58 protein-coding genes and 1 tRNA gene (2 of these 59 only partly in view) are annotated in these 57,671 nt (G+C 43.5%); 23 read left to right on the top strand and 36 right to left on the bottom strand.

Translation table 11 applies throughout. From position 1 onward, the window contains the following. The 6 genes from ccsA to O3Q51_01200 form a co-directional block, all read right to left on the bottom strand. Positions 1–853, bottom strand: the 5' portion of a protein-coding gene (ccsA, locus tag O3Q51_01225; protein MCZ4407412.1) for a cytochrome c biogenesis protein CcsA. Its footprint begins 1,952 nt before the window's first position; 853 of the gene's 2,805 nt are visible here — the first part of the coding sequence; the start codon lies at positions 851–853; the stop codon falls past the left edge of the window. 7 nt (positions 854–860) lie between these two features. Beyond that, entirely contained in the window at positions 861–1,268 is a 408-nt protein-coding gene (locus O3Q51_01220) for a cytochrome c maturation protein CcmE (GenBank protein MCZ4407411.1), read from the bottom strand. Next, entirely contained in the window at positions 1,265–1,498 is a 234-nt protein-coding gene (locus O3Q51_01215; protein MCZ4407410.1) for a CcmD family protein, read from the bottom strand. The genes O3Q51_01220 and O3Q51_01215 overlap by 4 nt, the downstream gene beginning before the upstream one ends. Continuing rightward, entirely contained in the window at positions 1,488–2,528 is a 1,041-nt protein-coding gene (locus tag O3Q51_01210) for a cytochrome c biogenesis protein (GenBank protein ID MCZ4407409.1), read from the bottom strand. The genes O3Q51_01215 and O3Q51_01210 overlap by 11 nt, the downstream gene beginning before the upstream one ends. A 15-nt stretch (positions 2,529–2,543) precedes the next feature. Beyond that, the gene (locus O3Q51_01205) at positions 2,544–3,209 is read right to left on the bottom strand and encodes a heme exporter protein CcmB (GenBank protein MCZ4407408.1); all 666 of its coding nucleotides are present in this window, start codon (positions 3,207–3,209) and stop codon (positions 2,544–2,546) included. Between the two features lie 145 nt (positions 3,210–3,354). Continuing rightward, complete coding sequence (locus O3Q51_01200) at positions 3,355–4,752, bottom strand: MBL fold metallo-hydrolase (protein ID MCZ4407407.1); 1,398 nt, start codon at positions 4,750–4,752, stop codon at positions 3,355–3,357. A 55-nt stretch (positions 4,753–4,807) separates the two neighbouring features. On the opposite strand from O3Q51_01200, the gene O3Q51_01195 reads away from it, so the two are divergent. Then, positions 4,808–5,182 (top strand): RidA family protein, encoded by a 375-nt coding sequence (locus O3Q51_01195; protein MCZ4407406.1) that lies wholly within the window; start codon positions 4,808–4,810, stop codon positions 5,180–5,182. An 86-nt stretch (positions 5,183–5,268) separates the two neighbouring features. On the opposite strand, the gene O3Q51_01190 is transcribed toward O3Q51_01195, so the two are convergent. Both O3Q51_01190 and O3Q51_01185 read right to left on the bottom strand, forming a co-directional pair. Next, positions 5,269–5,787 carry a hypothetical protein gene (locus O3Q51_01190; protein ID MCZ4407405.1) on the bottom strand — a complete coding sequence of 173 codons (519 nt, stop codon included), beginning with the start codon at positions 5,785–5,787 and terminating at the stop codon, positions 5,269–5,271. A 48-nt stretch (positions 5,788–5,835) separates the two neighbouring features. After that, positions 5,836–7,608, bottom strand: a complete 1,773-nt coding sequence (locus tag O3Q51_01185; protein MCZ4407404.1) for a hypothetical protein — start codon at positions 7,606–7,608, stop codon at positions 5,836–5,838. A 55-nt stretch (positions 7,609–7,663) separates the two neighbouring features. On the opposite strand from O3Q51_01185, the gene lpdA reads away from it, so the two are divergent. Beyond that, positions 7,664–9,052 (top strand): dihydrolipoyl dehydrogenase, encoded by a 1,389-nt coding sequence (gene lpdA / locus O3Q51_01180; GenBank protein ID MCZ4407403.1) that lies wholly within the window; start codon positions 7,664–7,666, stop codon positions 9,050–9,052. Between the two features lie 70 nt (positions 9,053–9,122). Here the strand turns inward: lpdA and O3Q51_01175 are convergent, their stop codons facing one another. The 12 genes from O3Q51_01175 to O3Q51_01120 form a co-directional block, all read right to left on the bottom strand. After that, the gene (locus O3Q51_01175) at positions 9,123–12,974 is read right to left on the bottom strand and encodes a PKD domain-containing protein (GenBank protein ID MCZ4407402.1); all 3,852 of its coding nucleotides are present in this window, start codon (positions 12,972–12,974) and stop codon (positions 9,123–9,125) included. Between the two features lie 81 nt (positions 12,975–13,055). Then, positions 13,056–14,414 carry an oxygen-independent coproporphyrinogen III oxidase gene (hemN, locus tag O3Q51_01170; protein MCZ4407401.1) on the bottom strand — a complete coding sequence of 453 codons (1,359 nt, stop codon included), beginning with the start codon at positions 14,412–14,414 and terminating at the stop codon, positions 13,056–13,058. Continuing rightward, positions 14,411–15,103, bottom strand: coding sequence for a sulfite exporter TauE/SafE family protein (locus tag O3Q51_01165; protein ID MCZ4407400.1), 693 nt, complete (start codon positions 15,101–15,103; stop codon positions 14,411–14,413). Before O3Q51_01165 ends, hemN begins: the two co-directional genes overlap by 4 nt. Next, positions 15,100–15,534: a FixH family protein gene (locus O3Q51_01160; protein MCZ4407399.1), complete on the bottom strand. Its 435-nt coding sequence runs from the start codon at positions 15,532–15,534 to the stop codon at positions 15,100–15,102. The genes O3Q51_01165 and O3Q51_01160 overlap by 4 nt, the downstream gene beginning before the upstream one ends. Before the next feature lie 10 nt (positions 15,535–15,544). After that, entirely contained in the window at positions 15,545–16,954 is a 1,410-nt protein-coding gene (gene ccoG / locus O3Q51_01155; GenBank protein ID MCZ4407398.1) for a cytochrome c oxidase accessory protein CcoG, read from the bottom strand. Then, positions 16,954–18,141: a c-type cytochrome gene (locus O3Q51_01150; protein ID MCZ4407397.1), complete on the bottom strand. Its 1,188-nt coding sequence runs from the start codon at positions 18,139–18,141 to the stop codon at positions 16,954–16,956. The genes ccoG and O3Q51_01150 overlap by 1 nt, the downstream gene beginning before the upstream one ends. Then, positions 18,134–18,340: a CcoQ/FixQ family Cbb3-type cytochrome c oxidase assembly chaperone gene (locus O3Q51_01145; protein MCZ4407396.1), complete on the bottom strand. Its 207-nt coding sequence runs from the start codon at positions 18,338–18,340 to the stop codon at positions 18,134–18,136. The genes O3Q51_01150 and O3Q51_01145 overlap by 8 nt, the downstream gene beginning before the upstream one ends. 2 nt (positions 18,341–18,342) lie before the next feature. Continuing rightward, positions 18,343–20,478, bottom strand: a complete 2,136-nt coding sequence (gene ccoN / locus O3Q51_01140; GenBank protein ID MCZ4407395.1) for a cytochrome-c oxidase, cbb3-type subunit I — start codon at positions 20,476–20,478, stop codon at positions 18,343–18,345. An 8-nt stretch (positions 20,479–20,486) separates the two neighbouring features. Beyond that, positions 20,487–20,660: a cbb3-type cytochrome oxidase assembly protein CcoS gene (gene ccoS, locus O3Q51_01135; GenBank protein MCZ4407394.1), complete on the bottom strand. Its 174-nt coding sequence runs from the start codon at positions 20,658–20,660 to the stop codon at positions 20,487–20,489. Between the two features lie 90 nt (positions 20,661–20,750). Continuing rightward, a complete protein-coding gene (locus tag O3Q51_01130; GenBank protein ID MCZ4407393.1) occupies positions 20,751–23,177 on the bottom strand; it encodes a heavy metal translocating P-type ATPase metal-binding domain-containing protein in 2,427 nt (808 codons plus the stop codon). Further along, positions 23,177–23,917, bottom strand: coding sequence for a hypothetical protein (locus O3Q51_01125; protein MCZ4407392.1), 741 nt, complete (start codon positions 23,915–23,917; stop codon positions 23,177–23,179). The genes O3Q51_01130 and O3Q51_01125 overlap by 1 nt, the downstream gene beginning before the upstream one ends. 96 nt (positions 23,918–24,013) lie before the next feature. Then, the gene (locus O3Q51_01120) at positions 24,014–24,733 is read right to left on the bottom strand and encodes a Crp/Fnr family transcriptional regulator (protein MCZ4407391.1); all 720 of its coding nucleotides are present in this window, start codon (positions 24,731–24,733) and stop codon (positions 24,014–24,016) included. A 131-nt stretch (positions 24,734–24,864) separates the two neighbouring features. On the opposite strand from O3Q51_01120, the gene O3Q51_01115 reads away from it, so the two are divergent. After that, the gene (locus tag O3Q51_01115; GenBank protein MCZ4407390.1) at positions 24,865–25,986 is read left to right on the top strand and encodes a hypothetical protein; all 1,122 of its coding nucleotides are present in this window, start codon (positions 24,865–24,867) and stop codon (positions 25,984–25,986) included. Positions 25,987–26,038: 52 nt separating this feature from the next. Here the strand turns inward: O3Q51_01115 and O3Q51_01110 are convergent, their stop codons facing one another. Both O3Q51_01110 and O3Q51_01105 read right to left on the bottom strand, forming a co-directional pair. Then, positions 26,039–27,364, bottom strand: a complete 1,326-nt coding sequence (locus O3Q51_01110) for a pitrilysin family protein (GenBank protein ID MCZ4407389.1) — start codon at positions 27,362–27,364, stop codon at positions 26,039–26,041. A 23-nt stretch (positions 27,365–27,387) separates the two neighbouring features. Then, a complete protein-coding gene (locus O3Q51_01105) occupies positions 27,388–28,776 on the bottom strand; it encodes a pitrilysin family protein (GenBank protein MCZ4407388.1) in 1,389 nt (462 codons plus the stop codon). A 171-nt stretch (positions 28,777–28,947) separates the two neighbouring features. Between O3Q51_01105 and O3Q51_01100 the strand changes: the two genes are divergently transcribed. The 3 genes from O3Q51_01100 (at position 28,948) to O3Q51_01090 (ending at position 31,737) form a co-directional block, all read left to right on the top strand. Further along, positions 28,948–30,132 carry an MFS transporter gene (locus tag O3Q51_01100; GenBank protein ID MCZ4407387.1) on the top strand — a complete coding sequence of 395 codons (1,185 nt, stop codon included), beginning with the start codon at positions 28,948–28,950 and terminating at the stop codon, positions 30,130–30,132. A gap of 93 nt (positions 30,133–30,225) precedes the next feature. Continuing rightward, positions 30,226–31,197, top strand: coding sequence for a DUF3078 domain-containing protein (locus O3Q51_01095; GenBank protein MCZ4407386.1), 972 nt, complete (start codon positions 30,226–30,228; stop codon positions 31,195–31,197). A 90-nt stretch (positions 31,198–31,287) separates the two neighbouring features. After that, a complete protein-coding gene (locus O3Q51_01090; GenBank protein MCZ4407385.1) occupies positions 31,288–31,737 on the top strand; it encodes a hypothetical protein in 450 nt (149 codons plus the stop codon). On the opposite strand, the gene O3Q51_01085 is transcribed toward O3Q51_01090, so the two are convergent. Then, positions 31,734–33,176, bottom strand: a complete 1,443-nt coding sequence (locus O3Q51_01085; protein MCZ4407384.1) for an AAA family ATPase — start codon at positions 33,174–33,176, stop codon at positions 31,734–31,736. The two genes, O3Q51_01090 and O3Q51_01085, sit on opposite strands and share 4 nt — an antisense overlap. 109 nt (positions 33,177–33,285) lie before the next feature. Between O3Q51_01085 and O3Q51_01080 the strand changes: the two genes are divergently transcribed. Genes O3Q51_01080 through O3Q51_01050 form a run of 7 tightly spaced genes read left to right on the top strand, consistent with a single transcriptional unit; the run spans position 33,286 to position 38,600 of the window. After that, positions 33,286–34,089: a hypothetical protein gene (locus tag O3Q51_01080; protein ID MCZ4407383.1), complete on the top strand. Its 804-nt coding sequence runs from the start codon at positions 33,286–33,288 to the stop codon at positions 34,087–34,089. 13 nt (positions 34,090–34,102) lie between these two features. Further along, on the top strand, positions 34,103–34,849 hold the full coding sequence (locus O3Q51_01075; GenBank protein MCZ4407382.1) for a DUF3822 family protein: 747 nt from the start codon (positions 34,103–34,105) through the stop codon (positions 34,847–34,849). Beyond that, entirely contained in the window at positions 34,840–35,370 is a 531-nt protein-coding gene (locus O3Q51_01070) for an RsmD family RNA methyltransferase (GenBank protein ID MCZ4407381.1), read from the top strand. The genes O3Q51_01075 and O3Q51_01070 overlap by 10 nt, the downstream gene beginning before the upstream one ends. Before the next feature lie 47 nt (positions 35,371–35,417). Continuing rightward, positions 35,418–36,014, top strand: coding sequence for an SIS domain-containing protein (locus O3Q51_01065; protein ID MCZ4407380.1), 597 nt, complete (start codon positions 35,418–35,420; stop codon positions 36,012–36,014). Beyond that, complete coding sequence (gene kdsA, locus O3Q51_01060; GenBank protein ID MCZ4407379.1) at positions 36,011–36,790, top strand: 3-deoxy-8-phosphooctulonate synthase; 780 nt, start codon at positions 36,011–36,013, stop codon at positions 36,788–36,790. The genes O3Q51_01065 and kdsA overlap by 4 nt, the downstream gene beginning before the upstream one ends. 3 nt (positions 36,791–36,793) lie before the next feature. Further along, entirely contained in the window at positions 36,794–37,264 is a 471-nt protein-coding gene (gene coaD / locus O3Q51_01055) for a pantetheine-phosphate adenylyltransferase (GenBank protein MCZ4407378.1), read from the top strand. After that, positions 37,251–38,600 (top strand): hypothetical protein, encoded by a 1,350-nt coding sequence (locus O3Q51_01050; GenBank protein MCZ4407377.1) that lies wholly within the window; start codon positions 37,251–37,253, stop codon positions 38,598–38,600. The genes coaD and O3Q51_01050 overlap by 14 nt, the downstream gene beginning before the upstream one ends. Here the strand turns inward: O3Q51_01050 and O3Q51_01045 are convergent. Then, on the bottom strand, positions 38,584–39,198 hold the full coding sequence (locus tag O3Q51_01045; GenBank protein MCZ4407376.1) for an NUDIX domain-containing protein: 615 nt from the start codon (positions 39,196–39,198) through the stop codon (positions 38,584–38,586). The two genes, O3Q51_01050 and O3Q51_01045, sit on opposite strands and share 17 nt — an antisense overlap. Before the next feature lie 8 nt (positions 39,199–39,206). On the opposite strand from O3Q51_01045, the gene pyrE reads away from it, so the two are divergent. Further along, entirely contained in the window at positions 39,207–39,848 is a 642-nt protein-coding gene (gene pyrE, locus O3Q51_01040; protein ID MCZ4407375.1) for an orotate phosphoribosyltransferase, read from the top strand. A 2-nt stretch (positions 39,849–39,850) separates the two neighbouring features. Then, on the top strand, positions 39,851–40,258 hold the full coding sequence (locus O3Q51_01035) for an SRPBCC family protein (GenBank protein MCZ4407374.1): 408 nt from the start codon (positions 39,851–39,853) through the stop codon (positions 40,256–40,258). On the opposite strand, the gene O3Q51_01030 is transcribed toward O3Q51_01035, so the two are convergent. After that, the gene (locus O3Q51_01030; protein MCZ4407373.1) at positions 40,242–40,970 is read right to left on the bottom strand and encodes a biotin--[acetyl-CoA-carboxylase] ligase; all 729 of its coding nucleotides are present in this window, start codon (positions 40,968–40,970) and stop codon (positions 40,242–40,244) included. The genes O3Q51_01035 and O3Q51_01030 overlap by 17 nt on opposite strands. A gap of 60 nt (positions 40,971–41,030) precedes the next feature. Between O3Q51_01030 and rsfS the strand changes: the two genes are divergently transcribed. Genes rsfS through O3Q51_01005 form a run of 5 tightly spaced genes read left to right on the top strand, consistent with a single transcriptional unit; the run spans position 41,031 to position 45,246 of the window. Then, on the top strand, positions 41,031–41,405 hold the full coding sequence (rsfS, locus tag O3Q51_01025; GenBank protein MCZ4407372.1) for a ribosome silencing factor: 375 nt from the start codon (positions 41,031–41,033) through the stop codon (positions 41,403–41,405). A 16-nt stretch (positions 41,406–41,421) separates the two neighbouring features. Further along, on the top strand, positions 41,422–43,539 hold the full coding sequence (gene ftsH / locus O3Q51_01020) for an ATP-dependent zinc metalloprotease FtsH (GenBank protein MCZ4407371.1): 2,118 nt from the start codon (positions 41,422–41,424) through the stop codon (positions 43,537–43,539). Positions 43,540–43,549: 10 nt separating this feature from the next. Continuing rightward, entirely contained in the window at positions 43,550–43,750 is a 201-nt protein-coding gene (locus tag O3Q51_01015) for a DUF2007 domain-containing protein (GenBank protein ID MCZ4407370.1), read from the top strand. After that, a complete protein-coding gene (locus O3Q51_01010; protein MCZ4407369.1) occupies positions 43,747–44,574 on the top strand; it encodes a CDP-archaeol synthase in 828 nt (275 codons plus the stop codon). The genes O3Q51_01015 and O3Q51_01010 overlap by 4 nt, the downstream gene beginning before the upstream one ends. A gap of 6 nt (positions 44,575–44,580) precedes the next feature. Continuing rightward, a complete protein-coding gene (locus O3Q51_01005; GenBank protein MCZ4407368.1) occupies positions 44,581–45,246 on the top strand; it encodes a phosphatidylserine decarboxylase family protein in 666 nt (221 codons plus the stop codon). Here the strand turns inward: O3Q51_01005 and O3Q51_01000 are convergent. The 6 genes from O3Q51_01000 to rpsT all read right to left on the bottom strand — a co-directional run bounded on the left by O3Q51_01000 (position 45,230) and on the right by rpsT (position 49,446). Then, complete coding sequence (locus O3Q51_01000) at positions 45,230–45,925, bottom strand: YjjG family noncanonical pyrimidine nucleotidase (GenBank protein MCZ4407367.1); 696 nt, start codon at positions 45,923–45,925, stop codon at positions 45,230–45,232. The genes O3Q51_01005 and O3Q51_01000 overlap by 17 nt on opposite strands. Continuing rightward, positions 45,925–46,386 (bottom strand): hypothetical protein, encoded by a 462-nt coding sequence (locus tag O3Q51_00995; GenBank protein ID MCZ4407366.1) that lies wholly within the window; start codon positions 46,384–46,386, stop codon positions 45,925–45,927. The genes O3Q51_01000 and O3Q51_00995 overlap by 1 nt, the downstream gene beginning before the upstream one ends. A gap of 11 nt (positions 46,387–46,397) precedes the next feature. Continuing rightward, positions 46,398–47,045: a uracil phosphoribosyltransferase gene (upp, locus tag O3Q51_00990; GenBank protein ID MCZ4407365.1), complete on the bottom strand. Its 648-nt coding sequence runs from the start codon at positions 47,043–47,045 to the stop codon at positions 46,398–46,400. 29 nt (positions 47,046–47,074) lie between these two features. Then, positions 47,075–48,373, bottom strand: coding sequence for a polysaccharide deacetylase family protein (locus tag O3Q51_00985; protein MCZ4407364.1), 1,299 nt, complete (start codon positions 48,371–48,373; stop codon positions 47,075–47,077). Between the two features lie 21 nt (positions 48,374–48,394). Further along, a complete protein-coding gene (gene radC, locus O3Q51_00980) occupies positions 48,395–49,093 on the bottom strand; it encodes a DNA repair protein RadC (protein MCZ4407363.1) in 699 nt (232 codons plus the stop codon). 101 nt (positions 49,094–49,194) lie between these two features. Next, positions 49,195–49,446 carry a 30S ribosomal protein S20 gene (gene rpsT, locus O3Q51_00975; protein ID MCZ4407362.1) on the bottom strand — a complete coding sequence of 84 codons (252 nt, stop codon included), beginning with the start codon at positions 49,444–49,446 and terminating at the stop codon, positions 49,195–49,197. Between the two features lie 153 nt (positions 49,447–49,599). Here rpsT and O3Q51_00970 point away from each other — a divergent pair, with 153 nt between their 5' ends. After that, positions 49,600–50,208, top strand: a complete 609-nt coding sequence (locus O3Q51_00970) for a 2,3-bisphosphoglycerate-dependent phosphoglycerate mutase (GenBank protein MCZ4407361.1) — start codon at positions 49,600–49,602, stop codon at positions 50,206–50,208. A gap of 280 nt (positions 50,209–50,488) precedes the next feature. Here O3Q51_00970 and O3Q51_00965 read toward each other — a convergent pair. From O3Q51_00965 to proS, 3 genes are all read right to left on the bottom strand, one after another. After that, positions 50,489–50,560, bottom strand: a tRNA-Glu gene (locus O3Q51_00965). A 78-nt stretch (positions 50,561–50,638) separates the two neighbouring features. Continuing rightward, a complete protein-coding gene (locus O3Q51_00960) occupies positions 50,639–51,334 on the bottom strand; it encodes a hypothetical protein (protein ID MCZ4407360.1) in 696 nt (231 codons plus the stop codon). Positions 51,335–51,336: 2 nt separating this feature from the next. Next, positions 51,337–52,812, bottom strand: a complete 1,476-nt coding sequence (gene proS, locus O3Q51_00955) for a proline--tRNA ligase (protein MCZ4407359.1) — start codon at positions 52,810–52,812, stop codon at positions 51,337–51,339. A gap of 147 nt (positions 52,813–52,959) precedes the next feature. Here proS and O3Q51_00950 point away from each other — a divergent pair, with 147 nt between their 5' ends. Continuing rightward, positions 52,960–54,231: a hypothetical protein gene (locus tag O3Q51_00950; protein MCZ4407358.1), complete on the top strand. Its 1,272-nt coding sequence runs from the start codon at positions 52,960–52,962 to the stop codon at positions 54,229–54,231. A gap of 14 nt (positions 54,232–54,245) precedes the next feature. Further along, positions 54,246–55,736 (top strand): hypothetical protein, encoded by a 1,491-nt coding sequence (locus tag O3Q51_00945; GenBank protein ID MCZ4407357.1) that lies wholly within the window; start codon positions 54,246–54,248, stop codon positions 55,734–55,736. A 60-nt stretch (positions 55,737–55,796) separates the two neighbouring features. On the opposite strand, the gene O3Q51_00940 is transcribed toward O3Q51_00945, so the two are convergent. Both O3Q51_00940 and O3Q51_00935 read right to left on the bottom strand, forming a co-directional pair. Beyond that, on the bottom strand, positions 55,797–56,591 hold the full coding sequence (locus tag O3Q51_00940; GenBank protein MCZ4407356.1) for a hypothetical protein: 795 nt from the start codon (positions 56,589–56,591) through the stop codon (positions 55,797–55,799). 5 nt (positions 56,592–56,596) lie between these two features. Continuing rightward, positions 56,597–57,671, bottom strand: partial view of a Nif3-like dinuclear metal center hexameric protein gene (locus O3Q51_00935; protein ID MCZ4407355.1) — the 3' portion only. 23 nt of this gene lie beyond the right edge of the window; only the last 1,075 of its 1,098 coding nucleotides appear in the window; its start codon lies off the right edge, out of view — the gene reads right to left on this strand; it ends in the stop codon at positions 56,597–56,599.

Below are 57,671 nucleotides of genomic sequence, written 5' to 3'. Positions count from 1 at the left end.
GCCAAGGAATTAAGGAGGCATTTTCAACAGGATCCCAGGCCCAGAATCCACCAAAGCTCAATGCTTCGTATGCCCAAGCTCCACCCATGAGAATTCCGATTCCCAAAACGGACACACTGAAAAAGGCCCATGGAATAGCTGGTCTAATCCATTCCTTCAACTTGCCCGAAGCCAATCCGGCAATGGCGAAGGCGAAAGGAAACAAAGTAGATGCATAACCCAAGAAAAGTGTAGGTGGATGGATGGTCATCCAGTAATTCTGCAAAAGCGGGTTCATCCCGCGTCCATCACTGAAGCTGGGGATACGCTCGAGGTAGTTGGACATTTGTGTCCAAGGCAGGCCTACATTCTCGGGCAATTCGCGAATGAGGTCAAATGGACTGTTTCCCAATTTAAAGTCAAGGACATAGACACCCAGAATCATGCTACCGATGAGCATCTGAAAAATAGAGACCATCATCATGGTCAGATTTTCAAATTTTTTGGCAGTCAGCAACAAGATGTTTCCCAGCACCACATTCCAGAAGCTCCACAGAATAAAGCTACCTTCTTGTCCTTCCCAAAAACCAGAGAATATATACCGCAACGGCATGTCGCGATTGGCGTGTTTCCATACGTAATCGTACTCAAAGTACTTATTGAAGAGCATGATAAACAGCGTGACAGCCGTAGCAATCAATGCCACCGAATGCAGCCTGAATGCAGCCCTTCCCATTCGACGATAAGCGTCATTTTCCGAACGACTGGCAATGAAATAAGAGATGGCCGCAAGAAATGCTGCCGCAAATGAAGTGGACACAAATACTTCTCCGAGCCTTCCGATTAAGGTGTGCTCTCCCAGGTATTCTATCATCGTCTATTTAGTCTTTGGAAGCGGTTTCCTCCAATTCGAATTTTCCTTCTTCTTTGTACTTCGAAGGGCATTTCATGAGCATTTCCGTAGCGTGAAATTCATCACCATTGGCCTTACCAATGAGCACTACACTCTCTGAGCGCTCAAAATCCTGGGGCTTTGATTTATTCAAAACTACTTTTCTTCGCTCACCTTGCTTATCCACCATCGTGAATTTGGTGATATTGGGATTGACCTCCGGGTTGTAAGCAATCTCAGCCGAACGATCCAATTCACCTACCACGTGATACTCCTTTTGAGGATTCTCAAAGGCTTCGCTAAAATCAGCGTAAGAACTCGAATCATTCACCGAGCCAATCATAAAAGCAATGGCTACTGCGATAAAGACGATCGCTATGATGTGTGTCTTTTTCATTTCAATTTGTTTTTATCACTCTTCTCCAACTTCTTCAACTTCCTATCTATCGAAATAAGGTAGACTACGATGAGTATAAATACGACACTCACCACTGCTACTACCACGTTTATTTTTCCACTTGAAAACATTGTATTTTCCAACCAGTCAGTGCCCGTCTGGGCTATCGCAGTTGCGGAAAATAAACCTGTCAATAAGACAAGAAAAAGGGATATATGTTTACTCTTCATTTCCTAATAATTCACGAAACCGCAATTTCGTCATTCGGTACCTCACATCGAAAATCCAAACAGCCATCCCGATCCATCCGATCACGGCCGGATAGAAAACCAAGCGGAGATTGTCATCAAGATCGTATTGGCTGAAAGCCGGATTTCCTCCTACGCCGGGATGGAGTGAATCGGTCATTCGCGGAAGCACCATGACGAAAAGGATCATCATTGTAAAGGCAAAAATATTGTAAACCGCTCCGAGTCGAGCCGATTTTTCTTTGTCGTTGATCGACGACTTGAGTACAAAGTAGGCCAGGTAAACCAGCACACCGAGAGCCGCCCCGTTTAGTCGCGGATCGCTCACCCACCAAGCTCCCCATGTAAATCGCGCCCAGATACTTCCCGTTGCCAATCCGATAAAGGCAAAGAGCAACCCCACGTGAGCAGCTGTTTCAGCCTTGTTATCAAAGTCCATTTTGGAGGAATTCAAAAAGCGAATGCTGTAAATCAGCGAAAGCAACATCACGAAAATCATGGCAAACCAACTCGGTACGTGAACAAGGAGGTTTCTGATCGTTTCATTCAGTATGGGCTGATTGGGAAAATCGTAAGCTGCGGCTTCTGTAACGGTAATTTCCTTTAGGCAATCTTCGGTCTTGTCAGGATTGAGTCCCACTTCCATTCCGCTCTGCAGCAGAGCCATAGGCAAGTGAAGTGTTCCATCTACATCGTTATTGACGTAAAGATCGAAGAATGCACCGTCGATAACTTCCGTTACGCTAAAGCTGGCCCGCATGGTGTTTTCATCCACAACAGCCATTTCGTAGGGACAAAAAATGGCATCACCGTTTTTCAGCCAAACTTGCAGCGATGATGAAGCTTCTTCGAAATGCGTGTTGTACCCCGTAATGGTAACAGAGGTAGCACCATAATCAAGCTTGTCAGGACTGACCGCGGGAATCCCTGGAGATAAAGGTGCTTTAAGTCCGACTATAAGTGTTGTGAGTACGGTAAGTGCTGAGAGCCACTTCCACCAAGCAATTGACATAAATCTTCCTGCCGATTATTCGCGCCAAAGGTACGGAAAAAGTATATAGGAGAGTCCAACCGAAAGGAGAAGAACCGCCAATAATTGCAAAGCATAGATGGCATTTACCGACCAGGCAATTCCGTCGATGGCATTCTTTGAAAAACGAATGAGAATGAGCAAAAGCGGGAGGATCACCGGCAAGCCCAATATGGCCATCATCCCGAGGTTATTATCCGTTTGGGAAGCCAAAGCTGAAACCAGAGTAAGCGTAAATGCAAGCCCGACAGCTCCCAAAGCAAGGGCCAAAATCAAGGCACCCCAATTGGCTTCCGCCAAAGGAGAAGTTCCTAACATGAGAGCGTATATCGCAAAACCCACGAAGACCATCACCAAGAGTAAGATGGCGTTGTAGACCATTTTGCCGATCACCACCGCTTCGGCACTGGCAAGAGAATACAGGTAAAGTCGTCGACCCTCATTCTCGGAAGCAAAACTCCTCGAGGCAGCATTGAATGCCGCAAAAAGAGCAATGATCCAAAACAGCGCATTCCAAACAGGTACACTCGCTATTTGGCGAAAGCCAAGGTAAGCTACAAATACCGAGGCGATTATGTACAGAAACACACTACCTATGGCATGGCGCTGTCGCCACTCCATTCTCAGGTCTTTAGCAAGGATCGCTTTTGCTTCGCTCCACATTTCGGGGGCTAAGATAGGGAATGGTATAGGGTATTGGGAATTCAGAGAAAATTCAAGGTGGTTGAGCGAAGCCGAAACTACCGTCTTTCATAGACGAAGAACTAAGACAGAAATAGCGGGTATTGAATATTCCGACATTTCATCATCAACTCAACTCCACCACATCACCTTTTTTCGGAATGGAGATGTGGTGAAAACCCGCTTGTTCGAGGTGGCCTTTAAACTCTTGTTGAACCTCATCTCGACCGTGAACCAAGAAAAGATGCTTGATCAGATGCGCCTGCTGGCAACTCAAGTACTCAATCATTTCTTTGTAGTCACCATGCGCGCTGTACGAATCCATGATTTCTATTTTGGCCTTCACCTGATGCTCCACTCCGTAAATGCACACTTTTTCTGCACCGGCGCGCAGTCTTCCACCTAGTGTGTTCGGCTCACAATAACCAACGAAGAGAACCGTGTTGTTTTTATCTTCAATATTATTGGCTAAATGATGTAAAATTCTTCCTGCCTCTGCCATCCCGGAGGCAGAGATGATGATACAGGGTTCTTTTAAGGTGTTGATTTGCTTGGAGTACTTCACATCCCGAACGTAATAAAGCCTTGAAAAACCAAAGGGATTGGCATCCTTTTCCATGTATTTTAAAAGTCGGTCATTGAACTGCTCAGGAAAGGATCGAACAATTTCGGTAGCGTTCGTACTCAGCGGACTATCCACAAACACTTTGATGGCAGGCAGTTTACCTGCGGTCTCCAATCTATCCAAGCTATGTACGATCTCTTGTGTTCTCCCCAAACTGAAGGCTGGAATAATGAGCTTACCCCTTTTTTGAACACAGGTCTCATTTACAATTTCCAACAGCCGTTGCTCACTAATCTGCTGATCGTCATGCAGACGATTGCCATAGGTGCTTTCGCAGAGAATGACCTCAGCCTGAGGAAAAGGTTCGCGGCCTCTAATGATTTGTTGATCTGTTCTTCCGATATCGCCTGTGTAGGCAATACGGTGAGTTTTCTTCCCTTCTCGCACTCTCAGGTTTACACAGGCGCTGCCCAAGATATGCCCGATATAGGTGAACATAACGGTAACATCTTCGTGAATCGTCAGCCATTCATCGTAGGCTAGCGGCTTGAAAAGGTTCATGGTTTTCACCACATCTTCAATGGTATAGAGCGGCTCATCGTCTTCCCTTGAAATGGATCTCTTTGACTCATAACGGAAGTCAGCCAATTGAATATGCGCCGAATCGGCCAGCATGATTTCGCACAAAGCGCGCGTGGGTTCGGTACAATAGATCTTGCCCTTGAATCCTTCTTTTACCAATCGCGGCAGCAAACCGGAATGATCGATGTGGGCATGCGACAAAAAGACCATATCAATGGCCTGAGGGTCGAAGCCAAAATGCCTGTTTTCCTTGCCTGAGCCCGATTCTTTGCCTTGATAGAGACCGCAGTCAAGCAGAATTTTAAGTCCTTTGTCAGTTTCCAAAAGATGCTTGGAGCCAGTTACGGTGCCTGCTGCACCCTTAAAATGTATCTTCAAAAAGTAGAGTTTTCTTAAAGATAATTAAAGGAATTACGACCTTCGGAAAAAAAGTATGGAAATCATCGAAACCAACAAGGCACCTGCTCCGATAGGGCCCTACAATCAGGCAGTGGTGCATGATAACACGATATATATTTCAGGACAGGTCGCTCTCGATCCCGAATCGGGAAAAATAGACAATGACAATATAGCCGAAGAAACGCATCGAGTGATGAGAAACCTCGGGGCGGTGCTAGAAGCTGCCGGTTCCGATTACGATCACATCATCAAATGCTCGATCTTTATCTTGGATATGAACGAATTCGAAGCGATCAATGAGGTTTACTCAAGTTTCTTCAAGAGCCACCACCCTGCCCGTGAAACGGTGGAAGTAAGTAAGCTCCCTGCGGGCGCACGCGTTGAAATTTCAGCGATAGCGGCTAGATAATAGCCGTTAGCTTTTAGCTGTGTCGGTCCAATGGCTTTGGCTAGAAATGAGTAGTACTCAAAATGAGAATTCCTCCGAGAAGAAGCTCAACTCATGTGTTTGCGGTTGATGCCATAAAGGATAACCATGATCAAACCAACGAATCCAGCGATTGACACCACTCCCATGGTAAGAATATTGACTCCCAGAAGAACTAAGATAGATGCCAAACCTAAGACTTTGGCCAAAACGTAAATCCAGAAGCCCGATTTACGGAGTTTAAACATCAAGAAAGCTCCGAAAGCTGAGAGAATAGCAACTAATAAATCCGTGGTAGCAATCAATCCCGCATTATCAATGGCGCTGGAAATAGTATCACTGGCAGCCATCATAAACCCCTGCATCATTTCTGCAGCTTCAGGAGTATCCTCAGCCATTTGAGACATCGCGTCATTGATGGTGGTCTGCAAAGTGGAGGCAGTGACATCAGATGAGAAGAAGTAATTGAAAGGTACGGTTAAGACAGTGTATCCCGACACTATCCAAGTTAGTACGCACAGAACAGTTAAGAATGTCGGTCGGGCTTCAACGTTAGTTTCGTATTGATCAATGGTTTCGTCTGTCATGGTATAGAGGTTTGATTAAGGCGAAGATGCAAAAAAAGTGGATATCTGCTATACTTCTTTCGCTGTCTGAACTCCTTTCCAAGCTTCAAAAAGTGACGAGTCACCTTTCCCAATGGTGAATTGAAACCCGTATTTACCGCCATCAGTTTCAAGCTCAATGGTTTTTTTCCTAAAACCGGATTCGACGTTCAGGTGCAGTTTTTCGGGCAGTCTTTCGTTTTCCGAAAGGAATTTTTCGGGTTCTATACCGTTAATGAATTTCACCTCATCGTCAAAGTAGAGTCTGCCGGTTTCAGCAGGAGAGTTTGGCGAGACATTCCATATCATTTGCTTAGACCCGACCTTTTGGAGCTTCACACCAAATTTCTGCTCCAACTTATCGGCAGAAGATTTCTGCTCCAAGTTGAGCCCCAACTTCGCTATGGCTTCTTTGGCATATTTTTCCAAGTGGCCCTTTCCATCGACCACGTCATTGCGCAAAGCTTCCCAATTGCAATCAGCCATCTCGGAGAGGATCGACCAGTATTCTTCTTCGCTGTATCCCTTTGCAGGATCAACTTTTTTGTAAAGCCGCTGCATAGCTGTAGATAATGACATTTCGCCGTTTGTGGCTTCGAGCAGCCACGCATCGCATACGAAAGCCAACAAGGCTCCTTCGACGTAGATACTCACACGTCGCCTCGGTGTTCCGCGACCATACCCATCTACCCACGTATCGATGGAAGAATCGGCCAAAGAAAGATTGAAACGTCCGTCGTTGTCATTGTGCCTTTTCAGTAAAAGAGCCAATTCATTCATGTATTCTTCGTCAGAAAAAAAGCCTGATTGCCAAAGCATCACATCGCCCATATAGGTAGTCACCCCTTCGGCGACGTAACCCATTCGAGAATAATCGGGTTGGGTGAAATCATATGGAGTCCAATCTGCCGGACGGATGTACTTGATGTTCCAAGTATGGTAGAGCTCGTGAGAAGAAACACCGAGCAATTCTTTATAGAGAGAGCGCTCACCAAGATTTCCCGAAGGCCCAAGAATGATTACGGTGCTATTCTCGTGTTCTACGCCATGATATGCACGGTGAGGCATCAGGATAATTAAAAAGTGGTATTCCTTCACGGGAATACTTCCGAATACTTTGATCTGCCGCCTGGTAAATGCTTTAAAGTCTTCTACAAGCTGGTGATCTGAACCAACGTATCCACCGATGAGATGAATAAAGTAGGGAACCCCTTCCACCTCGTATTGCAAAACATCAACATTAGCGGCAGCCATAATCGGCGTGTCCATAAGATGCTGCATATCACGAGCGCGATAAGTCGAATCACTCAGCCTTTCGAGAGCAGTCGATACTGCCCACTTTTCGGGAATCGTCAGTTTTAATTCACACGGTTCGTTTTCCAGCCCTTCGATGTAGAGGCAAGCATTGACAGGATTTATAAGCAGCAATTCATCATCTACATAGGTATTTCCCGCAGTGAGCTCACGGGAATACAGCAAATAGGAAATAGTAACAGTATCTCCTGCCTCTGCATGAACATTCATGAGGTTTCCCTGAATCTTTTCGGTTTGCAGCTCTGCCCCTTTGGCTTCAGCCTTGAGGCCAATGAAGTTTTTGGGGAAAATTCCCCGCTCATATCTCCCCGGTCGCCAGAAGGGAATGACGGCTTTAACCAGGTTTTCTTTGGCTTGAAATACCACTTTCACCTGCAGGTGATAAGGCAATTGGTCGATGCTACTTATGCTATACCGGATCATATTCGGATAAAGGTAATTGATTGATGAAATTTTCATCATTGAAGTTCCATTCGTGCATCGGGGCATTGACCATTTTGTTTTCTATTTTTGCCCCTCAATTTGACAGCGAAAATTTCTCATTATGAAATACGATATCATAGTATTAGGTAGTGGCCCCGGTGGATATGTAGCAGCCATTCGTGCGAGCCAACTCGGATTCAAAACAGCGGTAGTAGAACGTGAATCGCTTGGTGGAATCTGCCTGAACTGGGGATGCATCCCTACAAAAGCACTTTTGAAAAGCGCCAATGTTTTTGAATACATGACCCATGCCTCAGACTATGGAATCACGGTCAATGAGCCAAAAGTTGACTTCCCCGGTATGATCAGCCGAAGCCGCGGAGTAGCTGATGGAATGAGCAAAGGAGTAACTTTCCTTATGAAGAAGAACAAGATCGATGTGATCATGGGCGAGGGAAAAGTAAAAACAGGAAAGAAGCTGGATGTTACCGATAAAGACGGTAAAACGACTACTTACGAGGCTGATCACATCATCATCTCGACAGGAGCTCGAGCCAAGGAATTACCCAATGTAAAAGTTGACGGCAAAAAAATCATTGAGTACCGCAAGGCGATGAGCATGGAAAAGCAACCGAAGAAAATGGTTGTGATGGGCAGTGGAGCCATCGGCTGCGAATTCGCTTATTTCTACAATGCGATTGGTACAGAAGTAACCATCGTTGAATACTTGGACAACATCGTTCCTCGTGAAGATGAAGAAGTGTCCAAGCAATTGGCTCGTACTTTTAAGAAAAACGGTATCAAAATTATGACGGGAGCAGCGGTTGAATCCGTTGATACCAAAGGAGCAGGCTGCAAGGTTAAGGTGAAAACCAAAAAAGGTGAAGAGATCATCGAATGCGATGTTGTGCTCAGCGCTGTGGGTGTTACGCCAAATACCGAAAACATCGGTTTGGAAGATGTCGGTATCGCTACAGACCGCGGCTTCATTCAAGTGGATGAATTCTACAAGACAAACATCCCCGGCTATTACGCCATTGGAGATTGCGTCCCCGGTCCTGCTCTGGCACACGTGGCCAGTGCCGAAGGAATTCTTTGTGTAGAAAAAATCAAAGGTGAAAATGTTCAGCCAATCGACTACAACAATATTCCCGGCTGTACATACTGCTCTCCGGAAGTGGCTAGCGTGGGTATGACTGAGGCTGCGGCTAAAGAGGCCGGTCACGAAATCAAAGTAGGTAAGTTTCCATTTTCAGCTTCAGGAAAAGCAAAAGCAGGAGGTCAAAGCGACGGTTTTGTAAAATTGATTTTCGACGCGAAATACGGGGAACTACTTGGTGGACACATGATCGGGAACAATGTAACGGAAATGGTAGCCGAGCTCGTTTCAATTAGAAAATTAGAGACGACCGGTCACGAGATCATCAAGACAGTTCACCCTCACCCTACCATGAGTGAAGCAATTATGGAAGCAGCTGCGGCGGCTTACGACGAGGTTATTCACTTGTAAGAACTCTTTAAATCAAATCAAAAAAGGCTGTCCTTATGGGACAGCCTTTTTTCTGTTTAACAATTAATTTCTAGCGTAATAGTTTCAGGTCTCCCGTTTCAACTAAATTCTCCAAATCGCATTGGTCGCGGTATTTCAAAATGTAGATGAAGGTATCATCGTTGTGGTCGTTGCCTGAGCCTTCGTCATTTTGACCTTCCCATGGGGCGTAAATTTCGTTTGTTTTAAAAACCTCTCGTCCCCATCTATTGAAAATTGAGAGATCAAAATAGACCAAAGGATCACCTGTGATTTGCCAAGTATCATTGAACCCATCACCATTAGGCGTAAAAATATTTGGTATTTGAAGGTTTGGATCATCATCCAAAGGAATAGCAAAGAGGCTATCAACTTGATCACAACCCACTATATCAATTGCCGTGAAGGCATAATAGCCCGAATTAAAAACTTCTACGGCAAACCCTGTTTGACCATCATCCCATAAAATCTGATCCAAGTATTGATTCTCAGGCATGGTGACAATATTGGATTGATCCTCGCATATACTCGCTTCAAAGTTTAAGGGAACTTCTTGGCCAATGCTCACTTCTGCAGTTTGCTGATCTTCACATCCATTAAAAAATACTTGGACTGTGAACTCTCCTTCGTCGGTAACGGTAAAAGTAGGTTCCAAGGATTCGCCCCCGTTCCAAATATACTCAGCATCGGGATAAGGCACGGTGGCATCTAGAATCAGATCATCTTCATAATAGCACAAAAACGAGGACGGCGGCAGTGTATACCCAAGGTTTTCAAAAATATCGAATGGCTCTTCCACTATGTAAACATCATCACAGACGGCATCGGTTAGCGTGATTACGAAATTATAAGAACCCGCAGAAGGAGCTTGCCATTCCAAAACGGGCTCTGTACCGATTTCTTCATCATTGATTGTCCAACTTACAGTTCCTAAAGGACCGTTTGGCTCCAGGACTCCAAAGACATTGAGATCTTCGCATAACCCTTGTTGAGTCAGGGTAACTTGCGGATCCAGAACAGGAGGCTCGGGAACCTCAATAGAAAATGTTACACTATCTATTCCATCGCAGGTCGTCTCGTTTGATACGATGAGTTGAATGTCATAAGTACCGGACTCTTCATAATTGTATTCAAAGCTGCCGGGATTTGAAAGTGTCGTACCATCACCCATATCCCAAATATAGTCCTCGGCATTGGATGAGTTATCTGCTATTCCAATTAGAAATTCGTCACAAAACTCAATGACTTGTACGTTAAAATCAGCAGTCACGAATGGAGAGTAGACGACAATCACCTCTTCGATTATTTCTTGATTACATGCGTCGCTTTCAAGTGTAAGCGTCAGAGTGTACTCCCCTGGTTCGTCATAGGTGTGAGTGGGGTTCACTTCCGTATAAGATGTTCCATCACCCATATCCCAAGTATACTCCAGATCTGCAGGACCTTGAGAAGCATCGGTAATTTCGATAATACCCGTTAAGCAATCGATGGAATAATCAAAATCAGCAAAGAACTCTACAGGTTCAAATACTTGAAATGGTATGAACAAAGTATCCGAAATATTGCATGTGGCCGAATCAATAACAACCAGAGTTACGAGATACTCTCCCTCTTCTTCATAAACGTAAACCGGCTCGTAATCTTCGCTTTGATCTCCATTTCCAAAATCCCACAAATAACTCTCACCCTCACTAAAATTATCAAAGGTAACGGTGTGTGGAGCGCAGCCGGTTAGTTGACCCGCCGCACTGGCGACCGCATTCACCGTTTCAATTTCAAAATCTATTTTAAAGACCCCAATATCCCATCCTGTACTTTGTCCGGTAGCCCATGCATCATCCGTGGTGTTGAAGCCACCTCCACTGCAAACTCCTTGATAAACGATGCCTTGGGTATCAAACCTACTTGTACCGCCATCGACATGCGTGCCCGTATAGTAGGTTCCATAAATAAGGCCTTCCATGTCAGGCTCAAAAACACCGACATAAAAACCTCCCGTACTAAATAAAGCATCCTCGGAAGCGATAAAATCATTCGTAACTCCAAACGCACTTATGTAAACACCGTTGCATAAATCAACCATGAAAGCAACAGGGTTTCCTGAGGCACTACCTTGGTTGGTTACATAACTGGTTATCTCAAGTTCACTGAGGTCGGAGCTGAGCTTGTTCACCAGCAAAGTTGATTGTGAAGTTCCCCACACACCATCGGTTGTTTCCCATGTACTAGTTGAATAGGTATAAACCCAAACATCGTTATTACTATCCAGGTCCAAGAAGTAAAGAATGTCATTATTGGCTAACCCCAAAAAAGTACATTCCACCATCTCTGAGCCATCGGCAGACAGGCGAGCCACAAAACCATCACTATCGCCCCCTGCATATTCTTCTTGATATGCTCCGGCAGTAGTTTCCAACTCATTGGCCTCATCATTAGAACCTGAAACAGCACCTGCGATATACACCGTTTGGTCATCTCTCATGCGGACTCCATAAGCCATGTCATTCCCATCAGACCCGACGAAAGTCGACCAAACAAGCTCATCTAACCCAGCACTCATCTTTACCACTACAGCATCTTGTCCTTCCTTTTTTATAGGCTGTAACGACCCGTCAGTTGTAGGGAAATTAGCTGAAGAACTGGAACTCGAAATGAACACTTCTCCGTTAAAGTTGAGATTAATCTCGCCTCGCAATGCATCATATCCTGCACCAAAAATAACGTTACTTCCATCTGCGGCATTTCCTCCCAAATAAGTTGAGCCAACTAACTCAGATCCATCCAAGCTTAATCCTGTGACAAAAATGTCTCCTGAACCACCATAGGCTTCTTGAATTGCACCCGGACTAGTTGGGAAGTTTTCTGAGTCTGTCCGACCATAGATATATATCTCTTGATTGGCATTAACGATGGTGGAAAAAGGCGAGTCGCTCCCCGAACCACCTACAAAAGTTGCAAAGATCAGATCCGTCCCATCCGGTGTCAACTTACTTATTACCACATCCGTTCCTCCGCCTCCATAAACCTCCTGAAAAGCACCCATAGTGACGGGGTAATCAGAATTAAATGAGATAGCGTGAGTATAAATATTTCCAGCCAAATCAAAAGCAGCACCATGCCCAAAATTACTGGATGAACCACCTGTACCTGAAAGGGTAGCTGCTACTAATACCGGGTCAATAATAAGCTCGTGTCCCTCATCATAACCTTCGGGAAATTCAAATGCGAAGCTTCCCGATGAAGTTTCTATATAGTTGCACCTCACGGTCCTTCTTTCACCATCTATTATCTGATAGCTTATAGGAATGGACTCAACAAAATCGCCTACAGAGGTGATCAATTTGAGCTTCCCGTCCACAAGTTCTAAAGAATTCTGACCTATATAGCTAAAGACAATCTGCGACGGGGAGGATCCGGCATCTACTATGTAGTCATATTTGAAGTTCCCTCCTTCAGAAATCACTTTAAGCCTGATCCCATCATAGATGTCATTTGTGCTTAGCGAATTGAATAAAGGCACGTGACCTTTCCAATTTTCTTTGTTTTTACCCAAGAAATAGTTGTAGTACGAATCCAGACGGCCTTCTCCTTCAAAAACGATTTGCTCAGCCCCTTCAAATTTCAGACTGAATGCATGGACATTGATCATATCAGGGATATGATGCTCGTGATCAAGATCGCCATGATCATGGTGCTCGATGCTCTCTTTTGCCAAAAAGGTGAATCCTTCAGGTTCTGCGAAAACACTCAAGTTATTAAACTCGGCTTTGTAGTTAAAAGGTGCGTCCCACTGACCTGCATTTAATACGAATGGAGTGGGATGATGATCGGAAAAGGCTTGAATCGCTATTGCAAAAAAAGCAAAGAAGGCTAATACTTTGGCAAGGGGAAATGAGAATTTCATCTACTGGGGTTTAATGAGTGGTCACTCATTAGACGAAAAAAGTTTTAAGCTGTTGCCTGAGGAAGAGGCAAGAGATAAAACTTACACTCCCATCGAATACTTTTTCAATACTGTGTCACCCTGATAGTCTTTATCAAATGCTGCACAGATGTTCCGAACAAAAAGTTTTCCTAGTTCGGTCATTTTAATTTGATCAAAGGTTCTTTCCACTAAGCCATCCACTTCTGCTTCATCGAGCTTGCGCAAGCAGTTTCTCATATACGATTGCTCTAATTGTGGTGCAGATGCCCAAGAAGTCTTATGCTTGCAAGTTAGATTTAAGATATGGCCTCTGATTATTGACTCCATCTCTTCAAGCAGATGGCCTTTGACAATGGGAAGTTCTCCGCTTTGGACCTGTTCAATGTATCCCTCTACAGACTTTGCATTTTGAGCAAAAGCTGTCCCGACATCACTAATAGAGCTTACGCCAAGACCGATGAGAAAATCTGTTCTCAAATCGGTGTAACCCATAAAGTTTCGGTGCATTGTGCCGTTCTCGTAGGCACGGTACAATGAATCTTGTGGTAAAGCAAAGTGGTCAAATCCAATAGGGACATATCCCGCTTCCATCAATCGCTCCCGCCCCTTCACAAAAAGGTTGAGCTTTTCTTCACCTTGCGGCAAATCGTTTTCATCGTATGCGCGCTGACCGGGTCGTTTCCAAGGAACGTGAGCGTAGCTGTAAAAAGCGATACGATCGGGCCTAAGACGAATAACCTCATCCACCGCATTCATTACTCCTACTTCAGTTTGAAAAGGCAATCCATAAACCAAGTCGAAATTCACGGAGCGGTAGCCCAGCTTTCTGGCTTGATCAGTCACACGCTCAACATCTTCGGGAGTTTGGCGGCGATTAATGGCTTCTTGAACTTTCGGGTCAAAATCCTGAACGCCTAAGCTCAAACGATCAAACCCGATTGAAGCAAGAACGGATAGATGCTCTTCGGTGGTGTTTGATGGATGAGCTTCAAAGCTGAAGGAGGCATCTTCTGATATTTCGGCTTTCGCAAAAATGGCTTTTATTAGTCGCTTCAATTCAGAAGGAGCAAAAAAGGTAGGTGTTCCACCTCCAAGGTGGATCTCTCGGATTTTTGGTTTGTTTCCAAAAATCTCTAGATACTGGGTCCATTCAGCAATGAGGGCATCGATATACGGCGCCTCCACAGCATGATTAACTGTTATTCGCGTATTGCATCCGCAATAGGTACAGAGGCTTTCGCAATAAGGCAAATGAATATACAGCGACAATCCGGCTTGATTGGCTTTCGCGAAATCTGTTTGGATCAAATCGAGGTAAGCCTTCTTGCTAAAGGATTCTGTATTCCAATTGGGTACTGTCGGGTAACTCGTATATCTCGGAACCGCAACGTTGTATTTTTCAATTAATCGCTCCATTATTGACAAGCGTTAGTTGTTTGAACGGTCGTTCCTAATTCAGGACTCACGTAAGGAATTCCGAGGCCTAGTCCACGCAAAATGAAAAGTAAAGCCACAACGGTAGCCAGAACGGGGGCTAACTTTCGAAATCTCGCTTTGAATAAGCTACCAAATTTTCGACCCGAAAAAGCAACCGCAAGCAAGGCAGGCGTGGTTCCCAATCCGAAGAGCGCCATAAAGACTGCTCCCTCAATGGGATTGTAACTTACCAAGGCTCCTGCTAAAGCGAGATAGACAAAGCCACAAGGCAAAAGTCCGTTGAAGAACCCCAAACCAAGCAGTGCTCCGGGGCGATTGGTCTTTAGTCGTTTGGCCATGAACCCCGTCACCTTTGACTGCAGTCGGGTCACTCCGCTACCCATTCCATAGAAAAGTTTGGGCAACCAAATAAACGCCACCATGAATAGTCCTACCGCAAGAGACAATCCTTGTTGGATTCCCGCGAGATTGAGGCCGTATCCCATGGTTCCGAAAAGAAATCCGAGCAGGGCGTAGGAAGAGATCCTACCAAAGTGATAAAGGAAATAATTACCGAATTGAGAGGCCGGAGAGCCATTACCGACAGGAATAGCCATAGCAATGGGTCCGCACATGCCAACGCAGTGCAAACTTCCCGCGAAGCCCAATCCCAATGCCGGTAGAAATATCATAGCACCAATTCTTGTTCTTTATAAAAGCTCTTTCCTTCCAATTCAAAGGTCACCTGAACCTTATATCGGCCTTGTTTTCCCTTAGATGAAATTTCCATCTCGTTGGAATTGGCTTCCATAATAATCGGATGGGTCTCATCCATTTTTTCGTTATCGGGCTTGTAAAACTTCACTTCTCCCGATACAGTGTGAACTGCGGGCAAACGGTCGAAAAGCAGTTTTAACTTCCCATCGACCATTTTGACCTCCACATCAAAATCAGCTTGGGCCAAGTTCTGCCCGGCGTCAATCTTATCTTGATAAGCCAGCTCTTTGGCGTAGTAATCTTCAGTCACTAAATCATTGTCGTAGTTCATGCTCATGATGAGCATCCCGATCATGAAGGCTACAAACAGCCCATAAACAATGGCAATTTTATGTCCCCAATTCATAGTTCTTTATTTAAAGTGGTCCCATTATTCTCATTTTAATCTTCTCGAGCAATTCGCCGTTTTGGTCGTAGATTGCCACCTTCGTCTCTACCTTTCCTTTATCAAACATATCAGGGTCGGCACTCAGAAAAAAGGCGCCCTCAGCAACTTCTTGCATCGCTACGCTGGGCGCATCGCCAATCATGCTGATGTTGAATCCCTCTTCCAATGGCTCGATTTTCAATTCAAGATCGAAGTTGGTTTTATTGATAATCTTGTAGCTGTAAAGGTTGCTGATCGTTCCATCATCGTTGGTTTGGTAGAGCATCCCCGGTGTTCTGAGAATGATCGCTTCAACCTCGGTGCGCGTGGCCAGAAGAGTGACCACCACCGCTACCAATACTGCGAGCAAGGCGGTGTAAGCTTTGGCTCGAGTAGAAAACTTAAATGGTTTCCCTGTGGCGATTTGCTCTTCGCTGGTGTAGCGGATTAAGCCTTTCGGCAAATTTACCGCCTCCATCATTTCGTCGCAGGCATCAATACAAGCAGTACAGTTGATGCACTCCAGTTGTGTTCCGTTTCTGATATCAATTCCTGTAGGACAAACATGCACACAGTGGCCGCAATCGATACAGTCGCCTTTGCCCACTTCGCTTCGCTCTTCATTCTTTCGAATCTTACCGCGCGTTTCTCCTCTTCCATAATCGTATGCTACCACAACGGATTGACGATCGAGCATTGCTCCTTGAAGCCTTCCATAAGGACAAACTGCAATGCAAACTTGCTCTCTGAAAAAGGCGAAAACACCGTAAAAGACTCCTGAAAAAACAGTGATAGCCGCCAGTCCGCCAACGTGAGCGGTAACGGGTTCGGTGATGATATCGATCAAGGCATCACTCCCGATGATATAGGCCAAGAATGTATTGGCAATCAAAAAGGATATGGCAAAGAAGATGACGTGTTTCAACGTGCGCTTCCATATTTTCTCTTTTGTCCATCCCGACTTCTTGAGACGCATTTGCTCCTTCCACGTTCCATCGATGGCGTACTCAATTTTACGGAAAACGTGTTCCATAAAAATCGTTTGGGGGCAAACCCAACCACAAAACAATCGTCCGTAAACGACCGTGAAAAGGGTGATGAATATGACCAGGGTGATCATGGCCAAAACAAACAGGTGAAAATCTTGCGGCCAGAATATCTGACCAAAGATGATAAACTTTCGCTCTAATAAATTGAACTGAAGCAGCGGCTGACCGCTAATTCTGACAAAGGGTGCGAGGAACAAAAAGGCCAGCAAAACGTAGCTGACCCATGTTCTCCATTTGGTAAAATATCCCGCAGGTTTTTTGGGAAAGAGCCATTTTCTCTTTCCCTCTTCATCGATGGTTCCGATGCTATCTCGGAAACTCTTCTCTTGATATACTTTTTCTACTTCCATTAAAGTGCGGCCGTTTGGGCCTCTTCTTCACTAGTTTCTTCTTCAACTTCCGGGCTGGCTTGATCGGTAGAATCTGCAGGGGCGGCATTTTCACCGGGTGCGGTCCATAATTCTCCTTGCGGATCCTTCGGAGCTGCGGGAGTCGTTCCTTCAAGTGTTTTGATGTAGCTGGCTACTTGAGCCATTTCAATCGGTCTGAGTTGAGACTCCCAAGAAATCATCCCTTTGGTAGGAACTCCGTACTTAACCGTCTTGAAGATATCTTGTATCGAACCTCCGTGAATCCAGTATGGATCGGTAAGGTTTGGACCTACTCCTCCACCACCATCAGCGGCATGGCATTGCTGGCACTTTTCGGTAAAGATTCCTTTGCCCGCTTTCAAATCAGAGGCATCGGCAAGAAACTCCACATTGTTTTCGTCTACCAAGTTTTTGGCGGCAGCCAAATAGGCCTCATGGGCTTCTTCAGCCTGCTGCACCTCTGCCAAGTATTCTTCCTCTTGGGTAAGTCCGTAAGGCAAAACGTGGTAATAAACCAAGTATACAAACCCAAATGCGATGGTGGCATAGAACATCCATACCCACCATGGTGGAAGGTTGTTGTCCAACTCGCGAATACCATCGTATTCATGGTCCATCATTACTTCATGCTCTCTCTCAACAGGCACAGCATCAGTAAGGACATGCATCACTTTGCTTGGTTCAACAACAGTCTCCTCTTCAGGCGCTTTTTCCAAATCGGGCATTAACATGGCTACTGTGTTTTTCAACAGCTTGGTCATGTAGAGAAATGCCAATAGCAACACAATATTGACAATGAGCAGAAGCAAGGTATTTGCATCTTGAAAAAACTCAGGGAAAGTGGGCGGCTCGGCGCGAACGGCTTCTTCCTGTGCATTGACTATCGAAGCCAATCCCATAAAGCCCATCAATAAGATGACTGCTTTCGCTCCTGTATTCTCTTTAAGCTGCTTGAGCTTTACGAAGTAATCCGTGTTTCGCGTCAAGCGTTTGATAATACCTCCTACACTTATGATTGCAATCAATTGAATAACTGCTATGATCGCGAGAGCCATATTGGGTCCTTCCATTAGACTTGAAAAACCTGATTCGGGTTCTGCGGCAGCCACGGGCAATGAAGTCAAAAGTACCGCTGCAGCCATCAATACATTTTTTTTCTTAGTCATTGGAATTCGGTTTTGATGTTGAACTGTTTTCTTCGGATTCGAAAGGAAGCGCTCCCATTGTCTCTACATGAGATTTACTCAGGCGCTTCACGTAAATCAATAGACCGATGAAGAAGCTGAAGAAAATCAAGAAGGAAATGATGGGGAAAATCTCTATTCCCACTATCGTATCCATGGTGTGTTTTATGAATTTCAACATGATTATTGTTTTTCAGCGGTTTTTGATTCGTCTGCCATCGCGATATCCGTACCCAGCCTTTGCAGGTAAGCAATAAGGGCAACCAATTCCGTATTCGGATCAGCTTCTATTTCATCACCTCGCAAGCTTTCCACAATTTGCATTTGCTGCGCCTTAACGTCATCGTTGGCGATAAGCTCGTAACCTTCAGGATAAGGAACTCCCAATGTTCGCATGGCATTAATCTTGGCCACCGTGGTAGACGTATCAACATTATGGTCTATTAAGAAACCATAGACAGGCATAATCGAGTTTGGCGACATTCTATCCGGCTCAATCATGTGATTGTAATGCCAAGAGTCAGGATACTTTCCTCCCACTCGATGAAGGTCGGGACCTGTTCGTTTCGAGCCCCATAGGAACGGGTGATCGTAAACGAATTCTCCTGCTTTGGAATACTCTCCATAGCGCTCGGTTTCGTACCTGAACGGACGGACCATCTGCGAGTGGCAGTTGTTACATCCTTCTTGGATGTATACATCTCTACCGTGCAATTCGAGCGGAGTGTAGGGTTTCACAGAAGAAATAGTAGGGATATTGGATTTCACCAAGAAAGTCGGAACCATTTCTATTGCACCACCAATCAAAATAACGACAAGAGAAAGAATTAAAAGCTGAACAGGCTTGCGCTCAATCGGACGATGCCAGTGTTCTTTAGGACCTGTGTACTCGCCTTCAAGTGCAGGAGCTTCTGCCGCTTCTTCTTTCTGGAAGCTACCTTGTTTGATCGTAACTCTGAGGTTATAAATCATTACGATTGTACCAGTCAAGTATAGGGTTCCACCGATTGCTCTCATGAAGTACATGGGCAAGATCTGCGTTACCGTTTCAAGGAAGTTACCATAAACCAAGAATCCATCTTTGCTGAATTCTTGCCACATAGCCCATTGAGTAAATCCTGCCCAATAGAGTGGTAGTGCGTAGAACACAATACCAAGTGTTCCCAACCAGAAGTGCACGTTGGCCAACTTGATAGAGTGAAGTTTCGTTTGCCACATTTTTGGTATCAGCCAGTATAGCATACCGAAAGTGAGGAATCCATTCCATCCCAGGCCACCGATATGAACGTGAGCAATGGTCCAGTCGGTAAAGTGACTGATGGCATTGATACTCTTGATAGAGAGCATCGGACCTTCGAAAGTGGACATACCATAAGCAGTAACGGCCACCACCATAAATTTCAATACCGGATTTTCTCGCACTTTATCCCAAGCACCTCTCAAGGTGAGAAGACCGTTGAGCATACCACCCCAACTCGGTGCGATAAGCATGATAGAAAATACCGTACCTAAACTTTGCGCCCAATCGGGAAGCGAAGTATAGAGCAAGTGGTGAGGACCCGCCCAGATGTATAGGAAAATTAAGGCCCAGAAGTGAATGATGGACAGTCGGTAAGAGTAGACAGGTCGATTTGCAGCTTTGGGAATGAAGTAATACATCAGTCCCAGATACGGAGTAGTTAAGAAGAAAGCTACGGCATTGTGACCGTACCACCATTGCACCAAGGCATCCTGAACTCCTGCGTACCAAGAGTAGGATTTCATGAAAGAAATTGGAAGTTCAAAAGAGTTAACAATATGCAAAACCGCTACCGTAACGAATGTGGCGATATAGAACCAGATGGCCACGTAGAGGTGTCTTTCGCGACGCTTGATGATGGTCATCATCATGTTCCAACCGAAAACAACCCAGATCAAGGCAATGGCGATGTCAATTGGCCATTCTAGTTCGGCATATTCTTTTGAGGTGGTAAGACCAAGGGGCAGACTGATGGCCGCGGCAACGATAATAAGCTGCCAACCCCAGAAGTTGATCTTGGAAAGCTTATCGCTCCACATTCTCGCTTTGAGCAAGCGCTGGAGGGAATAGTAAACCCCGGTAAAAATTCCATTACCCACGAATGCAAAAATGATGGCATTGGTATGGAGAGGTCTTATCCTACCAAAAGTGGTGTACTCGATTCCCATTGAGAGCCCCGGGTAAACCAAAGAAAAAGCGGCATATAAGCCGACCAACATTCCTACGACTGCCCAAAGTATGGTAGCGTAGGCAAAGAGCTTAACGATTTGATTATCGTAGTAAAACTTTTCAAGCTTCATATCTCGTCTTAATTTGAAGTATTATCGTTTGAACCTGATTTTGTTTCTGAGTCGAAGAGCATCCTTACCGAAGGGGTAAAGTCATCATCGTATTGCTTGGACTTCACTGCCCAGAGAAAGGAGACTAAGAAAACGATCGCCACTACCAAGCTGATTCCGATGAGTAAAAAAAGTGCTTCCATTGAATTTATTTTTGGGCGATACAAATGAAGCGCATGTGGCTTCTGATTTTTATGATGTGCGTCATAACTTAAACTGACTTTTATCAGTTTTTACTCAGTGAATTTTTGAGTGAATTTTTTTCGATACAATAAAGTGGTTCTTAAAGTGACAAAACCCACTACGGTAATTGAACTGATCGGCATCAATATCGCGGCGATCACAGGAGTCAGAACTCCCTGAACGGCAAAGAACAAGCCGATACCATTGTAAAGGAAAGACAAAGCAAAGCTGAGTCGAACCGTCTTTAATACCTCTTTTGAATAGTCAAAGAATTCCGGTAGGTGATGAAATCCCGCAGAGGAGAGAATAGCATCTGAAGCTGGTGCAAAGCGGAATACATCATCTGCTACGGAAATGCCCAGATCGCTTTCTTTTAGAGCTGCTGCATCATTGAGTCCATCGCCGATCATGGCAGTTACAGCGCCTTGTCGGCGAAGCTTCGCAACAAACTCTCGCTTCTGATGGGGAAGTTGATTAAAAAGCAGGCCGTTTTTCTGATTAAAAATTTCTTGCATCCGCTCCTTTTCCGAGTCATTGTCGCCACTGAGTAAATAAAGTGAATAGAACTTTTTTAAGTTTTTGATCAGGCGATTCAAATTGGATCGATACTCTTTCTGAATAGAGAAGTTGGCTACGGTTTTGCCGTTTCGGCTGAAATAGACCGCACTAGCATTCATGGCCTTTCTATCAGAGACATTATACCCTGTAAAGTCAGCAGAACCCAACCGGTAATGATCTCCGGCAAATTCGGCTTGAAGACCTTTTCCCTTCACTTCCGTGAAGTTTAAAATCTTCGGAAGAGTTTGATCTGAAGCTTTTAAAGATTGGGCAATCATCCGGCTCAAGGGGTGGCCGGACTGAGCAGCCATGGCTGCTGCTATCGCCTTGTCGAGTAGGGTGAACTCCGATGCCTCGATTTCAACTTTTGAATCAGAGCCACGGGTTAAAGTTCCCGTCTTGTCAAAGACGATGTGACTAACTTCGGCCATACGACCCAAGGCGGCTGCATTCTTAAGATAGAGGCCTTTTCGACCTGCCAGTCGTATGGCATTGCCATAGGCAAATGGAAAACTTAATGCCAATGCACAAGGACAGGCTACGATTAAGACGGCACTAACGGCATTCAAAACCAAACTCGGGTCGAAAACCATCCAAAATAAACCAGCTGAAAGAGCGATGAACACGATTACATAGGTAAAGACCTTCCCCACCCGATCGGCAAAACTCTCCAGCTCGTGTTCTTTTTTTTGATTTCCATCAGAATTCCATAAACCTGTTAAGTAGCTCTGATCAACCGATTTGGTTGCTTTAAGCACGATGGAAGCTCCCGTCTGCCGACCTCCTGCATATAGGGCCTCTCCACTTTGAACCTCTACGGCTTCGCTTTCGCCACTCACAAAACTGTAGTCGAGATGGGCATCTCCCTCAACGAGAATAGAATCTACCGGAATGAGTTCTCCGCTTCTCACACGAAACTGATCTCCTTGCTTAATGTGTTCAATTCCGATTGACCTCTCTCCATCGGCGTCAACCAACTGAACTGAAATTGGAAAATAGGATTTGAAGTCTCGCTCAAAGGAGAGACTATCGTACGTCTTTTGTTGGAACCATTTCCCGACAAGGAGAAAAAAGACCAAAGCCGAAAGACTGTCCATGTAGCCACCCCCTCCTTCTAAGAAGATTTCATAGGTACTTCTCAAGAAAATCGCCAGAATACCCATGGAAATGGGAACATCCATATTGATAACCTTCCTTACCACAGCTCTCCAAGCTGAGAGCAGATAATCGCTGGCCGAGTAAAACAGCACCGGAAGAGCTAACGCAAAATTCAAGTACCCAAAAAACGATCGGTACTGAATGGCCAGCTCTTCGCCAATCGCGAGATACTCGGGGAAGCTGAGCAGCATGATATTTCCGAAGCAAAAACCGGCCACGCCGATTTGTGTGATGAGCTTAAAATTGCCACGATTTGTCTTTTTCTCAGAGGTAGTTTCTAAATTTAGCTCAGGCTCATACCCAATGGCGGCGAGTTGCTCAACCAGCCTGCGCAGTGAAACGATTTGAGGATCGTAAGTGAAAGCGGCTTCGCGCTTGACGAAATTCACACGCGACTCGATGACTCCGGGCACTAGCTTGCGAAAGTTTTCGATCAGCCAGATACAGCTTGCACAATGCATGGCGGGTAATTTCAATGAAACTTTAGCAAGTTTTTCACTTTTGAAGGATAGAATTTTCATCTGAATACTTTCGTCATTCAGATAGGCAAACTTCTCAGAGGCAGGAGCTTTTAGGGTCTTAATTCCGGGATTATCAGCGTAGTCATAATACCCTTCTAAATCGCAGGATTGCAGCAGCTCATAAACGCTTTTGCAGCCATGGCAGCAAAAATCCTTTTCTTGAAATCGAACATGATCTGACTCACAGGGGTCACCACAGTGAAAACAGGCAACCTTTTCTCTTACTTCTCTACGCTTCATCAGGCAGTCATTGCGGGGAAAAACAGTGTGCTTTGGTTATCGAAAAATGGTTTGAAAGCCTCATCCTCACCGTATTTCGAAAGAAGATAATTGATATTGCTTACGACAATTGTATGGTCGTCATACCGTATCGGCTTAAGAAGCTTGCCTGTAATCGGTTCTTCTACTTTTAGCACACCCACATTTTTACTGTATTGAGTCAGATAATCCAACAAGAGTCTTTCTTCTTCAGAACTGAGATTTTTCTCTCCACTTTCGATCGCGAGCCAATTGACATCAGGATTACCGGTAAGTTTTGGGAAAATCTGAAAAAATTGTTTCACCCCTTGGATAGACTGTCGAGACCCATCTGTGATAAGTAGAATGTTTGAGATGCTGTTAAACTCTTCCGGAACTGCAATGGACGCACAAGAATTAGCAGGGAAATCATGGCCGATAGCCAGAAATTGAAGAACTGATTTCTCTACTACTAAAAGATCGGAGAAGGCCGCCATACTGAATAAACGATCTTGATTGCCGTTAATCAAATGGTCAATTCTCAATGGGATTGATTTTGAAAAACAAATGGAGCTGATATCATCCAAAATCTCCTCGTGAGCCATTAATTCTCCGGGTTCATCATCAAGAATACATAACCGGATACTCACATTATCTCCTGCAACGAAACCATTCACAAAGCGAATAATTCCCTTCCCGGTAGATTTTGAGGATAAGGCTAATAGAATTTTTTTGTCAGTCATGAGCAGGCTATTACTTACCAATAACGAAAGTCGCCATTCTGTATAGCCCGTATTATGACCTGAGTCAGTTCAAAACATGATAAATATCAGGATTGCTCAACGTTTGGATGCGAGCAAGAGACCTTTTGGATCCAGTATCCGAATTTTTCGACCTTGAGTCTCAATAAGATTTTCTTTCTTGAATTCATTGAGCAATCGAATAAGCGACTCAGTGGCGGTTCCAACAATGTTGGCAAGGTCCTCTCGCGTAAGGTTAATTTCGATTTCACCTTCTAGTTCGTGCTCGATACCGTAAGTATCCTTCAGCATTAAAAGACTCAGCGCAGCTCTTTGACGTACGCTTCTCTGGGCCATTTCCGTCATTTTTGAAGCCATTACTCCATTTTCTTCGCAAACGGCTTTTAAGATGTCAGTGTAAAATTTCCCTCCAGGCTTTAACAGCTCCAGGAAGTCCTCTTTGGGAACAAAGCAAACCACGCAATCGTCTAGTGCTTCGGCAGATAGGTTATAGTGCTGGTCAGAAAGGAGGGCCTTATATCCCAATAAATCTCCTGAAGCTGAGATTTTAATAATCTGCTCCTTTCCGTCAATTCCCAACCGGTACACTTTGATTCTCCCTCTGCTCACACAAAAAACCCCAAGTGGTCTGGTACCTTCATGAAACAGTACTTGACCCTTTTTGTATTTTGTACAGGTTTTTCCGGCGTCAACATTTTTCAATTCACTCTCAGTGAGTGAACCAAATAGTGATCTATGATGCGATTGGCAAAACTCACATGCCAATGATGTATGGGTGGATGTTCTGGAACTTGCCATATATTTAACTGTTCTTCTTCGTTCTTCCCGCAATGAATTTCTATGAGGATAATATTACAGAAATTTTTAAACAAAAATAGGCTTTGACCGTGTACGTTTGGCAGTTTCTTCGATTTATTCAATCAAGTCTGATGCAAAAAGTTTTTGTGTGCACGACACTGCTATTGCTGTCCTTTTCTTCAAAAGCACAAGAACGGATTGACTCTATTCCCGAATTTGTTCATTTTTTGTCGTCAATTCCAAAAGATGAAGTAGTCCTAATTATTTTGAGTGATGGCAGATGCGGAAAGTGCCTTTTGGCAGAAAATGTGAACTACCTTGAAAAGCTTAACTCGATATTTCTTTATCCAATAGGCATGGTAGACTCCGGAAGTGATTTTGGAAAAGTGATCTCAATGAAACACCGAATCAACAAGCTTCCGGCAATACTGGTCTTAGATAACTCCGGGCAACTGCTCCGAAGAATCTACGAATTGCCAATTGAAGTAGAAGAAATGCGGGAACTTCAACTCCCTTTTGATACTCTTCCGAGAGGTAAATCGCCACTCACTTTCGACCTCGACTATCCCAAGTTCTTTGAACAGTCATTTCATCGCTCTGCTCAAAGTCAACCCTATGATGAGGTATTGAGTCTGTTTTTTCAATCGAATCCAAAACTTCAAGACGAAATGGTTTGGGCAGTTGCTCTGCGTTTCCATTTGAAGGATGAGATGATAAACCAAATCATTTTGGAGCGAGACACGTTAATTGGGCTTTTTGGGAAAGAGGAGGTCTACGATAAACTAGACAAGTTCTTTTTCGACCAAATGAAAGCTTCAGTGCGATCGGGAGTGGAAAGTCAATTCGAGTCTATGATTGCAAAAGCAGAACTCGCATTTGGACAAGATGAATTTGAGTACACCTTTAAATACAAATCCTATTTCTATCAACTCACAGGCAACTGGAATGCCTACTTGAAACTGGGAAATGAAATTAATGCAAACGGACTACTTCCTCAGCAAACTCTGACTGAAATGGCTCAGATACTTTTAAATTATTCGAATGAAGAAGGTATTCTGGGAGAAGCATCAGGGTGGTTTTCTGAGGAGCTCACCGATTCAAATTTGGAAAATGCCGATCTCAAAGTAATTCTTCTTTGGAGAGGAGGAGAGAAAACTGAAGCGAAAGAATTGGCATTGAAAATAAAAGCTCTGCCAAATTATTCAGAAGTAAAGTTTCCTTACTCGAATTCCATAATGACTGGTCAGAAATAAAAAAACGCCCTCGGGATAGAGGGCGTTCAAATTTGAGCTTAGTTCCAAGGTTTTATTTCTTAACCTTCTTTGGCTTGACCGGCTGCTTAAAGTATTTGGGCTTCACCATTTCTTCTTTACCGAGATATGTCCAGTTTATTTCTTCCCCATAGGTGCTTATCACCGTGTTGATATCTTCAAGAGAAGTGTTTAACACTCGGTCTGTGAACCTATCCATATTTTTCCAGCTACCTTGAATCTCATTTACACCCAAAGACATACTAATGGATGAATTCGTTTCTTGCCCCATATAGTAATTGGTCAAAAACGACTGTTTCGTACCTTCCAATTCCTTTTCCTCATAACCTTCAGTCCGAACAGAATTAACCAAGTCAATCATTACCTCCAAGCTTTGTTCGGGGTCTGTAGTAGAAATGTAGACTTGATTCATCGGCCTTGCTATATACCCCGTAGATCTGGCCGACGGCGCGTAAGATAGGCTTCTCTTGGTGCGAAGCTCTTCAAAGAATCGCATTCCTAAAATTCGCATGGCCAAGGAATTGTGTATCGATTCCTCCGTTCCTTTCTTCGGAGCGCTAAATACGCCGGTGATATAGTTCGTTTCTATATTGCGGTCTTCTACAGTCAGTCCTGATTTAACACCATCTTCTGCTACAAACCAATTGGCTTTTTTGCCTTCAGCCAATTTAGATACTGCGCTATTTTCTATCATTGAACTCACTTTTCCGTGAGGAACATCTCCTACAAGTACCATGAAAACATTTTGCTTACAAAAGACTGAAGCATAGTATTTCTTGACAAGAACTAAACTGAGCGATTCGAGAGATTCCAACGTTCCCGAAGGTTTCTTAGCGTAATCAGTTCCTTCCCACGTGCTTGCCATGGCTAAATCCATTAAATGCGCATCAGGATTTGTCTTGGCCTGTTTGGCATTCGTGATCATTCTATTCTTAATCAGGTCAAAATCTTCCTGTCGAAATGCAGGGTTCGATATGGCCTCTAGGTAGATATCAGCAGCATCATAAAAGTACTCCTTGATACAGCTAAGTGAAATATTTCCATAATCGTAGCCTGTGCTGGCAGAAATTCGGGCTCCAATTGATTCCAGTTGTTGCTGGTACTCCATTTTTGAAGTAGACGCAGGTCCTCCCTCAGCAATCATGGATAACATTAGCTCCTCAACACCTTGTTTTTCCGCATCATAATTGTTGACGCCTCCTCTTATAAAAGTGCGCATACTAACTGTACCCTTAACTGATTCGCGGGCAATTATTTTAATTCCTGACGCCTCCAGCTGAGTTGTTTCAGGTGCGGTTTGTCCATTTGTCGTCCACGAAACTGCCATGGCCAACACAATAAATAAGGTTCTTGTAAACATTCTATTCGTCTTTAACATGGTTGTTACATTGAAATGGGTTTGATACTGCTGATATCCATCGACTCTTTCATAGCCGGTGATACCAGAATACCCGTTATGTTCGGGTTTCCGTGGATGTACTTCTTAACGTACACTTTCATATCATCTCGCGTTACTTTCTGCAAATTGTCAATGTAACCCAAGTAGTAATCAATTGTAGCAGATGCCCACCAAAATGTAATGGAGTGAACGAAGTTAGAAGTGCTTTCGCGACCGTATACATCTTGTATCAATAATTGGTTCTTTGCCGCTGCTATTTGCTCATCGGTGAAATAATCGTCAGAATCCCATGCAGCAACTTCGGCTTCGAGAGCTGCTATAGCTTCAGTGATTTGCTGTGGATTCGGAACGAAAAAGGTCGTGATCGGCCCGACGTGCTTCAAGGTTTGGTATGAGCTACCGGCCTGGTATGCCAAACCTGATTCAACCAGATTTTTTTGGAACCTGCTAGAAGGAAGTGAAAGTATAGTATGGAATACATCGGCAGCATAGGTTGCTTCTATGTCTTCCATCGATTTTGGTCCGAATTGCTGAATCATCATAATCGGAACCTGTGCATTTTCGTTTACGGTAACCACCGTTTTTGATTCGGTCAATGGCTCAAATTCGGGAATTGGATACTTCTCAAAGATCTCAAAGTCACTAGGCTTCCAGTCTCCAAATTGTTTCATGACCATTTTCGATACGCGGTCTCGATCCACTGCACCTGCTACTACCAGCAACGTATTGTTCGGATAGTAGTATTTCTGTTGAATGGTGCGCATTTTTTCAGGCGTGGCCGTCAAGATAATGTCGTGATCCCCAATGGTGTTTTTTCGGCTGTAGTTCTCTCCCCACATAGCACGGTTCACATCATTCATTAAGAAAAATACAGGATTCGATTCAGCTCTTTGGAATTCTCCGTCTACAACGGGATTCTCATTTTTCATCTCCTCTTCCAAAAACAGCGGATAGCGTATGGCGTTATTCATAAACTCTAGACCTTCTTCCAGCTTAGTGCTGCTAAGTGTACAGTAGTAATTCACTCGCTCATCACTCGTGGTTCCGTTGAAGGAAATCCCTAACTCATTCACGCGCTCCAAGAACTTCTCCTGTGAGGGAATATTCTTGTTCGCTTTAAAAAACATGTGCTCGTACAAGTGGGAGAGTCCATCGTATTCAGGGCTTTCAGTGTAGGCTCCATTGTGAACGGCTATTTCAATAGTGACAAGAGGTACACTCGGATCTTCAATCACAAGTAATTCAAGACCATTATCCAGTGTATCGAAATAAAAGTTTTCGGGCATCTCGTTTTGGGCGGAAACTTTCGAAAGCGAGAGTAAACCTGCACCAAACAACAAAATGGCTGCAATTCTAATTTTTTGGATTTTCATTCGTGGTTTTTGTTAAAATGAACAATTGGTAAAGATAGAAGATCGAAGGAGTCAAAAAATACCGCCCATGGGTTTATTCTACCGACAGTCAATAAAAGAAAAAACATCTAAGGATGATATAGCTCAATTCACAATTATTCTAAATCCGATATTAAAGTTGACATTTGCGGCTTGAAATTAGAATCCATTATCTCGCGTGATCTGCGCACAGTTGAGTTCGGGCTATTATGCCTGAGTTCTGTACTATTTATGGGGAGTTTCAATATGATCATTCCCGAGTTACCCAATTATATTACCCAGATGGGTGGTGCAGAATACAAAGGATTGATCATATCCTTATTTGCCTTCACTGCTGCGGTGAGTAGACCATTCAGTGGGAAGCTCGCCGACTTGGTAGGCAGGAGGCCCGTAATGATTTTTGGCGCATTGGCAGCCGCCATCAGCTCAGCCATTTACCCGTTGATTTCAGGGCTATTTGCTTTTTTTATTCTTAGACTGATTCATGGCTTGAGCACGGGCTTTAAGCCAACGGGGACAACAGCATACTTAGCCGATATAGTGGGAGACAAAAACCGAGGAGAGGCACTGGGAATGCTCGGTATGTCAGGAAGTGTGGGCATGGCTGCGGGCCCTGCAATTGGTAGCGCTATCGCGCTGAATTTTGGGCTCGAGGCGATGTTTATAGTATCATCCATTGTGGGATTTTTAAGTGCCGCTTGCGTAGTCGTAATGAAGGAAAGCGTGGTATCCACAAAAAAGTTCAGTGCCAAAATGCTCATCATTCGCAGTGACGAGGTCATCGACAAGGACGTGTTCCCATCTTCATTTGTAATGTTGATGACTACCTATTCATTTGGCTTGGCATTAACTATCATTCCTGATTTCAGTGATTTCCTACAGGTAAAGAATCGAGGACTTTTCTTCACGGTCATGCTCGTTTCCTCGGTCATCACCCGACTTTTTGCCGGTAAAGCCTCCGATCGATACGGTAGAGTGAAATTACTTCTTGCAGGAACTGCAGCGCTCACCACAACCATGACGATACTTGCTTTAACGACAAATCAATTCGTTTTCTTCGTCGGTGCCGTCTTCTTTGGTATTTCTACGGGAATCAACTCCCCTACCCTTTTCGCCTGGACAGTAGACCTTGCCAATCCCGAAAAAAGAGGAAAGGCCATTGCCACCATGTTTATCGCCTTGGAGGTTGGGATATTGTCAGGTGCCCTGATTTCTGCAGAGCTCTATTCAAACGACTCTTCAGGTTTTCCAATTGCTTTTGGATCAGGAGCGGTTCTGGCATTGATCGGCTTCGGCTATTTATTACTAAGAAAAAGAAGAGCGAGAAACTACATCTAAGAGCAGTTATTGCATGAAGATTTTTTATTTCTTTGCACCCTTAAAAATCTGAGGGATAAGTCCTCAAACAACCAGTTAATAAATTATTTAACCATGAAATTAAAGTACTTATTAGGTTTGATCTTGGCAATATGCTTCGGTACGATGAGCGCTCAAGAGGAAGGAGATTTGTCTGCGGCTGACAGAGACAAGCTTGAAGCAGCAATCGAGTTAGAACATGACTCGCTTTGGCATTTAGGTGGAACATTTGGCTTGAACTTCAACCAATCTTATTTCAGTAATTGGGCTGCAGGGGGTCAAAATAGTATTTCAACCACTGCCTTAACGAGCCTGTTTGCCAATTACAAAAAAGGAAAGCATTTGTGGACCAATACATTGGATCTCGCATACGGTATAATCGCACAGGACAATCAGAAGGCGATTAAAACGGACGATCGCATTGATTTTACATCCAAATATGGCTATCAGTCCAAAAAAGAACAGTGGTACTACACTGGTTTATTCAATTTCAGAACTCAATTTGCTGAGGGTTTTACAATCGAAGAAGGAGTAGAAATCGGAGATCCGATTTCAGACTTCCTAGCCCCTGCATTCTCCATTTTCGCCCTCGGTGCGGACTACAGACCAAACGAAAAGTTTTCGGCATTCCTTTCGCCCGCAACAACTAAGATCACGATTGTTACTGTCGATAGATTGGCGACAGATTTTGGTCTGGATGAAGGAGATAATGCGCGATTTGAAATTGGTGCTTTTGTGAAGGTTAGTTACCAAGATGATATTTTTGAAAATGTTAACCTGCTTACAAAAATTGATCTGTTCTCAAATTACGTAGAGGATCCTCAGAATGTCGATGTGAACTGGGAGACCCTAATTACCATGAAAGTGAACAGCTGGCTATCTGCCACGCTCACTACGCAACTTATATATGATGACAACATCACTATTGGAGCTGAAGATGCTGTACTAGGTGATGATGGGGAGACCATCATTACTCCTGCGGTTTTTGGCGGACCAAGAACTCAATTCAGAGAGGTCTTTGCACTTGGACTTTCTTTCAAAATCTAATTACTCAATTGCAAGATGTTAAAAAAAGCGGAGCCATGGCTCCGCTTTTTTTGTTCGTACCACTTTCTTTGTGCATTCAAAACAAAACCAATGAAAAAATTATTCCTTCTCGCATTTGTTTTCGCAGCGATCGTGGCGGAAGCACAACAAGTAGAATACAAAGTGGTAACCAGTATTGAATCAATCATTCCCGCGGGAATAGGTAGATCGCGTATTATCAGCGAAGAAGATGAACTGAACTACGAAGACTTTACTACCGAACGAACCGACGGAAAGAAGTCAAAACAGGGAGATGTGAGCCGTGGCGATGCGAAGATTGCCAAATTCGAAGAGACTAAACTCTTGAACTTCTTTAGCATCGCCGGAATCAATTTTCAAAATATTGCCTCAAATGATGCCCTTATTACTGATAAAATTAATAAGATGGTCGCGCAAGGCTGGGAATTGGCCTTTGTTGTAAGCGGGGTAGAATCTGACGCTGGAAAAGGTGATGGTCAGGGTATATTCATTACCAGATACATTTTTAAGCGAACGATTTAGTCGCTTAAAAAAAGCTGATTACTAAAATTCAGCATGTACAATTTTTCAGAGGCTCGAGTAATTGCGGTGTACAGCCATCGCAAGTACTCTGTGTCCAGCATTTCTTCCGTGAGGTAGCCTTGATCAACAAATACAGCAGGCCACTGTCCACCTTGCGATTTGTGACAGGTAACCGCATAGGCAAACTTGACTTGTAAGGCATTGTAAAACGGATCGTTTTTCAATGCCTCCATTCTCTCCTTCTTCGTTTTGAGGTGCTCGTACTCCATTAATGTTCTGCGGTAAACCTCATCGGTCGCGGCCTTTGGCATTGAAGCCGAATCAATATCCAAAGCGTCCAGCCAGAGCAAGACTTCCGTTTCAGGCTCACCCGAGTAGTCGATCAGTCGAACGCTGGCTTCCTGAAATTTAAACCCATACCTCTCATAAAACTTTCCGAGTCTGGTAATTTCCATTACGTCACCATTGGCTATAAAGCCCGCTCCCGATTTCTCATCCGCCCAATGGTAGTTATTTCGAACGGCCATGACAAAGTCACCTCCTGATATTTCCTCTTCTCGAAAGAACACTCGCGCACGGATCTCCTTGTTGTATTGATTTGCTCGCTTGTTAGAGCGAGTAACCAAAATAGCTCCCTCGACACCCCTTTTTGAGAATTCGTCTTCCAATGATTCTTGTAATTCATATCCCGTAAGACTTTCCACATCAGGTGAATTGGGGAGAGCCATCGGAAAAACACTCATATCTGCTTTTTCCAAAGCCTTTCTAATCCGCGTTGCCAAATCAAGAATACCTGAATCCTCTTTTTGCCGAGTGACATCAATGAGTTCTGAGAGCGCTGCCGTGACATGAAAAGAAGTCTTGAGGTACTTCAAATCCAGTGCAGGGCTGTAATCACTCCCAACGGGCGGAAGCTGTGCCCCGTCTCCGATTAAAATTAGTCGACAGTTTTTTCCATTAAACACATATTCAAATAAGTCAGTCAAGAGATCCCCTCCCCCGGAAACGGAGTAGTTTTCACTTCCAATCATGGATGCTTCATCGACGATGAATACCGTATTTGTATGGAGATTGGCCCCTGGAACGAAAAACACACCTCCTGCGGGTGTCTTTTGCTTGAAATAGATCTTCTTGTGAATAGTAAATGCGGGCCTTCGCGTATATGCCGACATTACTTTAGCTGCTCGCCCCGTCGGTGCGAGCATCACATATTTGTAGTCAAAGTAGGGCAGCGTTTTTATCAGTGCATTTACAGTGGTTGTCTTACCCGTACCAGCGTATCCTTTTACCACCAAAAGGCAATTGACTTTATCACTGGCGACAAATCTCCCTAAAGCATAGAGCAATTTTTCCTGAGAGGGAGTCGGGTTAAAATAAAAGTTTTCATGGAGCGATTTTTCAACCCTCCGCGCTATTGAATCTCCTTTATCTGAATTCACATTCACAAGCCGAAAATAAGCCAATTTTAGCCGTTGATGAATTAGGTCGTAACAAACTCGGTCGTTTCAAAAAAATTGTAGTTTTGTTGCCGTTACTAAAGAAAAATAGATGCAAAGTATAGGACGTTTACTCGGTGCTTATTTGTTCCCGGCATTGCTTATTGTTTTTGGGCTGCTACTTCTCATAGTGTCTGCTGGACAAACAAGCCTTTTTAAGATTGCGGGTTTAGGTATTCTGATCGTTGGAATTTTGGGAGCACTTTATGTGAAAGGTGTTGTCAGTCGCCAAATTCAGATGATTGTAACCATCATTGTTGCCGTTGGTGCGGTTTACTTTGCCTACATGGATTACGCCGTAATCCAAGATGAATTGGCAGCTCACCGCAAGAAAGAGAAAGTGAAAGTAGCCGTCGTTCAGCGATTAAAGGATATCAGAAAAGCGCAAATCGCCTACAACAAGCAGTATGGTAAGTATGCCAACTCCTTCGATTCACTAATTTACTTTTTGAAAAACGATGAGATTTCACTTATCAAGCGTTTGGGTTCTTTGCCCGATTCATTGCCTACGGAAGAAATGGCCATGGAAGCGGGAATTATACAAGGTATGCCGGAAGGTATGACTGATGAGGACGTAATTGCTCAAGGTTTGATCGTAAGAGATACCATCGAGGTAGGTGTATTGGGATACGTTTTTAATGACGACGATAGAGAGAAGCGTAAGGCCAAGTTCTACGTTGACTCATTGCCCTACGTACCATATGGTGATCACCGTTTCAAGATGGAGTCTGACATAGTTGACATTAGTGGTGCTCCAACTGCTGTTTTTCGAGTGGTAGATCCAAAACCATTTGCTGATCAATACAAGGTTGGTTCATTAACAGAAGCCAGCACCAGCGGTAACTGGACAGAGTAAAAAAAGATCCGCCATGGAAAAAATCACCTTAGGCGAAGAACATTTTGAAACGATTGGGCTCCTTTTTGAGCCCAATTTTTTTCAGATCTATTGCTATTCAGACCTAGAGGGAGATGTTTTTGTAAAAACCATTTCTTGCAAACGCAACGGTCAGTATGACTTCAGCGAATTGAAATCTAAAAATCACCTTTTCGCATTAAGCTCACAGCCGCACTGGACTATAGTGCCAACGGCCGTATTTCGAGAAGAAGATGCCAGAGGCTACCTTGAATTGACCACGGGCTTCGAAGGAAAAAGTCTTTTTTCTCATTCAACTCTCGAGGGATTGGAGTCTGTACTCATTTATGAACGAGATACGGAAGCCGAAAAATTGCTAAGTCAAATTCAGCCGGCGTTAGAGGTCAAACATTTGGCAGGTACCCTACTCGAGCATGGACGAAGAAAAGTGAGCGAAAGCAAGGGCGATCTATTGCAAATACAAGTACTCGATCAACTGGCTTTAGTGACAATCTTTAGACAAGGCTCACTACTTCTGGCCAACTGCATTGAAATAAACAAATCCGAAGATTTGATTTATTATACCTTCTATACCCTTAAAAAGCTAGACATCTCAACCGAAATTCGGACAGAGATCAGTGGATCAGGAACTATTTTTTCTTCCGTGAAAAAGCAAGCAGCTAAATTCCTGACTAATTTGAATGACTCCGGGAAGGACTCAGTTAGTGATCAACTAGCAGTAATCATTGCGCAATGCGCGTAGTCGGAGGAAAATTTAAAGCGCGGAGGTTTGAGGCACCCAAGCATATCAAGGCTCGCCCCACTACCGATATGGCCAAGGAGGCCATATTTAATGTGCTCAACCACCATGATTTGTTGATGGATGCTACGGTTCTTGACCTATTCTTTGGGATCGGCGGTATGAGTTTGGAATTTGTGAGCCGCGGAGCGACCAACGTGACAGCGGTAGATGTCAGTCCCATATCGAAAAGGCACCTTTTAAAAATAACCAAGGATTGGGGGATCAATAACCTCAGGGTGGTGCAGGCCGATGTTTTCAATCTCTTCAAAAGTCCCAAAGGAAAATTTGATATTGTATTTGCCGATCCGCCATATGCGGAAAAAAGAATTCCCGAATTGCCCGATTTGGTTTGGAATACGGGTTGGCTTTCAACGGGTGGTATCTTCATTCTCGAACATGGCAAAGAGACCGATTTGAGCGATCACCCCCGATTCACGGAACACCACCAAATGGGAAATGTCCATTTCAGTTTCTTCAGATAGAGGGTTGGAGGATTAGAATTACTTTTGCTTGTCATTAGAACAAAAGCATGCAAGACAAGATCACAGCTCTTATTGAAAAAGAAATCGAAGCCATTCGAAATATCCCAATCGAAGGTGCGGTAGAAAAAGCCGTAGAACTCATTTACGAACAGGTTCATCAAAAGGATGGCAAAGTAATCGTGAGCGGAATGGGAAAAGCCGGGCAGATAGGTGTAAACATTGCCACTACGCTAAGCTCAACGGGAACGCCTGCGTTCTTTTTGCACCCCGCCGAAGCGCAACACGGAGATCTGGGTATCATCCAAAAGAATGACATCGTAATAGCCATCTCAAACAGTGGTAAGACGAGAGAATTGATTGAGCTCGATTTTTTGGCTCATCGATTGCATCCTGATATTAAATTCATTGTCCTTACCGGAAAAAAAGATAGCGACCTAGCTGAGAAAGCTGATGTGGTATTGTGGACCGGTGGACCTGAAGAGATTTGTCCATTGGGCCTTACACCTACCACCTCTACCACGGTAATGACCGTAGCCGGAGATATATTGGTAGTATTGCTCATGGAGAAAATCCAATTTACAAAACAAGAATACGCGAAGAGGCACCACAGCGGTTACCTCGGACAAAAAGCAAAAGAAGAATGAACCAATTTTTCCTGATAGCGGGGCCATGCGCCATTGAAGATGAAGCCATGGCTTTTCACATCGCCGAAGAGGTGAAGAAAATATGCGATGATCTGGACATCCGCTATATTTTCAAGGGTAGCTATGAAAAAGCGAACCGAAGTAAATTAGACAGCTTTACAGGTATTGATAAAAACGAGGCCCTGCACATTCACAAAGCCATCCGAGATAAATTCAAAATCGAAAATATCACCGATGTACACGAAAGCAACGAGCCTGCTGAAGTAGCCCCGTTTGTCACGCACTTGCAAATTCCCGCATTTCTCTGCCGGCAAAGTAAATTGCTCAAAGCTGCCGGTGAATCGGGATGCACGGTGAACATTAAGAAAGGTCAGTTTTTGAGTCCTGAAGCGATGAAATTTGCCGTGGAAAAGGTCAAAGCCACCGGCAATGACAAAGTTTGGGTCTGTGAACGCGGAACCACATTTGGCTATCACGACTTGGTAGTTGACGCTACATCGATCAGTCGGATGAAAAAAATCGGTCAACCAGTGGTCATGGATTGCACTCACAGCGTGCAAAAGCCGAATCAAACGTCTGGTGTAACGGGAGGCGATCCCGAACTCATCGAGGCCATAGCCCTTTCGGCGATGGCCACCGGAGCTGATGGATTCTTTATGGAAGTTCACCCCGAGCCTCATACTGCTCAAAGCGACCCTTTTACCATGCTGGAGCTGAAGAAGCTCAGGCCGATTTTGGAAAAATGCATGAAGGTTAGAAAAGCACTTAATTCATAAACCATGGACAAGATTGCCATCTTCCCGGGATCATTTGATCCGATTACCAAAGGACACGAAGACATCATCAAGCGTGCGCTACCTCTTTTTGATAAAGTGATTGTCGCCATTGGAGTCAACTCCAATAAGAAGTATATGTTTTCGTTAGAAGAGAGAATGCAATGGATTAGACAAACGTTCAACTTCGAGGACCGCATTGTGGTGGATCATTACGAAGGACTCACCGTCAATTATTGCCGAAAGGTAAGTGCATCCCATATCATCCGAGGCGTTCGGAATGCGGAGGATTTTCAATTCGAATCTTCTATATCACAAATGAACAAGGAGCTTGCTCCTGAAGTCGACACCATCTTTTTTGTGACTAGCCCCGAGCTTTCAGCCTACAGCTCAACCATTGTGCGCGATATACTGAGAAACGGCGGTGATGTCACCAAATTTATACCGAATTCGATCCAACTGAATGAGGATTTTTAAGATCTGCCTTTTCTTATTGCTACCATTTTCTCTGGCAGCTCAAACCACCTCAATCAATGGCACTTCGCTGGAATGGTCGGGGTATATTGTGGAAATTAGCCGTTATCAAAATCTCATTTCAGGTGAAAAGATCTTCTTGGCTCGAGATACGGTCGATGCCAATGGAAAATTCAGTCTTTCTTTTGATGTTAGCGAAATCAATCAAGTCTGGTTGAGCGTCAATCGATTTACGGCTCCCCTTTTTGTCGAGCCTAAAAAAACATATGAATTGGGAATCTCTCCTTCGAGGGAATTTGTTTTGATACCAAGCTGGAGACCAGGAAGTTTCGAGTATATTTTCACTAATCTCGATTCATCAGATATAAACGCTGAGATCATAGAATTCGATCAATCCTATTTTGACTTTTTCACTCAGAATGCCCGACTTATCGGGAATCCCGCTTTGCGCAAAGAGGTGAAGGATTTTGAATCCAAACATACTTTTCCCGAAAAAGATTTTTTAGCAGATTACATTCAGTATTCATTGGCGGAAATGAAACAAACCGTAGGATTTCCAAAGAATGAGCTGTACTCAAGCTATTTAAAAGATGAGGATTTGAAGCTATCAAATCCATCGTTTTTTTCTTTTTTCAATGTCTTCTACAGCGATTATTTTAATCGATACGATGTAACTTTTGGCGGAATGAGCATCTCGAATCAATTTGCAGGAGGATTGACTTATGAAGGTTTAGACAGCCTCTTTTTGAGAGATGATTTCCTTCAACGTGCTGATATCAGACAATGGGTGATACTCAAATCGATCAAAGAAACTATCTACTTGAAGACTTACTCCGGGAAAAAATTAGCTGAAATTTTACTCGCTATTGAATCCAATGCTCAAACCAAATCAATTGGCACAGCCGCACAAAAAATCAGGTCAGACTATGAGCGTTCGACATCGGCGAACTTACAAGAACTCTTCCCGCCTATTAAAGAGCTAGAGCTCCTGCCAAAAGAGACATTAGTAGTAGTTTCTGAAAATAACAGCAACGAATGGAAGCGAGAGTCAAGCTTGATCAATATGCTATTGGAAGAGTATGGCGAATACTTTCAAGTAGTAGAGATAACCATGGGAATGGATGATCAAACCGAAAAGAATTGGGCTACCGTTTCTTTAACTTCACCTGAGGCTTTTTTGAACGACCTGGATATATACCAGCTCCCTTGGTATGGCTGGATGGACTCGGCAGGAACACTCACAAAAAATATTAATAAACCCAGCGAAGGATTAGAGGAGCGGCTCTACTCCATTCGAGCAAAAGCAAAAGAAGCTCAGAAAATTAAAGTGGGGCAATAACACCTCCGAGGATCACGCGAATATTTGGATAAGTGTCTAAACCTTCTACGATATTAGCTCCGAGATCCTGCCATTGAACCTTTTCAATATCTTCCTCCGCTTGTGGAGTAAATTCCTGTTGGGCACTAGTCATATCATACCAATATGTCTTCTTTAAAATTCTTACACCGTCCTGCTCATAGGTATGATAACTAGGTGCCAGCGCTTCACCAATTTTCAGATCACTAACTCCACATTCTTCTTCAACCTCTCTTAGCGCAGCTTGTTCAGGTGTTTCGCCTTCGTCTATTTTGCCTTTCGGCAAATCCCATTTTCCCTTTCGGAAAATCAACAGATACTCGTTGTTTTCATTGTGCACCAATCCACCCGCTGCTTCTATTTCCTTAAAGTGAGCCCGGAAATCTGCCCAAAGCATTTCTAAGTCGTGGTAATAAAAAATGACACCTTCTAAATGATGCGAATTTTCCAACAAATTGATGGTGTAGGATAGCTCTTCAAAATCGTCATATGTCAGATATACCTGGTTATCACCGATTGCGTCGGGAATCCTTCGGTCCGTAAGGACAATTGACTTATTGTTTATGAAAACTTTATACATTTGAAGTCATGCAAAACACTCAAACAGCAGAGCAAAAAATTGCTGAATCCCTCCTTAAAATAAAAGCCGTCAAACTCAGTCCCAGCGATCCTTTCACTTGGGCCAGCGGCTGGAAATCGCCAATCTATTGCGATAACCGCCAAACCCTCTCTTTCCCCGAAGTCAGGCTTTTGATAAGAGATGAATTCGTTCGCAATATTCGTGAAAAATTTGGTAATACCGAGGTAATAGCCGGAGTAGCTACCGGAGGAATCGCTCACGGAGCCTTGGTGGCGGAGTCGCTCGGCCTTCCGTTCATCTATGTCCGCTCCTCATCCAAAGGTCATGGATTACAAAACAAGGTGGAAGGCTACTTTGAAAAAGGTCAAAAGGTGATGGTAATAGAGGACCTTGTTTCTACAGGAAAAAGCAGCTTGGACGCTGTTGAAGCACTCAAGGCAGCAGGTGTTGATGTGATAGGCATGGCTGCGATATTCACATACGGCTTCGAAATTGCAAAAGAAAATTTTGCAAAAGCAAACTGTGACTTGATCACACTAAGCAACTATTCCGCCCTGATTGAAGAGGCCAAAGAATTAAATTACGTGGATGAGGAAAGCCTTCAATCACTGAAAGAATGGAGGAGCAATCCTCAAAACTGGAGTGCATAAGCATGAAAATCGAGAGTAAAAAAGTCAACATCAATGCACCTCGTGAAGAGGTTTTCAACTACGTTTCCCATCTGGATAATTTCAAGGACTTACTTCCAATGGATAAAATCTCAGATTGGGAAGGCCGAGAAGACTATTGCAGCTTTAAGATTCAAGGTACGGCAACGATAGACCTCCATTTGGAAAAGGCAGATTCACCTTCATTTATCCAATTAAAGAGCGGTGAAAAAGCTCCTTTCCCAATCAATATGGACATTTTCTTTGATGAAGCCGACGCTGTAACTGAGGTATATCAGGAGGTAACTGCTGAAGTGAACCCTTTCTTGAAGATGATGGTTCAGAAACCATTGACCAACCTTTTCGACTTCATTGCCGACAGGCTTCAGGAAAAATTCAATAAAGAAGCTTGATACTTTTTGGCAGATAAGCTTTTTCTACACCATTGGTTTTTACCAATAGCCTGCCATCCTCGGTGGTACCGACAATGCGCCCCTTCATTTTGGTGGCATTCTCTTCGAAATAGATCAATTGGTTTAATCCGAATAGTTCTGCTTCGTATCGTGATTTCTGATTTCTAAAATCACCGTTGCTGAGTAGTTCCCATTCCATGTTGAGATTTCCCAGTAATTTTTCCAAAACGTGATACTTATCGACTTCATTCCCCGTAAGGAGCTTAAGAGAAGTGACATGGGGCATTTTGGAAAACTCTGTTTGATTTATATTCAACCCTATTCCACATATAGCCGAGGGACTCATGCCTAGTTTATTTTCAATAAGTATTCCGGCGATTTTTTTCTGATTCACCAGAATATCATTGGGCCATTTAATTCTGACACCCCCTTTAAAATAATCCTTGAGGGTTGAAACGATGCTTAAGCTAATGGCTCTAGAAACGCTAAAAAACGCACGAGTATCAAACCCACTGAGAGGCAATGCGAAAGAAAAAGTAAGGTTTTGATCCTTGTCACTCTGCCATGTTGCCGTCCGTTGACCTCTGCCATTCGTCTGAAAATGCGCCAAAATAGCAGTTCCATAGGCGTATTCCCCTGCATCGATAGCTTTGGCAATATAGTTGCTCGTGCTGTCAACAGAATCCAATTCTATGATTGACTTTCCGATCATGGTTTAGAACTCTTCAGACCGCTAAAATGCTTAATTTTGTGCTCTGAGTAAAAATTTTGAATGATTAAAAAATCCGTTTACACTTCTCCCGACATAGCCGAAAAGGCCTTAGAAGCAATCGATGAAGTAAAAGGAAGAGAAGTACTAGCTATCGATCTTCGCAATATCCCGAATTCTGTAAGTGATTTCTTTATAATCTGTCACGGAACATCCAATACTCATGTTGAGGCTATAGCACGATCGGTGCAAAAACACCTTTTTACGGAAGTAGGAGAAAATCCTGTAAGCACGGAAGGAAGAGATAAATCAGAATGGATTTTACTGGACTATTTCAACGTTGTAGTTCACGTTTTTAAAGAAGAAGCACGAAGGTTTTACAATTTAGAAAAACTTTGGGCTGACGCAGACGTTACATCACTCGAACATACATTCTAGCATTTAGGAGAACAACATGTCTGACTCAAAAAGCAGTAAACAATACAAGAATATTAAAAAGAAGAAGCCGGAAGCGGGTGGAAATAACCCAAAAAAGCCCTTCAACTTTTATTGGATCTACGCCATCATAGGTGTGGTTCTGATTTCGCTCAATCTTTTCAATTTCAATGGCAATATGACAGGCATTAGCCTGCCGGAGTTTGAAGAATTGATCAAGGACGGAGAGGTGAAAAGGGTGGTGATCTACAACAAACAATTGGCGGAGGTCTACCTTACTGAAGAGGCTGTAAAAAAAGAAGAAAACGCCAAAAAGATCAAGCAGCCGCTTATCTCAGGTGCTGAAAATTCAGGACCGCACTACAAGTTTGATATTGGCCCTGCCGATAGTTTCCAAGAGAAACTCGATAAATGGAGTGCGGAATACTCTTTCGAGTATGACTATAAAACCCGCTCTGAATGGGGGAAAGAACTCTTCACTTGGATTTTATTCATCGGTATAATGATAGCCGTTTGGATGTTTGTGATGCGGAGAATAGGCGGTGGCGGTGGCGCCGGCGGTCAGATCTTCAACATCGGAAAATCTAAAGCACAACTCTTTGATAAAACGAAGGGTACAAACGTAACTTTCAACGATGTAGCAGGATTGGAAGGTGCGAAAGAAGAGATTCAGGAAATTGTAGACTTCTTGAAAAATCCCAAGCGATACACTCAACTCGGAGCAAAAATTCCGAAAGGTGCTCTATTGGTAGGCCCTCCCGGTACAGGTAAAACTCTCTTGGCGAAAGCCGTGGCAGGTGAAGCTCAAGTGCCTTTCTTCTCCCTTTCAGGTTCTGACTTTGTGGAGATGTTTGTGGGTGTTGGTGCCAGCAGGGTTCGGGATCTTTTCAAACAAGCAAAAGAAAAAGCTCCGGCGATCATTTTCATCGATGAGATTGATGCGATCGGTAGAGCTCGTGGCCGAAGTGCTAGCATGGGTGCTAACGACGAAAGAGAAAATACGCTCAACCAGCTTCTCACGGAAATGGATGGTTTTGGAACAAACAGCGGGGTTATCATTCTCGCAGCAACGAACAGAGCAGATGTACTCGACCGCGCACTCATGAGAGCAGGAAGATTCGACAGGCAGATTTATGTCGACATGCCTGATTTGAACGAGAGAAAAGAAATCTTCGCAGTTCACCTTAAGCCCATTAAGGTTGACAACAAGATTGATATCGACTTTTTAGCCAAACAAACGCCAGGATTCAGTGGAGCTGACATTGCAAACATTTGTAACGAAGCAGCCCTCATAGCTGCCAGAAAGAAACAAACAGAAGTACACAAGCAAGACTTCTTAGATGCAGTGGATCGAATCATCGGTGGACTCGAAAAGAAGAACAAAATCATAACAAAGAAGGAGAAAGAGGTAATTGCCTACCACGAAGCAGGGCACGCCACGGTATCTTGGTTGCTCGAACACGCTCATCCTTTGGTGAAAGTGACCATTGTCCCTCGCGGCCAATCTTTGGGTGCAGCATGGTATTTGCCTGAGGAGCGTTCGCTGAATTCTACCGACCAGATCTTAGATGAAATGTGCGCAGCCCTTGGAGGAAGAGCAGCTGAGAAAGTCATTTTCGATGAAATTACCACGGGTGCACTGAGCGATTTGGAAAAGGTGACCAAACAAGCCTACTCGATGGTATCGATTTACGGTTTGAATGAAGCTATCGGAAATATCAGCTTTTACGATTCAAGAGGAAACTCGGATTATAACTTCCAAAAGCCATACAGCGACAAAACCGCTGAGTTGATGGATACGGAAGTAAAGAAAATCGTTGAAAACCAATACGCACGAGCAAAAGATCTCCTCTCGAATAATAGGGATAAGCTGACTCAGTTGGCTAACCAGCTTTTAGAGAAAGAGGTTATTTTCAAAGAAGACTTGGAGAAAATTTTCGGAAAGCGGCCCTTTGAAAAAGAGGAACACCTAATTCCCGAAGGTGATGAGAAGAAGCCCAAGCCAATGGAAGTAGCTGAAGAGGGCACACCTTCATCAGAAGCCACCGCTCCTGCAACAAGCGATAACGGGTCAACTCAAGTTGAAAAAGAGAGCTCAGAAGAGGTCTCTGACGAAGATATCGCAAAAAAGGAGTAGATTTCAGGCTGTGAACTGGGTCAAAGTGTACAGCTCAAATAATCTGCAACACATTGAATTGCTAAAGCACATTCTCAAGGAAAATGGAATTGATGCAATCGTGATGAATAAGCAGGACTCCATCTATGTGACTATCGGAGAAATTGACCTTATGGTTAGTGTCAACGATGTGTTACGTTCCAAGAAAATAATAAGCGAGACGAAGTTGTGAAAGAATTGTTTCTGCGTCTTACCACGGGGCTCGTATTTCTGATTATCGTAATCGGAGCTATACTACTGAACCCATATACTCTGGCATCACTCTTCTACGTGGTAGGGGTTTTGGGAATGCTCGAGTACTACAGCTTGGTAAAAATTGGAGGCTATCATCCGCAAGGTACATTAGGAGTCATTACTGGTACGGCTCTATATGTAACCATAGAACTGGTAAAACTGAAGGTGGCAGGAACGGCTATTGTTTCATTGAGCATCCCTTTCTTCATGGCTATATTCGTATACGAATTGTACCGTAAACGCCCCGAACCCTTTACAAACATTGCGCATACCATAGTTGGAATCATTTATATCATGGCACCTTTGGCGCTGCTGAATGTTTTCACATTTGAAGAAATCATAGTTGAATACAAGCCGGGAGTTATTCTCGGATTTTTTGTTCTATTGTGGCTAAACGATACAGGAGCCTTCGTATTTGGTAAGCTCTTTGGTCGAACCAAGTTATTTCCCCGTATTTCTCCGAATAAAACATGGGAAGGCACCATCGGTGGAGGCCTGGCCGCGATGACAGGAGCAGTTATTATTTCTACCTATACCAATGAAATATCCATTTTTAACTGGCTGATTCTGGGGCTTATTATTGTAGTCGCTGCTTCTTTTGGCGATTTAGTTGAATCCTTACTCAAGCGCAGTTTGAAAGTGAAAGACTCCAGTAATCTACTTCCAGGGCACGGTGGCATCTTAGATAGATTTGATGGTGTACTTTTGGCCAGTCCAATAGCATTTACATACCTTATGCTCTTCGTTCACTCGAACCCCTAAGAACTCATGAAATTTCACAAGGAAGGCAATAAAATTATCACGACAACACTTGTTTCTCTTGCAGTAATCAATCTGATCTCATTTTACTTTTTCGGTTCAATTGCCCTTATCGCATCACTCATTGCCAGTTTAATTATTCTAACTCTGGTCATGCAGTTTTTCAGAGTTCCGAAACGAGTGGTAACTATGGCAGAGGACTTAGTCATTTGCCCTGCTGATGGAAAGGTGGTAGTCATTGAGGAGACTGAAGAGACTGAATACTTGAAAGACAGACGGATTCAAGTCAGCATTTTTATGTCACCACTTAATGTGCACATCAACTGGTTCCCAATCGGTGGAATGGTAAGTTACTTTAAGTATCACGCTGGAAAGTATCTCGTAGCATGGCACCCGAAGTCTAGCACCGAGAACGAACGCACAACGGTAGCAGTAAAGCATGCGAATGGAACCGAAATTCTATTCAGACAAATTGCAGGCGCGGTGGCTCGAAGGATAGTCTGTTATGCCAAAAAAGATTCTCCCGTAGATCAAAGCACTGAATTCGGCTTTATCAAATTCGGCTCGAGGGTTGATGTTTTCTTGCCACTCGACGCGGAGATCAGAGTAAATCTGGAAGAAATGGTTACAGGCTCAGTTACGGTTTTAGCCGCACTCCCTAAAGCAAATTCTTAAGCTCAAGCAGATCTGCTATTTCATGGAATAGATCTTCTGAATGATCTTTCCGATGCGGGTTGTAATAGACATGATCCATTTCTATTTTTCGAGCTCCTTCAATATCCGTTCGGAGGTCATCTCCTATCATAAGCGAATTATGCACCTTTCCTGAGGTCAGACCAAAGGCATAATCAAAGACTTTCGGATCAGGCTTTCTTGCCCCGGCTTGCTCACTCGTAATAATCTTCGAAAAATACTTGGCAAGACCGGACTTATCGAGTTTAATATTCTGCACTTCCTCAAATCCATTGGTAATGATGTGCATTTCATACCGCCCGGCTAGATAGTCCAGAATTTCCATGCAATTTGGCAAAACTGCCGTTTTATGCGGGCTGATCTCGACATATGCTGTACCCAGCTGCTCACCTAAGTATTCATCAACAAGACCAAAATGCTCTAGTGTTCTTGAAAATCTCAAAGACCTTAACTTTCGCTTATTAAGCAATCCTTTTCGGTAGAGATCCCAGAGTTTCTCATTGATATCCTGATATACATCTATGAATTCAATAGATGAATCGATGCCCTTTTCTTTGAGTTTGAACTCATTAAAAATCTCCCCCAAAGCTAACTTAGAATTCGTATCAAAATCCCAAAGGGTGCGGTCTAAGTCAAAAAAAACGTGTTCGTATTTTGGCATTATGAGAATAGCATCTGTTTCACGTAAAATGAGAAAAACGATAAGATAAAAGACCAAACTACAGTAAAGACAAGTAGCAATGGCAACGTAAGTCGATTATTAAAATAGAATTTGGCAGCGATCACGCAGCCGATCGGAATACTGATGATGCATGGAGTCAAAAATGTGAGGCCTATTATCCCAAACTTGCTTTTCACATTTACAACCATTCTGTTCTTTCGAGTAAAAACTTTCTTCTCAACAATTTTTTTTCTCCTTTTCGCTTTCCAATTGTCGAATGCCACAAAAACCATATGACCGAAGTAGTAGAAAAATAAGACTCCCGCCATTCCTCCCAAACTAGTGATTACTACGGTTTCCCAAAAAGTAAGTCCCGAAGCAACAGCAGTGCCGGGAGCCCACAACAATTTGGTGGCACTAAGAAAAAATATGCTGATGGCCCGAAGAACTTCAGAGCTCATAGGCGAAAAAATTATTTACTACCGTAACAAAGGTCTCCTGCATCTCCTAAACCGGGAACGATATACGATTGAGCAGTAAGCTCATCATCAATAGCCCCTACCCAGATGGTGATATTCTTGGGCAAGTTCTTTTTGATGTATTCAACACCTTCTTTGGAAGCAAGTAAAGCAGCGATGTGAACGTGTTCAGGCTTCCCTCTTTCGAGAAGTGCGTTGTGCACCAAAGCCATACTGGTCCCTGTAGCCAACATGGGGTCGGCAATGATCACTTCTTTTCCCTTTAAGTTCGGACTACTGAGATACTCGACATGTACTTCAAACTCATCTTCATTCTTGAGGTGCTTTCGATAGGCCGAAACGAAAGCAGAATCGGCACCATCGTAGTAGTTAAGAAAACCCTGATGAAACGGAAGGCCCGCTCTCAAAATGGTAGCCAAGACGGGTAGTCTCTCCGGCACCCGCATTACTGCAGTTCCCAACTGGGTGGTCACATCGGTGGTTTGATAATCCAAGGACTTACTAATCTCATAGGCAAAAATCTCACCCAATCTTTCCATGTTACGGCGTATGCGGAGTCTGTCCTTCTGGATTTCCTCATCCCGTACTTGTCTTAAAAATTCATTGAAGATGGAGTTTTCCTTCCCGAGTTCGTGAATCATATTGAGCGAATTTTGACGAAAGTAAAGAATTATCGATGAGATCGTACCATATTAGAGGTGGACAGGTAAACAGAACGCCAACCTTTCCAGTCTTCCGTATCGCTCAATGAGTGATTATGCCAGACCGTTGTAAAGATTCCTCCTGTTTTTTTCATCCCCGTGAGTAGTTGTTCTATTGCTTTAAGCGCCTCTTTAGTAGAAAGCTTCATGTAATTTTTCATAGCGCTATCCATCGCTATCAAAGGAACGATTTCTATAGTAAGAGGTGTATCGTTCAATAGGTCATAAAAACAATGATCAAAGGCTGTTCCTGATCGAAAACCTATCTCATCGTGAAATCCCATGGAAAAGTCCTTTTCCATACCCAATGACTCGAGCTGTATATAGGTATCAGGCAAAGTAAACCGCAAGAAATGCTGGCGCGAATACGTGATATTCAACCCCGAAGTAAGCTCTAGCCTTTCTTTTTCTTTCCTGATCACCTCAGTATTGCCTAGAGATTGATAAGAAGGATGTAAACCAATACTTACTTTTTTACCAAGTGCCGAAATATGTTGTTTTATAAATGAGTTCGTGACACTCAAATTATTGTCAAAACGACTTCGATCACCAACAGGGACAAAAAGACGCTTTGTATCGGCCCCATCATCACGCAAGAACAGCTCGTAAGTATCATACGGATCAGCTGATTGATCAGATAAGACGGAAATTCGCTCTTGCAACCGATCGACCTTTAGACCTAATATGTCCTTACCCGTAGCCCCAATCTTTCGGGTCAAACTTCGCCCTTTAAAGGCAAAGGCGATATCCATATCCATCGTGCTCAACCAGCGCAAAGACCTTGGGTTCTTGTATCCTGGAAGCTTTTTTTCTAGTAAATTTTGGAGGGAATGAACCCACTTATCCACATATGGTATTCTGTTATACTCATGAAAGATAGAGTCTTCTGCTTTGAATCGACCGTGTTCGTCTCTATTGGTGTTAACGTATTCTTCATAGCGACTCAAACAGAAAAAAACTGCTGAAAAAAGATCGTAAGAAAGTTCAAAGCCTTTGGCATTACTTGCCTCAAAAATCAACGGAATCTCTTCAGAAACGAATACCTGAGGAAGTTCATCACGCAAAACCGACTCGGAAAGCAATCCTTCACAATAAATATTGATACTTCCTTCTACAGAATGATTGCCATATGTGATCAAACAAGAATCCTGGGATACATTATCAGCTGATGAAACAAACCTATAATCCAACTTCAACCATTTTTTAAAGATGGTATCTGAAACGTAGGTCAATCGGGGTGATTGGAAGTTAGTAAGAATGTTGATCATGGAAATACGAATCGGTCAAATCTACAACAATCCTTCATCGGCAAAGCTGAAATAGCCTTCATCAGTAAAGATGAGATGGTCTAAAATGGGTATGTCTAATATGGATCCGCTTTTCACGAGCTTTTGAGTGAGTCTTTTATCCTGTTCGCTTGGATAAAGGGTACCACTGGGATGATTATGACAAAGGACTATAGCCGATGCCAGCTTTTCCAATGCGGGTTTGAAAATCAATCGTTGATCTACGACCGTTCCCGAAATACCTCCTCTACTAATGCAAATTTGATCCTTAACCTTATGGGATCGACTTAACAATAGGATGTGAAACTCTTCGTGATCGAGATCGATTAATTTGGGAGCTAATAAAGCATAAATGTCTTTACTTGAGGAAATTTTGGCATTCTCCAGACGCTCTTCAGAGCGTCGTCTTCGCCCCAATTCCAATGCAGCAATAATGGTTATTGCCTTGGCCTCTCCTATCCCGGGGAATTTTTTGAAGTCATCAATACCCAAGCGGCCAAGTTCATGAAGCTTATTCTTGTATGCAGCCAGTACTTGCTTCGCCACATCCACTGCTGTGAGCTTTTTAGTACCTGACCCGAGAAGTATCGCAACGAGTTCTGCATCGGACAGTGCATGCCGCCCTTTTTTGATCATTTTCTCCCTCGGCCTGTCGTCTTCAGCCCAAGATTTGATTCCCGATATCTCACTTATAACTTTCATAACCAGTATGAAAATAAATGATTTTTAGATAACGGCCATGGCTAAATAAAAAAACCCTTTCCGAAACATCGGAAAGGGTAGAGTTCTTAGAAGGGTAAAACTTATAAAGAAGTAACGCGCTTTGTTAACTTCGATTTAAGGTTTCCCGCCTTATTCTTGTGAATAATATTCTTCTTAGCAAGCTTATCGATCATTGACTTCACGTCTTGAAGCAACTTTTCAGCTTCTTTTTTGTCGCTGAGCTCTTCTAGCTTCTTGATAGCGTTTCTAGTCGTCTTGTGCTGGTAGCGATTTAATACTCTTCGCTTCTCGCTAGATCTAATACGCTTTAATGCTGATTTATGATTTGCCATGTGTAGGACTTTTTATCTTCTCAAAAATGGAGTGCAAATATAGAAATCTTTTTCGTGATGCAAAGAAAAAATATCGAAGGCGAATATCAATAAAATAGGGCGAAGAATGGTCTGGTGCAATTAAGATTTATAGTTTTGAGAAAAATTCAGAAAATGGCAACATTGGTATTGGTTAGACACGGACAAAGTGTTTGGAATAAGGAAAATAAGTTTACAGGTTGGGTTGATGTAGATCTTACCGAAAAAGGAGTTGAAGAAGCGAAGAAAGCCGGAGAACTTCTCGCTGACTACAAGTTTGACGAGGCCTACACTTCCGTTTTAATGCGAGCCAATAAGACCTTGGATATTATATTGAAAAAGACGGGACAAGAAGATATCCCGATCACCAAAGATAAAGCCCTGAATGAGCGTATGTATGGAGACCTTCAAGGACTGAACAAAGATGATACCCGAGCCAAGTACGGTGATGAGCAAGTTCATATCTGGAGAAGGTCTTACGATGTTCAACCTCCCGGTGGCGAAAGCCTTAAGGATACCGCAGCCCGCGTCCTACCCTATTTCGAAAATGAGATCGTACCCAAAATTAAAGCTGGTGAAAAATTGATCATCGCTGCTCACGGAAACAGCTTGCGTGCTTTAATCATGAAATTGGATAAACTTAGCCCGGAAGAAATTCTGAATGTGGAGATTCCAACAGGAGTGCCGAAGGTGTACGAGCTGGATGAAGATTTGAATGTGTTGAGCTCGAAGTTTTTGAGGTAGTTCTTTCTAAAAAATCCAATTAAATAGGAAGCCGCTGTGAAAACAGTGGCTTTTTTTATGTCAGACGTTTTCGCTCATCAAGGTTGGTAATATCTTCTTGAGAGAAAATTACTCCTTCTTGCATCTGAGTGATCCTTGGGATCGTTTTGATAAAATACATCAACTCAAGCTACGGCCTTGTCGTAGTTGTTTTTTTATGCCCAACTCCTAGCGCTCAAGCAAGCCTGGCTAGGAGTTGGGCATAAAAAAACCCCCAACTCGCGTTGAGGGTGATTTGATGTAGCCCGTAGGGGATTCGAACCCCTGCTACCAGGATGAAAACCTGGCGTCCTAACCCCTAGACGAACGGGCCATTTTGGGGACTTCTTTTCAGAAGCGGGTGCAAATATAGAAGGTTTTTTTCTTTTGCAAATTGGTTAGTGCAAAAAAATTATCCTTCAATGGAATCCTCGTTGATTCCAAACTGAAAACCAAGCCTTTTGCCTGTTTTCAAACTGATATTATCCTTTAGGTTATTTGCGTCACCCAAAGTAATTTGAGATACAGTATTGTAAGTAGGTACATAAAGCTCAAAATTGAGCGAATGCCTTACCACTGCGTTAAGGAAATTCATAATCCGATCTTCAGTAAACTCATCATTAATGAAATCATTAAACATCGGACCCAATTCCTTCTTTCCTTCTACAAAAAAATGATTCTCGGCATTGAGAAAAAGCCTGGCAATGAGATAACCCGCATCCTGTTGGCGATTATACCGAACACTGTCGGCTAAGAAATTGTAGACCTGAATGGTACCGCAATATCCTCTGCCCACATTCTCTTTTAGGTAATGCGTATCCCAATGTGGACTTGAATCAGGAAAGAAGAAAACATTGGTATGTAAAGCGAACATGAGCGTATCGCCGGCTATGGTCATTTGCGCATAATAATCGCCCAAATCTCTATAGCTGATCTCCAATCGGGGGTCCTCTGAATCAATTTCAGTTCCGAGTTCATTTACTAACTCATGCATACACTTCTTCAAAACCTTAAAGCGCTCTTTGCTCAATTCGAAAACATCGCGCTTGAGCGAAGATTTGGTCTTTATGATTTCCAGTACCTCAGCTTTGATTTTGTCCGTTTCCATGATTAGTACGCTTTCGCGAAAAGCACTCGGCGTGAGGAGGGATTCCCAGTCAGAATGCACTTCCCTTCCTCTTCCACTGCATCTTGCGGAATGCAGCGAATCGTTGCTTTCGTTTTTTGTTTGATGCGCTCCTCAGTTTCGGCTGTTCCGTCCCAGTGAGCCAAAACAAATCCACCTTTATTCTTGATCACATCTCGGAACTCATCCCAGTCATCAACAGAAACAGTACTTTCCTCTCTGAATTTCAATGCTTTTTCAAACAGATTCTTTTGAATGGTATCCATGAGTTCTACCGCCCTATCTTCCACTTCATCAAAAGAGATAAATTCTTTCGTCAATGTATCTCTTCGGGCAACTTCTACGGTGTTGTTTTCCAAGTCACGAGGGCCCATAGCGAGTCGCACAGGCACTCCTTTCATCTCATACTCTGAGAATTTCCAGCCTGGCTTACGATTATCATCATCGTCGAAAACCACTGCCAGACCACGCGATTTCAGCCCATCGACCAGCGGATTAAGTTTACCTCTTAGCGCCTCGAGCTGTTCTTCACTTTTGTAAATAGGGACAATCACTACTTGAATCGGAGCTAGCTTTGGAGGCAATACCAGCCCATTATCATCGCTGTGAGTCATTATCAGTGCTCCCATTAGCCTTGTTGAAACTCCCCAGCTAGTGGCCCAAACATACTCTTCCTTACCTTCTTTCGAAGCGTATTTCACATCGAACGCTTTGGCGAAGTTTTGCCCAAGAAAATGAGACGTTCCCGCTTGAAGAGCTTTTCCATCTTGCATAAGGGCCTCAATGCAATAGGTGTCAAGAGCACCTGCGAATCGTTCGCTTTCTGTTTTTACCCCTTTAATCACAGGTATAGCCATCCACTCTTCTGCAAAAGTAGCGTAGACTTCGAGCATTTTTTCAGCTTCTGCTATGGCCTCTGCCTCAGTAGCGTGAGCCGTATGACCTTCTTGCCAAAGAAATTCCGCAGTTCTTAAAAAGAGGCGGGTTCTCATTTCCCAACGAACGACATTTGCCCACTGATTGATCAACAGAGGCAAGTCTCGGTAACTCTTCACCCAACCTTTGAAGGTATTCCAGATGATAGTCTCTGAGGTAGGTCTTACGATCAGCTCTTCTTCGAGCTTAGCATCTTCATCTACTACAACACCGCTGCCATCTTCTGCGTTCTTTAGACGGTAATGAGTGACAACAGCGCATTCTTTGGCAAAACCCTCAACATGGGAGGCCTCTTTAGAAAAGTAAGACTTTGGGATAAAAAGAGGAAAGTAGGCATTCACGTGACCTGTTTCTTTAAACATTTCATCCAATCGTCTTTGGATCTTTTCCCAAATGGCAAAACCATGAGGCTTAATTACCATGCATCCTCTGACTTCAGAATGCTCTGCAAGATCTGCCTTGGCTACAACTTCATTGTACCACGAAGAATAATTGTCTGTTCGTTTTGTAAGCTTGTTTCCCATGAGTAAACTTGGAATAGTTTTTGAGCTATTGAATTGGAATAATTATTGCACTATCGAGTATGAACTTTCAAGGCTGAACTAAATTTGTTAGGGCTGCCGAAAATAAACTTTTTAACTTAGAGATAAGTTATAATAACAGATATGATCATGAACACAAGAATATATATTTTAAGCATAGTGACGTTAATTCTCCTTGCATCTTGTTCTACGAATCAGGATTTGGTTCAGTTAGAGGAATATGATGATCTGTACTACGCACCCGCACCTAGAGAAACAGCTTCACAGTCCTACGATCCGAACGAATTTCTCGGAGCCAATAGTGCTGAAAGCAGTTACTACGGTGAAAGCCCCTTTGTAGATGAAGCGGAGAAACCTTCTTCCGAGTTCGAAGAGAAGTCTAACGAAGATGAGGAGTCTGAAGATTACTACGACCCTGATTATGCCAATCGAATAGAGAATTTTCACAGAGACGAAGATCAAGATTATGTTTACAGCGATGCCTTCGCGAACAACATGAACCCACGTTTTTATGGAAACATGAGTATGAATTCGTTTAACGGAGTTAACAGTTTTGGTTTTGGAATAGGCGTCGGAATGGGAAATCCTTGGATGGGTAACAGGTGGTGTGATCCTTTTTTCGATCCTTTTTGCCGCTGCAGTCCTTGGGGACGTCCAGGCTTCGGAATGGGAATGGGATGGGGTGCTACATGGGGAATGTATGATCCGTTCAGCCCATGGTACAATCCTTATATGGCCTACAATCCTTACCCCTATTACCCTTATGGATACAATCCTTACTACGGTTCAGGCGTGATAATCGTTGATGGAAGTGGAAACTCGCGAGGTTTTCAAAACACACCGAGATCGGGCAGTAGTAGTCGCAACTCAAGAGGCGGAGCAGTGAGCACAACATCTAATCGAAGAGGCAGTGCCGCACAAGGTGATGGCCCGAAGTCAAATAACGCAACAACCACTAGAGATAGAGCGACATCTCAAGAGGCAAGCGCTGGTCGAACTCGCCCTGTAAGGACTGATGCTAACACTGACTATTATAGTAGAACAAATAGCCGACAGTATGCCCAACCTGATGGAGTCAACCGTTCAACACAAAACAGAATGGGGGATGATGATGATAGGAATACTAGACGAAGTCAGGTGACCTCACCATACACTCGCCAAAGGGAAAGACAAACCTCTACTCAGCAGACTCCTGACTACAGTAGGTACAATCGATCTAACTCAAGCAACAGATACAACTCGAGTAGAAGCGGAAACTCGTCCTATAGTTCACCGACGAGGTCAAGAACGACATCTCCTTCCACAAGTAGTCCTTCGAGAAGCAGATCAACCTATAGTTCTCCAGGCACTTCTTCTCCGAGCCGTTCCACAGGAGGCGGAAGCGGTAGTAGAAGAAGATAACTAAGACGCTCATTATGAAAAAATTCATGTTATTCGCGACGCTGATCTTCAGCGCTGCCCTAACATCCTACGCTCAAAATGACGCTGATGTGCAAAGGTACACCGCGAATTACTTTGCCGGCACTGCACGTTTTGAATCAATGGGAGGAGCTTTTGGAGCTCTAGGCGGGGACATGTCGGCGCTCCATATAAACCCTGCAGGTGTAGCAGTATTTCGGTTTGGTGAAATTAGCTTCACTCCAGGCTACGAATTCAATTCAATAAATGCCGTGACTGATTTCTCGTCAAGAGAAGATTCCAAGTCTAAGATGGTCGTGAACAACTTGGGCTTTGTTTTGGCCAATGAAATTGATCATCCGAAGTGGAAATCGGTTAATTTCTCAGTGTCGTATAATAGGATTAATACATTCAATGATATCACTAGGTTGACCGGTCAATCTCTCGCCATTGATGGATTGGCAGGAGACTTTTTAGAAGAAGCCAATGGCAGCTTACTCGACGAACTAAATGATTTTAGCGCTGGTTTAGCCTGGGATGCCATTGTGATTGATAATGCCAACTTTGAGGAAAACGATGACGGTGATTTTATTCCGGTCGATGATGGTAACTATGTTATGGGATTTGATCCTGACGAGCTAATAGAGACAACACAGACCGCAGAAAGAGATGGCCGATTATCTGAAACGGCATTAACGATCGGAGCTAATTACGACGACAAGCTTTATTTGGGATTTGGGATCGGATTCCAAGATATTTCATACGAGAGTATCACCGAAACTGAGGAGCGCCCTGTTGGAGAACCTGAAACAGATTTTTCAGGGTTTACGCTTACAGAACGCCTGCAAAGTGAAGGGCTTGGCGTAAATGCTCGACTCGGGTTTATTTACAAATTAGATAATCTTCGATTTGGTGCCTCGGTGAGAACTCCCACAGTCTTTTCAATGACGGATAATTTCACGTCCGATATTCGATCCAGATATCAAAATCCTTCAGAGACAATAGAAGCTCAAAGTGACGCAGGTTTTTTCGAGTACCGTATCAGAACACCTTGGCATTTTATGGGAAGTGTGGCAGGAGTGATCGGCAAGAAGGCTATACTTTCTGCCCAATATGAAAGAATCAATTTCAGCGGTGGTGAATTGAGAAATTCGAACTCCAGCAATGTTGATTTTTTTTCAGGCATAAACGAATTCATTTCACAAGCCTACTCTGCATCAAATATTTACCGTATAGGAGGAGAGTATAGAATTACGAAAAGTTTCTCAGCGAGAGGAGGCTTTGCTTACTTTGCCAATCCAATAACCGTCAATGAGCAGCAAACAGACGAAAACCTGAGTCGACAAGAAATCAATTTTGGCTTAGGCTACCGCGTGGCTGCCTGGTATGTAGATCTATCTTACTCTCGGGCTACTTTTAATGAACTTTACGACTACACTATTTTAAATAGAGCTGTGCTAGAGAACACGCAAGGTGTATTCGGCCTTACCGTTGGAATAAGGATGTAATAAAAAAGCCACTCTCAATGGAATGGCTTCAATTTTTTCTATCGGTAAAGAGTGTTGTCTTTATTTTGAAAGCTTCTTGAAAATTGCCTCCATCTTTTCACTCTCCTCGTCAGCAAGTTCTTTGTCTACAAGGATTCGTCCGCTGTGTTCGTCAACGATAATCTTCATACGAGCAGCAACGTCGAGTTGTCTTTGCGGTGGAATTTTGATGTAAGAACCGGCAGAAGCTTCACGATCGATTGGCACAACAGCCAAACCATTTTTCGAACCATTTCTGATTCTTTTGTACGCCTTTAGAAGTCGCTCATCAATTTTCTTACCGGCATCATCTGATTTTTTCAATAAAGCTTCTTCCTCTTTCTTGGTCTCGCCAACAATCTCGTCCAGCTCCTTCTTCTTAACATCCAAGTCTTTCTTGCGACCGTCAAGCTCCTCGCGGGTGTTGTCGATCACTTCTTTCTTGGTTTCAATTTGAGCTTGGAATTCTTTGATCTTTTTCTCAGCTAATTTGATTTCCAAATCCTGATACTCAAGTTCCTTATTCAAAGACTCAAACTCTCGGTTGTTCCGAACGTTGTCTTGCTGCTCTTTGTATTTCTTGATGAGTGCCTTGCTTTCAGTGATGGAATTCTTCTTGTCAGAAATCTCCGTTTCCAGCGACTTCTTGTCTGCTTCCATTTTCTCAAGACGAGTAGCTAATCCTTCCGTCTCATCTTCCAAATCTTGAACCTCGAATGGCAACTCACCTCTAACCGTACGAATCTTATCTATTCGTGAGTCAATGAGTTGCAAATTGTATAACGCCCTTAGCTTATCCTCAGTAGATATGCCTTTTTTGGATTTAGCTGTTGCCATAAATATTAGAAATAATGGATTGGATTAGTATTCACTTCCGTTAAACGGACTGCAAAAGTAGTAAAATTTTCGCGTAGATAATCTGCAATTAGATCAATCGTAAATCGCTCACTTTCATAGTGTCCGATATCGGCGATCATCAACTCACCTTCTGCGTCGAAAAATTCATGGTATTTAAAATCACCTGTGATCAAAACGTCGGCTCCTGACCGTTTGGCATCTCCCAACAAGAAGCTACCTGACCCACCGCATATCGCGACCCTTTTAATATCCATTTGAAGGAGCTTAGTATGTCTGACGACCTTTAATTCCATTGAATCTTTCAAAAAACTCAAGAAATCGGAAGCTTCCATTTTTTCAGAAAGCTCACCTATCATCCCTGACCCTACATATTGATTTTCATTCTCGAGTGAATGCAAGTAATAAGCTACTTCTTCATAGGGATGAGAGGCCGACATTGCGGCCAACATCTTTGAAGACAAGTAGCCAGGAAACATAATTTCAACTCTGGATTCTTCTTGCATTTGGGTTTTTCCGATAGCACCAATTGTTGGTTTAGCACCATCTTCGGGACGGAAAGTGCCTGTACCTTCTACGTTGAAACTACAACTGCTATAATTGCCAATCACTCCGCCGCCAGCTTTAAACAAGGCCGTTCTCACTTTTTCGGCATCCTCTTTTGGTACAAAAACCGTGAGCTTATTGAGTCCCCCTTTTTTAGGGTTTAATATGGTGCGATTGACCAATTCGAGTCGATCAGCAATCCTTCCGTTAACACCTGTCAAGACACTATCCAAATTGGTATGTATAGCATACAGAGCGATTCCATTTTTTATCGCTTTCAAAATGGTGCGTTCTACATATGTTTTGCCGGTAAGGCTCTTCAGCCCCTTAAAAACTATGGGGTGATGTGAAACCACCAAATTACAGCCCTTCTCAATGGCCTCATCAATTATGGCCTCAGTGCAATCGAGACTAACCAGAATACCATTGACTTCTTTATCTCTGTCACCAACTAGCAACCCTACATTATCATAAGACTCTGAATATGCAGGTGGAGCCCATTGCTCTAGGTAGATG

It is taken from the genome of Cryomorphaceae bacterium 1068, from assembly GCA_027214385.1.
GTDB lineage: Bacteria > Bacteroidota > Bacteroidia > Flavobacteriales_D > Cryomorphaceae > JAKVAV01.
Note: the sequence above shows the minus strand (reverse complement) of the source record. Positions and strands in the feature narration are given on the sequence as shown.

Bases quoted from the DNA above. Each gene is read 5' to 3' on its own strand.
- O3Q51_01220 (MCZ4407411.1), bottom strand. From the start codon at position 1,268: ATGAAAAAGACACACATCATAGCGATCGTCTTTATCGCAGTAGCCATT.
- O3Q51_01215 (MCZ4407410.1), bottom strand. From the start codon at position 1,498: ATGAAGAGTAAACATATATCCCTTTTTCTTGTCTTATTGACAGGTTTA.
- O3Q51_01210 (MCZ4407409.1), bottom strand. From the start codon at position 2,528: ATGTCAATTGCTTGGTGGAAGTGGCTCTCAGCACTTACCGTACTCACA.
- O3Q51_01205 (MCZ4407408.1), bottom strand. From the start codon at position 3,209: ATGTGGAGCGAAGCAAAAGCGATCCTTGCTAAAGACCTGAGAATGGAG.
- O3Q51_01195 (MCZ4407406.1), top strand. From the start codon at position 4,808: ATGGAAATCATCGAAACCAACAAGGCACCTGCTCCGATAGGGCCCTAC.
- O3Q51_01190 (MCZ4407405.1), bottom strand. From the start codon at position 5,787: ATGACAGACGAAACCATTGATCAATACGAAACTAACGTTGAAGCCCGA.
- O3Q51_01185 (MCZ4407404.1), bottom strand. From the start codon at position 7,608: ATGCCCCGATGCACGAATGGAACTTCAATGATGAAAATTTCATCAATC.
- lpdA (MCZ4407403.1), top strand. From the start codon at position 7,664: ATGAAATACGATATCATAGTATTAGGTAGTGGCCCCGGTGGATATGTA.
- O3Q51_01175 (MCZ4407402.1), bottom strand. From the start codon at position 12,974: ATGAAATTCTCATTTCCCCTTGCCAAAGTATTAGCCTTCTTTGCTTTT.
- O3Q51_01165 (MCZ4407400.1), bottom strand. From the start codon at position 15,103: ATGATATTTCTACCGGCATTGGGATTGGGCTTCGCGGGAAGTTTGCAC.
- O3Q51_01160 (MCZ4407399.1), bottom strand. From the start codon at position 15,534: ATGAATTGGGGACATAAAATTGCCATTGTTTATGGGCTGTTTGTAGCC.
- ccoG (MCZ4407398.1), bottom strand. From the start codon at position 16,954: ATGGAAGTAGAAAAAGTATATCAAGAGAAGAGTTTCCGAGATAGCATC.
- O3Q51_01150 (MCZ4407397.1), bottom strand. From the start codon at position 18,141: ATGACTAAGAAAAAAAATGTATTGATGGCTGCAGCGGTACTTTTGACT.
- O3Q51_01145 (MCZ4407396.1), bottom strand. From the start codon at position 18,340: ATGTTGAAATTCATAAAACACACCATGGATACGATAGTGGGAATAGAG.
- ccoN (MCZ4407395.1), bottom strand. From the start codon at position 20,478: ATGAAGCTTGAAAAGTTTTACTACGATAATCAAATCGTTAAGCTCTTT.
- ccoS (MCZ4407394.1), bottom strand. From the start codon at position 20,660: ATGGAAGCACTTTTTTTACTCATCGGAATCAGCTTGGTAGTGGCGATC.
- O3Q51_01130 (MCZ4407393.1), bottom strand. From the start codon at position 23,177: ATGAAGCGTAGAGAAGTAAGAGAAAAGGTTGCCTGTTTTCACTGTGGT.
- O3Q51_01125 (MCZ4407392.1), bottom strand. From the start codon at position 23,917: ATGACTGACAAAAAAATTCTATTAGCCTTATCCTCAAAATCTACCGGG.
- O3Q51_01120 (MCZ4407391.1), bottom strand. From the start codon at position 24,733: ATGGCAAGTTCCAGAACATCCACCCATACATCATTGGCATGTGAGTTT.
- O3Q51_01115 (MCZ4407390.1), top strand. From the start codon at position 24,865: ATGCAAAAAGTTTTTGTGTGCACGACACTGCTATTGCTGTCCTTTTCT.
- O3Q51_01110 (MCZ4407389.1), bottom strand. From the start codon at position 27,364: ATGTTTACAAGAACCTTATTTATTGTGTTGGCCATGGCAGTTTCGTGG.
- O3Q51_01105 (MCZ4407388.1), bottom strand. From the start codon at position 28,776: ATGAAAATCCAAAAAATTAGAATTGCAGCCATTTTGTTGTTTGGTGCA.
- O3Q51_01095 (MCZ4407386.1), top strand. From the start codon at position 30,226: ATGAAATTAAAGTACTTATTAGGTTTGATCTTGGCAATATGCTTCGGT.
- O3Q51_01090 (MCZ4407385.1), top strand. From the start codon at position 31,288: ATGAAAAAATTATTCCTTCTCGCATTTGTTTTCGCAGCGATCGTGGCG.
- O3Q51_01080 (MCZ4407383.1), top strand. From the start codon at position 33,286: ATGCAAAGTATAGGACGTTTACTCGGTGCTTATTTGTTCCCGGCATTG.
- O3Q51_01075 (MCZ4407382.1), top strand. From the start codon at position 34,103: ATGGAAAAAATCACCTTAGGCGAAGAACATTTTGAAACGATTGGGCTC.
- O3Q51_01070 (MCZ4407381.1), top strand. From the start codon at position 34,840: ATGCGCGTAGTCGGAGGAAAATTTAAAGCGCGGAGGTTTGAGGCACCC.
- O3Q51_01065 (MCZ4407380.1), top strand. From the start codon at position 35,418: ATGCAAGACAAGATCACAGCTCTTATTGAAAAAGAAATCGAAGCCATT.
- kdsA (MCZ4407379.1), top strand. From the start codon at position 36,011: ATGAACCAATTTTTCCTGATAGCGGGGCCATGCGCCATTGAAGATGAA.
- coaD (MCZ4407378.1), top strand. From the start codon at position 36,794: ATGGACAAGATTGCCATCTTCCCGGGATCATTTGATCCGATTACCAAA.
- O3Q51_01050 (MCZ4407377.1), top strand. From the start codon at position 37,251: ATGAGGATTTTTAAGATCTGCCTTTTCTTATTGCTACCATTTTCTCTG.
- O3Q51_01045 (MCZ4407376.1), bottom strand. From the start codon at position 39,198: ATGTATAAAGTTTTCATAAACAATAAGTCAATTGTCCTTACGGACCGA.
- pyrE (MCZ4407375.1), top strand. From the start codon at position 39,207: ATGCAAAACACTCAAACAGCAGAGCAAAAAATTGCTGAATCCCTCCTT.
- O3Q51_01035 (MCZ4407374.1), top strand. From the start codon at position 39,851: ATGAAAATCGAGAGTAAAAAAGTCAACATCAATGCACCTCGTGAAGAG.
- O3Q51_01030 (MCZ4407373.1), bottom strand. From the start codon at position 40,970: ATGATCGGAAAGTCAATCATAGAATTGGATTCTGTTGACAGCACGAGC.
- rsfS (MCZ4407372.1), top strand. From the start codon at position 41,031: ATGATTAAAAAATCCGTTTACACTTCTCCCGACATAGCCGAAAAGGCC.
- ftsH (MCZ4407371.1), top strand. From the start codon at position 41,422: ATGTCTGACTCAAAAAGCAGTAAACAATACAAGAATATTAAAAAGAAG.
- O3Q51_01005 (MCZ4407368.1), top strand. From the start codon at position 44,581: ATGAAATTTCACAAGGAAGGCAATAAAATTATCACGACAACACTTGTT.
- O3Q51_01000 (MCZ4407367.1), bottom strand. From the start codon at position 45,925: ATGCCAAAATACGAACACGTTTTTTTTGACTTAGACCGCACCCTTTGG.
- O3Q51_00995 (MCZ4407366.1), bottom strand. From the start codon at position 46,386: ATGAGCTCTGAAGTTCTTCGGGCCATCAGCATATTTTTTCTTAGTGCC.
- upp (MCZ4407365.1), bottom strand. From the start codon at position 47,045: ATGATTCACGAACTCGGGAAGGAAAACTCCATCTTCAATGAATTTTTA.
- O3Q51_00985 (MCZ4407364.1), bottom strand. From the start codon at position 48,373: ATGATCAACATTCTTACTAACTTCCAATCACCCCGATTGACCTACGTT.
- radC (MCZ4407363.1), bottom strand. From the start codon at position 49,093: ATGAAAGTTATAAGTGAGATATCGGGAATCAAATCTTGGGCTGAAGAC.
- rpsT (MCZ4407362.1), bottom strand. From the start codon at position 49,446: ATGGCAAATCATAAATCAGCATTAAAGCGTATTAGATCTAGCGAGAAG.
- O3Q51_00970 (MCZ4407361.1), top strand. From the start codon at position 49,600: ATGGCAACATTGGTATTGGTTAGACACGGACAAAGTGTTTGGAATAAG.
- O3Q51_00960 (MCZ4407360.1), bottom strand. From the start codon at position 51,334: ATGGAAACGGACAAAATCAAAGCTGAGGTACTGGAAATCATAAAGACC.
- proS (MCZ4407359.1), bottom strand. From the start codon at position 52,812: ATGGGAAACAAGCTTACAAAACGAACAGACAATTATTCTTCGTGGTAC.
- O3Q51_00950 (MCZ4407358.1), top strand. From the start codon at position 52,960: ATGAACACAAGAATATATATTTTAAGCATAGTGACGTTAATTCTCCTT.
- O3Q51_00945 (MCZ4407357.1), top strand. From the start codon at position 54,246: ATGAAAAAATTCATGTTATTCGCGACGCTGATCTTCAGCGCTGCCCTA.
- O3Q51_00940 (MCZ4407356.1), bottom strand. From the start codon at position 56,591: ATGGCAACAGCTAAATCCAAAAAAGGCATATCTACTGAGGATAAGCTA.